Source organism: Enorma phocaeensis (assembly GCF_016901575.1).
GTDB classification, from domain to species: Bacteria; Actinomycetota; Coriobacteriia; order Coriobacteriales; family Coriobacteriaceae; genus Limicola; species Limicola phocaeensis_A.
Genome location: NZ_JACJKQ010000004.1, coordinates 1 through 57,671, shown reverse-complemented (window position 1 = coordinate 57,671; position 57,671 = coordinate 1). Strand labels below are relative to the sequence as shown.

The window sequence follows — 57,671 nt, the reverse complement described above, 5'->3', positions numbered from 1 at the left end:
CGAAGACGCGGGTGCATGTCCACAGCCCTCGCTCGCAGCGATAGCTGTGGATGGGGTCGAGCTCGACCAAGGCGTCGGGATGCGGGCTCTCGGGGCAGAACACGGCGGAGGCGAACATGGTGTAGGGCATGGTCGCCTCCTTTCCAAACAGGCTCTCCAGCATGCCGCTTTTTCGGTTGCGTCGATAGTACTCCAGCATGCGGACATAGACGGCGCATGCGACATGCCGCAGGTCGTCGGGATGGTCCTTGTACAGGCGCGACAGGCGGATGCGGTAGGTTGAGAGCGCGTCGATGCTTTCAAGCAGCCGGGTTTCCAGCGCCTCGTCGACGGGAAGGGGGAGGGCGGGGCCGCGCCTTGTCTTTTTCGACGCCCCTTTCCGGAGCGACGCGCCCGCAGGGCTCGCCGCGGGGCCGCCCGGCGTCACGGGCATCGCGGCGGCTGGCGAGTCAGGGCTATCGAGCAGGCAAGAGAGCTCGCGAAGCTCGATGAGCGCGCGGTCGAATCCAAGGGTCTTGTCGTCGGCGAGAAGCTTGGGGTCGAGGCCATAGAAAACCACGTAATCGCGCAGCCACACCCGCACAAAGCGGTCGATCTCGGGCGAGAAGGTGCGGTATGCCTGCCAGAAGCCGTGCAGACGCGAAAAGCCTTCCTGTGGGTCTGCAACTCCGATGCCGTTGATGAGCTCATACAGGTAGACGTAGGCAAATGAAAGGGAGGTCTCCTGGATGTCGCCGCGCCGAACGGCCGCGCGCCAGGTGAAGTAGCCGCGCAGCTGCTGGTCGCTCATGGCGTTGTAGGTGGGGAAGTACGACTTGAAGGTGCCGTGATAAGGGTGGTCGTCCTCCATGTCGGCCATGAGGCGCGCCTGTCGGACGAAGAGCTCAGCCTCGGTGAGCCATCTGCCGCGGCCGCCGGATTCCTGCCAGCGCGATATGCCCCGCATCTCTTGATAGCGATGTGCCTGGGGCCCAAGCTGGAAGGCCCTGCTCGGTGCCTGAGGGGCCAAGACCTCGGGGCCCGTGCCGCCCGAGACCGCTGCATGCCCGGCCGATGTGACTCTCCCGCCCATAGCGCCGAGGGGGATGCGTTCCTGCCGGGCCTCCCGGAAGTCCTTGCCGCGCGTGGCCGACGCACTCGCCTGCCATGCGGCCCCGGCCGTCGCCGCCGGCTGCCCGCCGCGTTTGACAGGCGCGCTCGCCTGCTTCGGGCGCCCTGCCGCCTCGCGCTCTTTCATGAGCTGGCGGCCCGTGCGCACGATGGGCTCGTCCCGATAGACCTCCGCGGAGTAGCGCGAGTTGGCGCGCAGGCGCTCGCTTGCGTTGATGCGCGCAATGAGCTGCTCGATGTCGGCGGGGTTTCGCGCCACGGTCTCGCCTCCTGGGCACTTGTCGGTCAATCCCACCAGTATAGCATCAACCAAACACGCGTTCTATTTTATATGCCGTGCATCCTGTCCGGGAGGCGCGGCCTTGCCTTCGGGATGCCGTCCTGCCGCCCCTTCAGGCCCTCCTACAGAAACGCGAGCACCACGGCGACTATGACGGCGGGCAGCATGTTGGCGGGCTTGAAGAGCTTTCCCCAGATCAGGTTCACGCCGACGCAGAAGATGAGGATGGAGCCCACCAGCGACAGGTTGGCGAGCGCCGCCGTCGTCATGAGCGGCTGGACGAGCCGTGCAAGCAGGGTGATGGAGCCTTGGAATACGCCGACGGGGAGGGCCGAGAAGATGCATCCGCGCCCCAGCGACGCCGTCATGACGCATACGATCAGGCAGTCGAGCGCGCCTTTCAGCGCCAGCGTCGACCAGTCGCCGGCGATGCCGTCTTGGATGGAGCCCACGATCGCCATCGCGCCGATGCATACGGTGAGCGAGGCGGACACGAAGCCGTCGACAAAGCGGTTGTCGCCCTCGCTGCCGGTCTTGCGCTTGAGCCATTCGCCCAGGCTCTCAAAGCGTCGGTCGAGGTCGACCAGCTCGCCCACGAGCGAGCCCAGGGCAAACGAAGCCACGATCATCATGGAGCCGCTGCTTGCGAGGGAGCCGTCCTCAACGCTGAGCATGCCGGAGAGCGCGCCGGCGAGGCCGACGAACAGCACGCTCACGCCGGTTGCCTTCATGAGGGTGTCCTGCAGACCGGGGGTGAAGAGCCTGCCGCCCAGCATGCCGATGATGCCGCCCACGACGATGAGCGCGACGTTGATGAGAGTTCCTAGGCCGATCACGACTGCCCCCTCGGTATCCGCGGTCCAGGCGATGCCCGGCTGAGCCCTCATGCATGGTATGACGTGCGGGCCGCATGCGCAATCTCTCGAGATGGAGTCCTTGCCACGGCGTTCTTGGGCTCGCCTGCCGCACGGGAGGACGCCCTGCCGCCCCGCCAACACGCCATGGCGCCCGAGCGGCGGCCGCTTGTTGCCGGCGCATTGTTTCCAACCGGCAACGAGCGGCCACCCGGACGCCGCCGGGTGCCTCAGCGGATACAATCAGCAGCACGCACTTTGCTGGGATAAAGAATGGGGGGCATATGGACGTACCGGCGGCAGGCATGAAAGGGCCTGTTCAGCAGGGATGTACACTCATCCGTCACCTCACCGACGAATACGATGACTACCGGCACGACGAGTCCCGCAGCCAGGGCGAGGCACAAAGCATCTCGTTTCCAACCACCGAAGACGAGGTCCGCGCGGTGCTGCGCGAGCTGCATCCGTCGCACACGCCCGTCACAGTGCAGGGCGCGCGCACCGGTCTCGCCGCCGGCGCGGTCCCGCATGGCGGCCACGTGCTCAACCTGTCGCGCATGAATCGGTGCCTGGGCCTGCGCCGCGACGACGGCGGCGCCTTTGTGCTGCGCCTCCAGCCCGGCGTGATCCTCTCGGAGCTGCGCAAGTATCTCAAGGCAAAGGCCATTCCCGCCTCGGGCTGGGATGCGGCAAGCTTGCAGGCTCTCGGAGAGCTGCGCGAGGCGCCCGAGCAGATGTTTCCCACCGACCCCACCGAGGCCTCTGCCTGCCTGGGCGGCATGGCGGCGTGCAACGCCTCAGGGGCGCGCAGCTACCGCTACGGGCCCATGCGCCCGCATGTCGTGTCGCTGAGGCTGGCGCTTGCGGACGGCGACATGCTCGCCCTGCGTCGCGGCGAGGTCGTCGCATGCGGTCGGCACCTGGAGCTTGCCACCGAGCTCGGCCGGCGCATCTCTCTCGACCTCCCGGGCTATACGATGCCGCGCGCCAAGAACGCCTCGGGCTACTACGTGCACGAGGGCATGGACGCCATCGACCTTGTCATCGGCAGCGACGGCACGCTGGGGGTCATCACCGAGCTCGAGGTCGCGCTCATGCCCGTGCCTCCGGTCATGTGGGGCGTGAGCTGCTTTTTTGCGGACGAGCGCCAGGCGCTCGACGCGACCTGCGGCCTTCGGGACGGTGTCGCGTCCGCGGCGGCCATAGAATACTTCGACCCCGCCTCGCTTGACATCCTGCGCGTCCAGCGTGAGCGGAGCACTGCGTTCTCGGCGCTTCCCCTGCTTGCCGATGATGCCCGCTGCTGCGTCTACGTGGAGCTGCACTGCGGCGACGAGCGGGAGGCGCTCGACGCGCTCGACCGCGTGGGCAAGGTGCTGCGCGACGCCGGCGGCAGCGAGGCGGCGACCTGGGTCGCTCGAACCGAGCTCGACCGCGAGAGCCTGCAGTTCTTCCGCCATGCGGTTCCCGAGAGCGTCAACATGCTCATCGACGAGCGGCGACGGACAGATCCCGCCATCACCAAGCTGGGCAGCGACATGTCGGTGCCCGACGAGCGCCTGCACGACGTCATGCGCCTCTATCGCGAGACGCTCGCCGAGGCGGGGCTCGAGTCGGCTGCGTGGGGGCATATCGGAGACAACCACCTGCATGTCAACGTGCTTCCCCGCGACATGGACGACTACCGGCGCGGCAAGGAGCTCTTCGGCGCGTGGGCGCGCGAGGTCACGGCCATGGGCGGGGCGGTCTCGGCCGAGCACGGCGTGGGCAAGCTCAAGCGCGATTTCTTGAAGACCATGTACGGCGAGCAGGGTCTGCGCGACATGGCGCGGGTCAAGCTCGCCTTCGACCCCGCCGGGCAGCTGGGGCGCGGCAACCTCTTCGACGAGTCGCTGCTGGAAGGGGGTGCGTGAGGCCATGCGGATCATCGTATGCGTCAAGGCGGTGCCGAGCACGACCGAAGTGAAGATGGACCCCGTCACCAACACCATCGTGCGCGACGGCGCGCAGTCGGTGGTGAATCCGTTTGACTCCACGGCGCTCGAGCTGGCGCTGCGCATCAAGGACGAGCGCGGAGCGGCGGGCGAGGACGTGCGCGTGACGGTGCTCTCCATGGGCATCCCCGATACCGAGCGGCTGCTGCGCGACTGCATCGCCCGAGGCGCCGACGACGGGCTGCTGCTCTCGGACCGCGCCTTTGCGGGCGCCGACACGCTTGCCACCTCGTATGCGCTCTCATGCGGCATACGCCACCTGGGAGAGCCCGATCTGGTGATCTGCGGCAAGATGGCGGTCGACGGCGATACGGCCCAGATCGGTCCCGAGATCGCCGGCCTCCTCGATGCGCCCTGCGTCGCCGATGTGCGCAGGCTCGTGGCATGCGACGGGACGTCCCTGCGCGCGTGGCGGGGGACCGATGCGGGCGTGGAGCTTGTGGAGGCTCCGCTACCTGCGGTCATGACCGTTGCCAAAGACGCCGCCCAGCTGCGCATGCCCTCTATCTGCGGAGTGCGCGCGTCGCTTGCGGCGCCCGTCGAGGTGCTCGACGTCGCCGGCGCCGGGGCGGACCCCGAGCGCTGCGGGCTTGCCGGGTCGCCCACGCAGGTGGTGCGCTCCTTTGTGCCCGAGCGGGCCTCGGGCGGCGCCTGGATCGAAGGCGCCGCCGCCCAGCAGGCGGAACAGCTGCTTCAGATCGTGGAGGGGATGGGCCTATGAGCGGTCTTGTGATCGATGCGGAGCGCTGCATAGGCTGCAAGCGCTGCGTTCGCGCATGCGGAAGCGCGGGCATAGAGGTGCGCGACCGGTTGGCGCGGCCCACCGCGGGCTGCGTCCTGTGCGGGGCGTGCGTCGACGCCTGCCCCGTAGACGCCATCTCCATCGTGCGCGACGAGCCTTCGGGCGGGCACGACCTCGAGAGCTACCGCGACATCTGGGTGGTCGCCCAGCCGTGTCCGGACGGCGGGGTCGAGCGCGTGTCGCTCGAGCTTGTGGGGCGTGCGCGCGAGCTCGCCGCGCCTCGCGGGTGCCGCGTCGTGGCGGTGCTCGGCGAGGGGTCCGGCGCAGGCGGCGACGCGGCGCTCGCGCTCGTCCGCGCCGGCACCGACGAGGTGCTGCGCTGTCGCGACGACCGCCTGGCCGCGCTCGACACCGAGGTCCATGCCCGCTGGCTGGTCGGGCTTGTCGAGGAGCGTCGCCCCGAGACCGTGCTCATGGGCGCCACCGCGTTTGGACGTGAGCTCGCCCCTGCGGTCGCGGTGCGCCTTCGCACCGGCCTGACCGCCGACTGCACCGTGCTCGAGATCGACCGTGCGACCGGCCAGCTGCAGCAGACGCGTCCGGCTTTTGGCGGAAACCTCATGGCAACGATCGTGTGCCCCGGGCATCGTCCGCAGATGGCGACGGTCCGCCCGGGCATCTTCCCGGTGCCCGAGACCTTGGACGACGCCCTGTCGCCCCTGGAAGCGGAGGCACTGCGGGCGCGGGTGAGCGAGGTGGGGCTCGCCCCCGACGTGGCGGGAAGGGTGCGCGTGCTCGAGCGGGAGTCCTCGGCGGCAGGGGCGTCCATCGCCGACGCCGACGTGCTCGTCGTGGTGGGACGCGGCATCGGGTCGAAGAAGAACCTGCCGCTCATGCGCCGCCTCGCCGAGCTGCTCGGCGCCGAGCTGGGCTGCACGCGCCCCCTCGTCGAGGCGGGCTGGCTTGAATATCGCCACCAGGTTGGGCAGACCGGCGTGTCGGTCTCGCCGAGGCTGCTGGTGAGCGTGGGCGTGTCGGGCGCCATCCAGCACCTGGCGGGCATCGGGGGCGCCCAGGCGGTCATCGCCATCAACGAAGATCCCGATGCCCCCATATTCGGCGCGAGCGATTGCTGCGTGGTGGGCGACTGCATCGAGGTCGTCGGCGAGCTCGTCCGCCTGCTTGAGGAGCGCGGCTAGACAGAGAGACCCCGGCGCGGCGGCATGTGGCCGCGCCGGGGTCTCTCTTGCAGGGTTCGACCGCTGCGCGGGGCTGCGGCGCGCGGGCCCGTCAGACAAATACGAGGTTCACGAGCACCATATAGAGAGCCGTGCTGGCAAAAATGGAGAGCAGCATGTTGCGGCGCCAGAGGTAGGTGCCTCCCGCGACGAGGATGCCGAGCGCCTCGGGGATGCCGTGGCTCGCACCCAGCGGGTCCACCTCGCGCAGGCAGTAGACCACGAGCAGCGCAAAGACCGCGCCGGGAAGCGCATCGCCCAAAAAGCGGACGAACCGCGGCGTCTCGCGGCCCTCGGGGAACGCCAGGAAGGGCAGGGCGCCGGTGAGCATCGAGGCAACCACGAACTCGGCCGAGCCGGCAAAGATGATGGTCGCCATGAGCGTGGGCGTCCACCAGGGAAGCCCGAGCGAGACCGAATAGATGCCGCAGGTGATGCCGAGCAAGATGAATCCGGCGAGAATGGGGATGGTGTAGGGGAAGGCGGCTTTGAGGGCGCCCTTCCAGGCGCCGCGGTCGACGGAGTCCCCGATGGGGTCCCGCATGTGCTCGGTCGATATGCCCGTGTTGCTCAAGCTGCCCTCCGCCCTTTCGTGTCGGATAGGTCAACAGGATAGCGGATTGGCTCGGCGCGCCCTACTGAATGCCCTCGATGCGGGGGATCGTGGCAAAGCCCTGTTCGAGCTCCTCGTCGGTGGGACGGTGGTCCTTCATCTCGCCACGGTTGAACTTGTCATAGGCGACCATGTCGAAGTAGCCCGTTCCGGTAAGCCCGAAGAGGATCGTCTTCGCCTCGCCGGTCTCGCGGCAGCGCTCCGCCTCGCGGATCGCCTGCAGGATGGCGTGGCTGCTTTCCGGGGCGGGCAGAATCGTCTCCAAGGTGGCGAAGCGCTCGCCGGCCTCGAACACGTCCGTCTGGCTCACCGCCACGGCCTCGAGATAGCCGTCGTGCTTGAGCTGCGAGATGATGGGGCTCATGCCGTGGTAGCGCAGCCCGCCCGCGTGGTCGGGGTTGGGGATGAAGCCGTTGCCCAGCGTGTACATCTTGCACAGCGGGCAGGTCTGGCCCGTGTCGGCGAAGTCGTAGGCGAAGCGGCCGCGGGTGAGCGAGGGGCAGCTTTCGGGCTCTACGGCGATGAAGCGCGTGTCGGGGCGTGCGCCGGTGAGCTTGTCGCGCATGAACGGGGCGATGAGGCCGCCCAGATTCGAACCGCCGCCCGCGCAGCCGATCACGATGTCGGGATACTCGCCCAGCTCGCGCATGGCCTCATAGCTCTCGAGCCCGATGATGCTCTGATGGAGCACCACCTGGTTCAGGACCGACCCCAGCTGGTACCGTCCGCGGTTCTCGGGCACGTGCAGCGCGCGCTCCACCGCCTCGGAGATCGCCGTCCCCAGCGAGCCGGAGCTGTCGGGGTCTTGGGCAAGGAGGCGCCGGCCGACTTCGGTGGTGTCGGAGGGGGAGGGCGTCACGCTGGCGTGGAAGGTCTCCATGATGTTGCGGCGGAACGGCTTTTGCTCATAGGAGCACTTCACCATAAAGACGTCGAGGTCGAGGCCGTAGTGGGCGCAAGCCTCGGCGAGGGCGGTGCCCCACTGGCCCGCGCCCGTCTCGGTGGTGACGTTGGTGAGGCCCTGCGCCTTGGCATAGTATGCCTGGGCGACGGCGGAGTTGAGCTTGTGCGAGCCCGACGTGTTGTTGCCCTCGAACTTATAGAAGATCTTCGCGGGGGTGTTGAGCGCCCGCTCCAGGTTGTAGGCGCGGCAGAGCGGCGATGGCCGGTAGACGCGATACATCTCCAGCACCGGCTCGGGGATATCGAAGTAGGGGGTGGCGTCGTCGAGTTCCTGGTCAATGAGGGCGTCGGCGAAGACGGGGGAGAGGTCGGCCTTGGAGGCGACGGCGCCCGTTGGCAGACGCATGGGCTCGGGCTTTACGGGCATATCTGCCCGCAGGTTGTACCAACGCGTTGGAATCTGCTCTTCGCGCAGGTAGAGGCGATGGGGTTCACGGGTGGTCTGAGTCTGGGCGGTCATGGCGGGTCCTTTCTGGTCGTGTGCCTTGCCGGGGCTCGGCACGGCTGGCGCGGGCGCGCCTGGGCGAATGCATCGGCGGGGTGCGGGCGGGGCCTTGCGACCCCTTTCGCCTTGTTTGACCGGATTCAGACTCGCAGCGCGCCGGCGGACCCAAAGCCGACAAACAAGACGAAGGCCCCCGGATTCGACCGGAGGCCTTCGTGCGAGCGAGCAGAAGCCGGTGCTAATCCGAGAGGGGAGGCATCCAGTTGTTCCACCACCACGCGGCAGCGATGCGCTGTGCGGCGCACAGGCGAGAGGAGATGTTCGCTGCGATGGTCATGGCGGGCCTTCCTGTTGCCGGCGGGGCCGGACGCTTTCGGATTGGGGACACTATAGCATGCTAAAGTGAACGGGCGGCCTCAAAATGCTTTCGTTGCAGGTGTGTTTCGACGCGCTCGACCGAAGGCATGTCAGAAAACGCTCAAAATCGGTCAAAAGCCGTCATGCCAATGCAAAGGAGTACGCCCATGATCTACACCGTCACGTTCAACCCGAGCCTGGACTATATCGTCAAGGTCGACGACCTTGCGCTGGGCGCGGTCAACCGCGTCTCGAGTGAGGTGATCATGGCCGGGGGCAAGGGCATCAACGTGTCCATCGTCCTCAAGAACCTGGGGCACGAGAGCCGCGCGCTCGGTTTTCTCGCCGGCTTCACGGGCGACGAGATCGCTCGCCAGCTTGAGGAGCGCGGGGTCGCCTGCGACTTCATCCGCGTGAAAGAAGGCATGAGCCGCATCAACGTGAAGATCGCCTCCCAGCAGGAGACCGAGGTCAACGGCATGGGGCCCGACATCGATTCCAGCGACGTCGAGGCGCTGTTCGATCGTCTCGATGCGCTCGCCGCCGGCGACATCCTCATCATCTCGGGCAGCGTGCCGGCGGCGCTTCCCCAGGACATCTACGAGCGCATTCTGGCGCGGCTCGAGGGCCGCGGCGTGGACATCGTGGTCGACGCCACGCGTGACCTTTTGCTCAACGTGCTGGCGTATCGGCCGTTTCTCATCAAGCCCAACAACCACGAGCTGGGCGACATCTTCGGCGTCGAGCTCTCCCGTCGCGAGGAGGTCGTGCCCTACGCGAAGATGCTCCAGGAGCGAGGCGCCCGCAACGTGCTGGTCTCCATGGCGGGCGAGGGGGCGGTGCTCGTCGGCGAGGACGGCTCGGTGCTCATGAGCGAATCGCCGCGCGGGCACGTCGTGAATTCGGTGGGCGCCGGCGACTCCATGGTCGCGGGCTTCGTTGCCGGCTACCTTGAGGGCGACGGATCGTTTGAGCGGGCATTCCGCATGGGCCTCTGTACGGGTTCTGCGAGCGCGTTCTCATTGGAGCTTGCCACGCGCGACGACGTCGAGGCGCTGCTTGCGGCCTCTGCCTAGCGAGGCGAGGCGCCAAGGACGCCGGCCATCCATCTCCATCCACTTGTCACCAACGCGTCCGGCCGAGATGCCGGGCGATCATCCGGCATGCGCCGGGGAAGGGAGCACATCATGAAAATCACCGAGTTGCTGCAGGCGAAAGGGGTGAAGCTGGGCGTTGCCGCCTCGAGCCAGGCAGAGGCCATCGAGGCCCTCGTCGACCTTCAGGTGTCCTGCGGCGCCGTCGTCGACCGCGACGCGTATCGCGAGGCGGTGCTCGCCCGCGAGGCGGAGTTCTCGACCGCGGTGGGTGAGGGCGTGGCGATTCCCCACGCCAAGACTGCCGCCGTCGCCCAGCCGGGCCTCGTCGCCATCACCGTGCCCGGAGGCGTGGATTGGAAGGCGCCCGACGGCAAGCCCTCCGACCTCATCTTCCTCATCGCCGCGCCCGATACGCAGGCCAACGTCCATCTCGAGGTGCTCGCCAAGCTGTCGGCGCTGCTCATGCATCCGGAGTTTCCCGCCGCGCTGCGCGCCGCGTCCTCGGTGGAGGAGTTCCTCGCCACCATCGACGAGGCGGAGGCCGACTACGATGCCAAGCAGGCTGCCAAGGCCGAGCAGGCGGAGCGCGCCAAGGCCGCGGTGAGCAAGGTCGCGCAGGGCGCGTCGCCGCAGGGTCCGCGCACGGCCGAGGGCGGGCTCCCGCTGATCCTTGCGATCACCGCATGCCCCACCGGCATCGCCCACACGTACATGGCTGCCGAGAACCTGGAGAAGGTCGCCGGGGAGATGGGCGTCACCATCAAGGTCGAGACCCAGGGTTCCGTCGGCACCAAGAACGCCCTCACGGCTCAAGAGATCGCCGCCTGCGAAGGCATCATCATCGCTGCCGACAAGGGCATCGAGCTCTCGCGCTTTGACGGCAAGCCGCTCTATTCCACCAACGTCTCTGCCGGCATCAACGATGCCGAGGGCCTCATCAACAAGATCCTGTCCGGCGAGGCGCCCATCTGCCACGCGGCCGGCGCATCGAGCGCCCCTGCGGCGGAGGCCAAGACCGAGGGCCTCGGCTCGTCGCTCTACAAGCACCTGATGAACGGCGTCTCCCACATGCTTCCGTTCGTGGTGGGCGGCGGCATCCTCATGGCCATCTCGTTCCTGCTCGACCAGGCTGGCATGGGCACGAGCTCGTACGGCACCTCGACCCCGGTCGCGGCCTTCTTCAACCTGGTGGGCAACCAGGCGTTCAACTTCATGCTGCCCATCCTTGCGGGCTACATCTCCATGTCGATCGCCGACAGGCCCGGCCTTGCGCCCGGCTTTGTAGGCGGCTGGATAGCCAAGCAGGGCTTTACGCTGGGCTATCTCGCTACGGCCATGGACGCCGATGCCCAGGGTGCGCTCATCTCGGGCGGCTTCATCGCCGCGCTCTTTGCAGGCTTCGCCGCAGGCTACCTCACGCTTGGATTCGAGAAGCTGTGCGACCGCCTGCCCGACTCGCTCGAGGGCATCAAGCCGGTGCTGCTGTATCCGCTCGTGTCGGTCTTCGCCATCGGCCTTGTCATGCTCGCGCTGAATCCCGTCTTCGCAGCCATCAACACCTGGCTCACCGACGTGCTGAACGGCATGGGGACCGGCAATTTGGTGCTGCTCGGCGCCGTCGTGGGCGGCATGATGTCCGTCGACATGGGCGGCCCCTTCAACAAGGCTGCCTACGTGTTCGGCACCGCCATGCTCGCCGACGGCTCCACCTCGGGGCAGATCATCATGGCTTCCGTCATGGTGGGCGGCATGGTTCCCCCGCTGGCCATCGCGCTTTCCACCACGTTCTTCAAGAATCGCTGGAGCGCCGCGGACCGCAAGGCGGGCATCGTGAACTACATCATGGGCCTGTCGTTCATCACCGAGGGAGCGATTCCCTACGCCGCCGCCGACCCCGGTCGCGTGCTGCCGAGCTGCATCGTGGGCTCCGCCATCGCGGGCGCCATCTCGGCGGGATTCGGCTGCACGAGCCCCGCGCCCCACGGCGGCGCCTGGGTGATCGCCGTCATCGGCAACCCGGTCATGTACCTCGTGGCGCTCGCGGCGGGAGCCGTGGTGGCGGCGCTCGCGCTCTCCTTCCTGAAGAAGCCGCTCGCTCCTGAGGAGTCCGGCCTCGCCAAGTAGGGTGGCTCGATGCCGGACGGCGCCTGTGCAGCACGCGCCGTCCGGCGCATGCACGCCTTGTGACGCGCATCGCCGGCGCGCTCAAACTGGGCATATGCTCCTGTCGGGCGTTGTCGCACGCGAAATGGCGGAGTGCGGCATTTTTGGAACGATAGCATGCTTTACATGCTATACAGGTAGGTAACGCTCGGATAGCATAAGGCTGGTAGAGCTTCTCCCAAGAGGAGGTTCCCATGTCCGAAGCGTCGGCGATGCGGTCCGAGTGCGCGCAGACGACGCAAGTGCGGTTTACGCGCGCTTGCAGACAGCAGAAAGCACAGGTCAATGCGCACATCGATGCCGATCTCAAGAAGGCCGGCGATGCGGGGCTCGCGGAGGCGGGGTATACCCCCACGCAGGCAATCGGCGCGCTCTGGGATCTAGCGAGGCGCTATCGTGACGACCCGGAAAAGATTCGGGAGGCGCTCTCCGCGGCAGATGACGATGTCGCTGCCGATAAGATGGCTGAACGTGAGCGCCGCAAAGATGCGTTGGAGCGCAGCGCGACGCTCGTCGACACGCTCTGTGCGCAGTACGGGCTATCGGGTGCAAGGCCCGACCTCGGCGCGCTCTCAGACCGCGAGTACTACGACCAGTTCATGACCGAACATTTTGTTGAGAAGGGCCTCATCAATGAGTGAGGCGATCAGCATGCTGCTCGACACGAACGTATGGATCGACCTTTTTGACGGGAATCGGCCGATGCACCTTCGGGCGCAAGCGCTTCTCTCCAAAGCTATCGAGCATGACGCTGAGGTGTTCTTTTATGTGACGAGCGTCAAGGATCTGTACTATACCCTGTCACGCAATCTCAAACAGCAAGCGCGTAGGGATCATGGGGCAGTATTGCCGGAGGATGCGCTCAGCTCAGAAACGATAGCATGGGCCTGCGTTCAGAGTGTGCAGGAGCTCGCTGCGCCGGTGGGGATTGATTTCTCCGACGTATGGCTCGCTGGTATGTACCGGGAGCTTCACCGGGACTTCGAAGACTCACTCATCGCTGCAGCGGCGACTCGCTGCAAAGCGGACGTTCTCGTTACCAACGACGAGTGTTTTCTGCGTCACTGCCCCGTGCGCGCTATGGACAGTGCTGATGCCCTCACGTGGCTCACTCTGCAGGCGCGTTAACGCTACCAGCCCCTGGCTATTTCCGCCTGGGATGCCGTGGGGGATGGTCGCCGACTCGTCAAGGAATGGCCTCATAGCCGGCTCAATAATTCCGCGATTTCGCTTGCTTACATGACGCTGTCGTCTCCGGATGCCGAAAAGGCCGTGGGGTGAAGGTGCCACCCCCACTCCCGCACACAGCGGCGCATACCCTCGACATCGAGCACGCCCTCGGCGAAGCCCTTGCGCACGAGCTCGGCGGGCAGCAGCTCGTCGTACTTGTCGAAGTACGGCACCTCGCTGGGGTAGACGAGTTCGATGGGGTCCTCGAGGGCGTCCGCCTCGTCGGCGAGCACGCGGAAGAACGTCTCGGCATCCGCCTTCATTTTGAACTGCAGGAAGTACGGGCGCGATGCGTCCACGCCCGAGATGCCGAGCTCCTTGGCGCACTTGATCTTGATGAGGCGCTCGAGCGCGAGGAAGCCGTAGCTCCCGAGCCAGGGGATGAGGACCCAGGTGTCGCCGCCCAGGTTGATGAGGGGCTCTGCCGCCGCACCCGAGAGCTCGGCCGTGCGCCGCGCCTGCGCGAGGCGCGCCCGCGCGTTGGCGAGCAGGTACGGATAGGTTTCGTGCGTGGCGAGCAAGCGGCGCATGCGCTCGAGCACGTGCGTGTGGATATCCCCCGGGCAGTCGCCAAAATAGGCGGGCACGCGCCCCTTCACCTGCGTGCAGTAGACGAGGTGCCGCTTCCAGTCGACCTCCTCCACCACCCAGCACGCGCCGGCGATGGCGATGCGCTCGCCCGGGGGCGGCGGGTTGACGATCGTGCCGAGCTCGGCGGATTCGGAGCGCACCGTGAACTCCTCGTTCTCCTGGAAGACGGCGTAGAACTTGAAGCTCGTGGTGTAGCGCTCGCCGGCAAGTCCCACGATGAGGTCGATGCCCTCGGGCGGCTCGGTGGCGTAGTTGATGGAGAACGTCTCGTCGCACATACCGAAGATGAGGTAGGGGCGCTTGCGGCCGAGCCCGCGGAAGCACTCGAGCATGGAGAGGCCGTAGAACAGATGGCGCGCGTTGATGATGAGGACGACGGCGAACGTGGTGAGCGGGTCAAACGCCCCGGCGAGCTGCGACGCCACCACGAACTCAGCCGACCCCGCAAAGATCACGATGCTCATGAGCACAGGCACCCACCAGGGGAGCCCGAGCGATCCGGCATAGATGCCGCAGGTGATGCCGAGGAAGACGAACCCGGCGAGGATGGGGACGGTAAGGGGGAAGGCGGCGCGCACCGGGCGCAGCGCCGGTCGTATCGGTCGTTTCAGTCATGGGCGGCTTCCGGGGGCAGGCAAGAGAAAGCGGAGCGCACGCGGCGCTCCGCTCAACGGGCGGGGATAGGGGTGCGTTAGGCGAAGACGGCCGCGACGCGCGCGGGCAGGCCCGTCGCGCCCTCGATGTGCGGCCACGATACGAAGACGATAGCGCCCGTCGCGGGGACCTTGTCGAGGTTTGCCATGACCTCCACCTGGAGGTGGCCGTGATCGAGCACCCAGCGCTCGCAGGCGAGGTCATCAGCCTCTGCCGCGAGGAACGAGGCGTCGGTGTCGAACGTCTCGTGGCCGTTCATCTGGATGCCGCGCTCCTCGTACAGGAACCTGAGGGCCTCCATGGACCAGCCGGGGCAGTGCTCGCCGCCCTCGGCATCGAAGTTGTTGAGGGCGTCGTTGTCCGGCCAGCGGGTGTACCAGTCGGTGCGGAGCGCCACAAAGGCGCCTCCGGGGATGCGCCCGTGCTCGGACTCCCAGGCCTCGATGTCGGCCACGGTCACGGCGGTGTCGGGGCCCTCGGCCGCGATCTTGGGCGTGAGGTCGATCACGACGAGCGGCATGGCCATCTGCTCGACGCCGTAGGCCTCGGAGCCCGCCGCGCCCGGCGTGAAGTGGCTCGGGAAGTCGATATGCGTGCCGAACTGCCCGGGGAACTTGTAGGTGTGGATGCGGCAGGAGAGCATCTCCTCGTCGTAGTCGAACACGGTGCGGCAGAGCTCGACCGACCCCTCGGGGATGCCCGCCCAATAGGGGCTGTCGTCGGTGAGCGGGTGGGTGAGGTCGACCCAGGTGCAGCGCTTCAGGTTCTCGAGGTCGGTCCAGAGGCTCATCGCAATCCCTTTCTCTCGCGTCGGCGTTCGTGCCAGTGCTTTTCATGGTACGGCACCGGGTCGATGCGCGTCAAAGGGAGGTGCGCCGCGTCAGTCGTGCTCGGCGTTGCGCGACCGCTCGCCCGCCTGGCAGAGCGTCGTTATCGCCGCGGGGGCGCCGGAGAGTCCCTCGGGAGGCCTGCACCACGCGAGCAGCGCATCGAGGGATCGGTTACGCCTCGCTTCGGCCGTGGAGGCCGCCTCCGCCGCCGCCTCCACGATGTTGCCGGCGCACTCAGCGCCCTCCATCGCCACCAGGGCCTTGAGCGCATGCGCCCACGCCTCCTGGTCACGCGGCGCCCGCCCGAGCTGGGCGAGGTCCGCGATCCGCCTGCGATCCGCCCATGCCGCCGCCTTGAGCTCCTCGCCCGCCGCCGTGAGGCGTGTCGCCCTGGGTAGGATCCCCAGGCACGCGATCAAGAGCGCGATGAAGGAGGCGATCAGGATGAAGAAGCCCAGGCGCGGCATGACCCCGATGAAGAGCCATATCTCGAGGGCGTAGAAGATCCAGCCTCTCATGTGGCCGCAGAGCGCGGGCTCGCGCTCCACGAGGTCGAGGGCGATCGCCTCCTCAAGCAGCGCCTCGTCGAAGGCCTTCCGCTCCTGTTGGAAGGACGCGCCCCTCTGCCGCTTTGCCCGGGGGTCCTTCTCGGTGTCCGCCCATTCCCCGAAGTCCAGGGGATAGAGCATACGCCGCGCGGCCTGGTCCAGGGGAAGGTCGGGCTCGCGCGTGTAGCGGAAGCGATAATGCCTCCTTCTCAGGGAGTTGAGCAGCGCTCCCGTGGAGCCGTTCGCGTCGATCGGGTCGTCATCGAAGAACCTGAGCTCGACGATGCCCTGCTCCGCCATGTGAAGCAGCGATGCCGCCGCCTGGTCGAAGAGGCCGCGGTTCAGGGTGTTGTCCCTGCCGTAGCCCTGGTCCAGGGCGACCGAGCCGATCACGGCGGGGTGCACGGACGGGTCGAGGCGGGAGGCGTCGGCGCTCACCGCCGGAGCGGGCCTCGTCGCCATGCTCCTGATCCGAAAGAGGATGCTGAGCGCTATGTAGACGATGACGGGCGCGAGCGCGAGGTACGACGAGGGCGTCACGAGGGACAGCTCGAGTTTGACCAGCTCGATCATCTCCGCCATCTTGCGTCCTTTCACTCTAGCCCCCAGATGGGTTTCGTTGCCCTCTGTCCATGGTATGCCTTGGGGGTGCGGAAAACCGGATCGCACGGGATATCTTACGCAGTTCTGACGTTTCTCCCATTGCCTCGTCCGATGGCTGATCAAGGGTAACGTCCAAGGATAAAGCCGTTTCCATGGCGATGGGAGCCGGTTGCGGAGCCGCCTGGGGCAAGCGCTGCGGTTGCGCCTACAATGCAGGTGTCCGCGCCCCGCTCGCTTTGGTGTGCTTGCGACGCGGTTTGGCTGATGCGATTGAAGGGAGGGCGATATGATCTGCACCGTGACGTTCAATCCAAGCCTCGACTACGTGCTCGGGCTCGATTCCCATGTATTGGCTTAACCTGGAATCGACGTATCAGCTTAAGCTGCTGCAGGACCAAGATCTTTCCGACGTCGTAGCGTTGGTCGGATAGCTTCGTTCACCTCGATCGCCAAGCTCGAGGTTAAGTCGAGCGTACTCGCGGAGGTATTGCGCCCTTGCGAACCTGTGGTTAGATTTGCTCGTCCACCCAAGCGCGCAGGTGCCCGTCCATCCGATTCATGAGCTGCGCCGTCGCCCGGTTGGTGAAGGGGCGCTCGATGCCAAAGGGCCTCTCGAAGGGCTGGAAGATGAAGTCCTGGTCGAGTGCGATTTCGAGGCTTGCGGGATAGACGAGCTCGTAGGTGAAGCAGGCGAGGGCAACGAGGTAGTCCGCCGGCTCGGTCCTCTCGTCGCGCCGCACGCAGCGGTGCGCAAAGAACGCATCCTCGGTGGCGGGGGAGACGGCGCTGGCGAGAAGTTCGTCCTCTGTGATGCCAAGGACGGTCTGGACGTCGTCGGTGCAGGTGACGCGCAGGATGTCTATCTTGTCTGCGTCGCGCACGACGTCGCAGACGGCGCGTGTGCGTATGTCAAGCTCATCGGGCAGGCGGAAGGCGCTATGGTAGCCCACGGCAGCGCGGACGAGGGTAGCTGCCCCGGGGTCTGCCGCGGCCTCGGGGGCAAACGCAGCGAGCGCGCCCGCCTCGCGTGCATGCGCTGCGAAGGCGTCGTCGTCCGCGCGCTCTGCTGCCACAACGTTCACGAGCGCCGGGTCATTCAGGTGGCAGGCACCCTCAAAGAGCACGTCCACGCCGATGGCGGCATGGTCTGCCGAGGCGCGGTCGTTGAAGGTGTCCCAGCGCCTCAGCTGCTCAAAGCGGCCGATATCATGCAAAAGGCCGGCGAGCCAGCAGAGGTCGATACCTGCCGGCGTAAAGCCCTGGGCGCGCGCAATCTCCTCGGCAAGTTCTGCAACGCGCAGGGTGTGTTCGATCTTGAGCGCCACGCGCGGGTTGCTCGCATCGTAGGGTGCCACATAGGCGTCAAACGCTGCTCGCGCCCTTGCGCGGTCGATTTCCAACGGTGCCATGGTTTTCAGCCTCTATTCTCGACAAAAGACAAATTGGCTAGATATGTTATCCAGTTTGCCCGGAAACTGGTAACAAACTCTTACCAGTTTTGTGAAGACATGGCTGACCAGCTAGCCTGCTTCTCGCACCTGCAGTTTTCGCTATGCGCCCGGCATCGCCAGCATGGTGCCCGCAAAGACCGGCGCGCCCAGCTGATTGTCAATAATGAGATAGGCGAAGGGCCGGTCGAGGATGACGTCGTAGACCACCGGCTCGTCGAGCGGTGCCGAGGCGCCCGCTTCCAAGCCAATGGAGGTTGCGGCCGCAGCACGCGTGCCCTCCTCGTTCACGTCGAGAAAAGTCTTGTGCAACACCTGCCCGATATAGAGCGGCCCGTCCTCGTCGGTGCCCATGGGGGTGAAGTCCGCGAGCTCGGGATCAAAGGCCGTGTTCATGCCGAGTGCGCGGAGCACGTCGGTGAGTTCGGTGCCGTACTCGAGTTTGAACTTGGGCAGGCCGGCGTTGGCCTCGGCGTTCACGACCGGCTGGAGGAGCGCTTTGAGCGCGGGACCGTCGAGCGCGGAGGCGGCGTCGGCAAGTTGGACGCCCTCGCGCGGCAAGAGGCCCACAAAGGCATAGCGGTAGTCGGCGTACGGCTTGACGAAACCTTGGAGCTGCTCGTTCTCCACGTAGGTTCCCTCATGCGAGTGCATCATCCGCACCGTTTGCTCGGCGCCATCCTCGCACGTGAAGACGTCATCCTCCACATCGGCGTCTTCGTAGGGCTCCTCCCAAGCGTCCTCAAAAGCGAGCGCGTTGATAAGGTAGAGCCGTGCTGCGTCGGGGATTTCGCTGATGAGCTGCTCGATCATATGGTTGGTATGCTCGTCCACCCAGGCGTTGATATCGTCAACGGTGGTTGCGTCAAAAGGTGCCGAGAATACGCTTGCGCCGAGCTCGTTTGCGCAGGTGGCAAGGTAGTCGTCGCCCACCTCGAGCGAATCGGTTTCGCGGATCCAGATGGAGTTTGCCAGGTGGAGTGATGCCGTCGCGCCGCCTTCGTTATCGCCCTCGCCGTCGAGCTCGGTGCCCCGCAGGTCGCCGGTCTCAAGATAGCGCGCATAGGTGCCCAGATAGGAGTTGAGCTCGTCGATGCCAAGGCCGGTTACCGCGGCGAGTTCGTCGAGCGTGGTGCCCGCGGCGCCGTTTTGTGCGAGCGCAAGCGCATAGAGGATCGAGAAGGGAGAGATGAAGGTGTTGGCGCGCTTGTCCTTTGCGCGGTCGGCCTGCGAGCAGGTGCGGAGCAGATTCGCTGTAAGCGCGTACGATGCCGACAGCGCCTGCTCGTCCGACAAGATGGTATAGGGGTCCTCGCCGCTGATTGAGAAGGACGCCGCTTCGCGTGCGGGCTCGGTGAGGTCGGTTGCGGTGAGCGTAAGCGCGCCGTCTGTGTTGTCGCAGCCGGTAAGAGCCGTTGGGGCAATCGCCGCGGTTCCCAGAAGCGCGGCAAGCCCCATCATCGAGCGGCGGGAGATCACAGGGGCAACAAGGTCGTTCTTACGCATGGCGGCCTCCTTCTGGTCGGAGCGCGTTTTCCCATTGTACCCCGTGCGACGCAGCGGAATTATCGTTCGCACGCTGATTAGGGGGGCACGTGGGGAATACTTCCCGTAAAGCCATTGCTGGCGAGAAAGAGAGAGGGTGCTGCCATGATTCCCGAGATTGTCCTATTGATCTCTGCAATCGCTGTGGTTATCAGCGCCCTGTGCGCATTGCGGGGCAGCCTCCCCAGGGCCGCTCTCGCCGCTCAGGGCGTGCTATGCACGGTGGTTCCCACGCTCATCATTGCCGATCTCAACCGCATGGCGCAAATCCCCGATTTTCAGGGGATGATTGACGTGTTGCCTGCGTGGCTCTGGGGCTGCATCGCCCTCATCGCCATCGTTGTGGTGTTGGACGTTGTGGCCGTCGTTCGCGAGCGTCGGAACAACTGCTAGGCCGTTCACTCTATGCTGGACACGGTTTAGTCTGTTTCAAGGTTTTGCTTGCCAAGTTGAGGGCTCTCAGACGTTGAGCGGCTGTGTGGCTCAACGCAGCTGTACCGCCGCGAGGGTTGCGGTAGCGACGGTTCCAATCCAGAATGCAAGAGGAACGGCGTTCGGCATGAGTGCCGAGGCGGCGGCGATCACGACGGCGAGAATTGCTGTCGCCGATTCGCAGGTAAGGCGAACGCGCTTAGGCATGAGGTCGACTACGTCGAGGGCGCCGATGCAAGCGAATGAGACGTCAAGCGCGATGGCACATAGAACGAAAGCAAAAGTCTTGTCAGCAGAAACACCCAGCGCTTCCATGCAGAGGCTTACGGCGATCGAGGAGAGCGTGGCGACGATGAGGCCCGGCAGCACGTCCCAGGCAAAGAGCACCTGCGTTGACACGGGGAGATGCTCTCTGAAGAAGCGGTTCCTCGTGTCGGCGATAAAGACGCGGGCGAGCGTTCGGGGTGCATCCGAACTGTTGATGGCGAGTAGAATCCAGCTTGCTGCACCGAGTATGCGCGCTCCCGTCTCTCCGCCGAGTATTACGGCCGTCGTACTTGCTTGCGCGAGCGTGCCGGATAGCAGTGCGGCTCCCAGCGGTGCGATGAGGGCGCCGGCGGCTATAAGGGCAGGTATCACAGCAATTTGCCGGACAAGCGAGATCGACGAGCGCGCAAGGATGGCGAGCGAGCCTTGGGCGCGGGGCATACGGATGCGCGGTGAACGACGCGCCTCTCGACGACTTTTGGTGAGAGCTCGGTACGCCTTTGGGTTGTATACCGCCATGCGGCGTACTGTATACAGCGAGGGATTAGTCGCAGCCTCGCTAGAGAGTGCGACAGGGGAGAGCATGCGGGCGGCGACGGCGGCGAATAGAATTGCTGCGATAAAGAATATGCTCGCACCGAGTAAAGGAACAAGGTTTCCGTGCAGCAGGTCGAGCGCGATGTTCTGACACGTGGTGAACAACACCGCGGCGACGCAGACAAGGGCCGCCGCTCCGATAAGGACAACGATTGTGAGTGCGAGGCGTCTCGAACGTCCCAAGCGCAGGCGTGTTATTCCTATCACCCATGCGATGGCATATGCCGCAGAGCATGCAAGGCCTAGGGTAGCGCCATAGGGAAGACAACTGGGGAGCGTCGGGGCACCGCCTGCCGACGCTAAGGCAAAGGCGGCGACAAGATAGCCCGCGCACGTGTATGCGATCGCGCGGACAACAATACGCTTCGCAAGCTCGATGGCGCTCCACGAGATGATGGAGACGGGCTGCTGTGTGAGCCAGGCAACATCGGGCGGCGATGGAATCCAGGGAGCACGCCACGCCGCGCGTACTGTCCATGCTGCAGCGGCGGTGGCAGGAAGCACAAGCGCCGCGCCAGCAATCAGGCGGCCTAAGTCTGCCAGCAGCGCTGCCTCTTGAGGGCTTGATGCCTGCGCTGCACCAACGACAAGACCGAGGATCCAGAGCCAACAGGCGGTGACCGCCGCTCCCACAATCACAACGAGGTACGCAAGGTAGACGCGCTCGGTGACATCGCGCGCCTCGTCGAGGTCCGTCCCTGCGGCCCAGAGCCAAAAGTTGAGCTCAGCACGCAGGTGCTTTGTTTCAAGCCATAAAAGCGCAGGAAGTTCGAAGGACATGAGGACCTCGTTAACTTTCAGCGTGCATGGTGTCGCTGTGTGCGCTGACGGCAAAGGGCTCGTTCGCGACATCGCATGTCGAGAGGGTCCCGTTATCAAGTTTGAGTACGCGCGTGGGCACAATGGTTTCGAGCTCGTGGTGGCAGCTCATAAGCACGGCGCAGCCCTTGCCTGCGATACGTGCAATCTCATCTTCTAAGATCGTGGCGGAGGTGGGGTCGAGCGGACCTGTGGGCTCATCAAGCAAGAGGCAGGCGGGCTCGAGCGCCAGTGCAAGCGAACAGGCGAGCTTCTGGCGCATGCCACGGGAGAACGTCTGAGGATATTGATCACAAAAGGACGCGATGCCAAAGCGTTCGAGTAGCCGGTCCGCCTCATTCCAACGCGCGTCCTCCCAGCGATTGGCTCTGCCAAGCAGCTCTACGTGTTCTTAGGCGGTAAGGTCGTCGTAGAAAGCGGGCACGTCCGCCACGAATGCCATGCGGCTGCGCTTCTTAGAGCTCAGCTTCTCAAGCGTCGTCCCCTCAAAGGTAATCTCACCCGCGCGCAAACGCTCCCACCCGGCAAGACAGCGCAAAAGCGTCGATTTGCCAGCGCCATTCTCGCCAACAAGAAGCACCATCTCGCCTGGCTCGAGTGCGAGTGAGACATGCTCCCACACGTTGGTGCGTCCGTAACCGAAAGCAATGTCACGTGCCTCGAGGATGCCCATCGCTGCTCCCTATCCCGATGTTGATAAGGGAGATGATACTCCTGTTGTCGGGTCTGTTGAGATGAATCCAGCTGTTAAATAAACATGTCAGGTGGGTAGTAGTCTGTAAATGGTATTGTATTAAGTATCAAATATGGGATCTGATACAATACCTTAAAGAGTGTTCTAGAACATACCAAGGAGTAGGAAATGGCTGCCATTTATTCTTCCGCAGCGCTCAAGACGCGTCAACGCGAGATTAAGAATGAGGCTCAGAAGCAGGTCGTGCATATCACAGAAAATGGTAACGCCGCGTTCGTTTTCTGCTCCGAGGAAGTCTTCGAGAGCGAGATTCGCCGCGCAGCGGAGAACGCCGCATACGAGGAGCGCATGCGTGCCGTACTGGAGCGCGGGCGAATCGATTACGCCACAGGACGTTTTATTGAGGGAACGGACTCCGCGTTGGCAGAAATCGAGCGGAGGGCGGCTGCCCGTGTCTAGGATGGTGTACACGGAAGGGTTTCTCGATGATGCTGCAGCAGTGTGGTCGGGACAGGTCCGGGATCGTCTTGGTCGCATGCTTGCCGCGATAGAGGCGTTTCCAGAAATCGGTTCTCGCGATATTCCGGCGTCGTTGCGCGCCCAATACGGGGACGGTATACGCAAAGCGGTGGTGGAGCCGTTCGATCTGATTTATGAGTATGATTCAAAGACCGATAGCGTTATCGTCTACGGTCTTGTCCATTTCCGAGCGGCACACTAACGGACGGTTTGTACGCCTTATATACGAATAGAAGAGGCCCCGGAGGGATTCCGAGTAAACATTCCGCAGGCGTACAGCGCCGAGGACGTTTACGAGGAACCCTCCGGGGCCTCCTGTGGGATGCGATATGCGCGTCTACGCGAAGTAGCTCACGCCGCCCTCGAAGATGGGCATGTACTTGTCGCCCGGCACGTTCTGGTAAAGACCGTTGCCGCTGCGCTCCACGTGGCCCATCTTGCCAAAGACGCGACCGTCCGGCGAAGTGATACCCTCGATGGCCATGACCGAGCCGTTGGGGTTCACGTCGAGGTTCATGCTGGGCGTACCCGCGGCGTCCACGTACTGCGTGGCAATCTGACCGCCGGCGATGAGCTGTGAGAGCACCTCGTCGTTGGCGACGAAGCGGCCCTCGCCGTGGCTGATGGCGACGGTGTGGATGTCGTCCACATCGCACTTGGAGAGCCAGGGGGAGAGGTCGCTCGCCACGCGCGTGCGCACCAGGCGGCTCTGATGGCGGCCGATGGTGTTGAAGGTGAGCGTCGGGGCCTCGGGCGTGGCGTCCACGATGTCGCCGTAGGGCACCAGGCCGAGCTTCACGAGCGCCTGGAAGCCGTTGCAGATGCCCAGCATGAGGCCGTCGCGGGATTGCAGCAGCTCACGGACGGCCTCGGTCACTTCGGGCGCGCGGAAGAACGCCGTGATGAACTTGGCGGACCCGTCAGGCTCGTCGCCGCCGGAGAAGCCGCCGGGGATCATGACGATCTGGCTCTCGCGGATGCGACGTGCCAGCTCATGCGTGCTCTCGGCGACGGCCTCGGGCGAGAGGTTGTTGATGACGAAGGTGTCGGCCACGGCTCCGGCGGCGCGGAAGGCGCGGGCGGTGTCATACTCGCAGTTGTTGCCCGGGAACACGGGGATGATCACGCGCGGGCGGGCGAAGGCGTCGCCGCGGTACACGTGCGGGGCGGCGGCGGTATAGGTGATCGCCTCCACCGTGGGGAGCTCTGCGGCCTCCTCGGGTGTGGTGCGATAGGGGAAGACGCCCTCCAGGCGGCCCTCCCAGGCCTCCTGGAGCTCCGCAAGGTCGATCTGCTCGTCGGCGGTCTCGAGGACATAGCCCTCGACCGTGGTGCCGAGCGGTTCGACCACAAGGTCTTCGGGTACGCCGGCGAGGTCGGCCTCGTCGGAGAGCTCCACGATGAAGCTGCCATACATGGGCTCGAAGAGCGAGTCCTGGTCGACGTCGTCGGCAAGCTCCAGGCCGATCTGGTTGCCGACGCACATCTTGAACAGCGCCTCGGCGCTGCCGCCGTAGCCGGGCGTGGACACCGCGAGCGCGGCGCCCTCGTCGCACAGGCGCTCGACCACATCGAAGGCGGCGAGCAGCTGCTTGACGTCGGGACGCCAGTCCTCGCCGTAGGAAGCGGGCGCGATGCGCACCACGCGGTGCCCGGCCCCCTTGAACTCGGGCGATACGGCGTCGGCGGCGCGGCCGACGGCGACGGCGAAGCTCACGAGGGTGGGCGGCACGTCGAGGTCTTCGAACGAGCCGGACATGGAGTCCTTGCCTCCGATGGCGCCGATCCCCAGGTCGACCTGCGCCATGAGGGCGCCCAGCACCGCGGCGACGGGCTTGCCCCAGCGCTCGGGGACGTCGCGCAGGCGCTCGAAGTACTCCTGGAACGTGAGGTAGGCGTCGGCGTGCGAGAAGCCGGCCGCGACGAGGCGGCTCACGCTCTCGACCACCGAGAGGTAGGCGCCGGCAAACTGGTCGGCCTCCATGAGGTAGGGGTTGAAGCCCCAGGCCATGGCGCTCGCCGTGGTGGTCTCGCCGTCGACGGGCATCTTTGCCACCATGGCCTGCGCGGGCGTGAGCTGCGTCTTGCCGCCGAAGGGCATGAGCACCGTCGCGGCGCCGATGGTGGAGTCGAAGCGCTCGGAGAGGCCCTTGTTCGAGCATACGTTGAGGTCGCGCACGAGCGAGCCCATGCGCTCGGCGAGCGTCGCGCCCTCCCATGCCGGCTGCCACACCTGGCGCGCCTCGACGTGGGCGGCCTGATGCTTGGGCGCGCCGTTGGACGCGAGGAACTCGCGGGAGAGGTCCACGATGGCGTCGCCCTGCCACGCCATGCGGACGCGCTTCTCTTGGGTGACCTCGGCGATGACCGTGGCCTCCAGGTTCTCCTCGGCGGCATACCCCATGAACTCGTCGACGTCGCCCTCGGCCACGGCCACGGCCATGCGCTCCTGGCTCTCGGAGATGGCGAGCTCGGTGCCGTCGAGGCCCTCGTACTTCTTGGTCACCTGGTCAAGGTCGATATACAGGCCGTCGGCAAGCTCGCCCACGGCCACGCTCACGCCGCCCGCGCCAAAGTCGTTGCAGCGCTTGATGAGCCGGCACGCGTCGCCGCGGCGGAACAGGCGCTGCAGCTTGCGCTCCATGGGGGCGTTGCCCTTCTGCACCTCGGCGCCGTCCTTCTCGATGGACTCGACGTTGTGCGCCTTGGAGGAGCCGGTCGCGCCGCCGATGCCGTCACGGCCGGTGCGGCCGCCCAGAAGGATGATCTTGTCGCCGGGCTCGGGGCACTCGCGGCGCACGTGGGAGGCCGGCGTGGCGCCCACCACGGCACCGATCTCCATGCGCTTGGCGACATATCCGGGGTGATAGAGCTCGCTGACCTGTCCCGTGGCCAGGCCGATCTGGTTGCCGTAGCTCGAATAGCCGGCGGCGGCGGTGGTCACGAGCTTGCGCTGCGGGAGCTTGCCGGCAAGCGTCTCGGCGACGGGCACGGTGGGGTCGGCCGCGCCGGTGACGCGCATGGCCTGGTACACATAGCTGCGGCCGGAGAGCGGGTCGCGGATGGCGCCGCCGATGCAGGTCGCCGCGCCGCCGAAGGGCTCGATCTCGGTGGGATGGTTGTGGGTCTCGTTCTTGAAGAGGAAGAGCCAGTCCTCGTCCTTACCGTCGACGTCCACGGTGACCTTCACGGTGCAGGCGTTGATCTCCTCGGACTCGTCCAGGTTCTTGAGCTGCCCGGTCTTCTTCAGGTACTTCGCGCCGATGGTGCCCATGTCCATGAGGCAGACGGGCTTCTCGTCGCGCCCCAGCTCGTGGCGGATCTCGAGGTAGCGGTCAAAGGCCGCCTGCACCACGGCGTCGTCGATCTCGACCTCGTCCAGCACCGTGCCAAAGGTGGTGTGGCGGCAGTGGTCGGACCAATAGGTGTCGATCACGCGGATCTCGGTGATGGTGGGGTCGCGGTCCTCATCGCGGAAGTACTGCTGGCAAAATGCGATGTCGGCCTCGTCCATGGCAAGGCCGCGCTCGGCGATGAAGGCGGCAAGCCCCGCCTCGTCGAACTCGCGGAAGCCGGAGAGCACCTCGACGGGCTCGGGGTCGACGATCTCGCTGGCGAGCGTCTCGGGCTTCTCGAGCGACGCGAGGCGCGCCTCGACGGGGTTTACCACATAGCGCTTGATGGCGTCGATGTCTTCCGCCGCGAGCTCGCCCTCGAGGATGTACACCTTTGCCGAGCGAACTGCCGGGCGCTCGCCTTGGGAGATGAGCTGGATGCACTCGCTCGCAGAGTCGGCGCGCTGGTCAAACTGGCCGGGCAAGAACTCCACCGCGAAGACGGCGGCTGCCGAGGAGGTGTCGGGCAGCTCGTCATATGCGACGTCTACCTGAGGCTCGGAGAACACCGTGGGCACGCACGAGCGGAAGAGCTCCTCGCTTGCCCCCTCGACGTCGTAGCGGTTGATGAGGCGGAGACCCGTGAGGCCCTCGATGCCCAGGATGCCCACCAGCTCGCTTTTGAGCTGCTGCGCCTCGACATCGAAGCCCGGTTTTTTCTCCACGTAGATGCGAGAGACCATTACGTCCTGCCCTTCCCTCGGGGTGGCGGTTCCTGCCGGATTCACATACAGCTCTCATGATACGACAACTCACCTCTCCGCTGGGTAGACTGTGCATACGCCCACAGATACGCCCATAGATGCGCATGGGCCTGCACGACGATGCAGCCGGTGAGGAGTGCCTCATGTATGTCATGACCGAGGAGGAGTTCGAGCTCGCGGTGGAGTCTGCCCTCGAGGAGATCCCGGACCGTTTTATCCGCTCGATGGAGAACGTGGTGGTCACCGTCGCGGACGAGCCCGACGAGGAGCAACTTGCCTGCCGCGACGTCTTCGGGGCGGAGGTCTGCGACGACGAGCTGCTGGGCCTCTACGACGGCCTGCCGCTCACCGAGCGGGGCGTCTGGTACGGCGAGGGGGACATGCCCGACGTCATCACCATCTTCAAGGGCCCGCACGAGCGCTGCTTCCAGGAGCGGGACGCCATACTCGAAGAGGTCCGCAAGACGGTGATCCACGAGGTGGGCCACTACTTCGGCAACGACGAGGCCATGCTCGAGGAGATGGGCTATTAGGGGAGGGTCCGGTGGGCCTGCGCTACAGGGTGCCGAAGATGCGGTCGCCGGCGTCGCCCAGGCCGGGCACGATGTAGGCGGCGTCGTTCAGGCGCTCGTCGATCGCGCAGGTGTAGATATGTACGTCCGGGTCTGCGTCGAGAACGCAGGCGATGCCCTGCGGAGCCGCTACGAGGACCAGGAGCCTCAGGTCGCGCACGCCCTGTTCGCGCAGGTATTCGATCGCGGCGGTCGCAGAGCCCCCGGTGGCGAGCATGGGGTCGACCACGAGGCAGATGCGTTCGGAGATGTCGCGCGGCACCTTGCAGTAATACTCGTGCGGCTTGTGGGTCACCTCGTCGCGATACATGCCGATGTGGCCCACGCGGGCGTCGGGCACGAGCTCGAGCAGGCCCTCGACCATGCCGAGGCCGGCGCGCAGGATGGGCAGGACCGCCAGGCGGCGGCCTGCGAGGCGCTTGCCCACGGTGGCGCAGATGGGCGTCTCGACCGGCGCGTCCTCAAGCGGAAGGTCGCGCGTCGCCTCGTATCCCTCGAAGATGGCCAGCTCGCGAACCAGCTCGCGGAACTGCTTGGTGCCCGTTGCCTTGTCGCGCATGAGGGTGAGCTTGTGCTGGACAAGCGGGTGGTCGACAAGCGTCACGCGCGAGGTATCGTAGGTGATGGGCTCGGATGCGGTCATGGTTCTCCTTCCGTTGTGCGCTGCGTCCGCGTAGGTATATGTGTATGGCGGGCGCGAAACAATCGATCAGCGCTCCTTAGGTTATGCCCAAATAAATCTATGCGGTCGCGAGACATCAGGCGAACGGTTGAAAAACACGCAGGCGGCGCGGTGCCGGTTTTGGCCGCGGGCGCCCGCCCTTTCTTGTTCGGGGCGTGCCGTGTTGCGAGGGCGCGGACAAGGCGTGTCGGCCCCGCGTGCGGCGGATGTGCGGCGTGGGCGGCGCCTTGGCTCGGGGGCAGGACCGCTCTCTTTTTCATGACTGCACGGGGTGTGCCCTCCGTTTGATGTCGCATGGCGGGTCATTGGTATTGAAAAACATGGACATGTTGCTTCACAAATTAGAATACCCCCGGGTAACTAATATGTTGTTTACAGAGTGTCAATAAAATATATCTGCTGGTACAAAGTCCGAAAAATGACTGTTTACTTTCCGAAAAGAACTCAGGAGGGGGGACGTTTTTATCTTGATAAAGTGTTTTTATTATGTTGTCTATGTAGTCGCATTCGTAATCGGCAGCGGGGAGGGGGTGACTCATGTCGAGGCATAAGCTGAGCAGCGTAAGCAAAGAAGAGCTGCTCGAGCTCCTTATCGCAAGCGTTGAGCATAACGACGCGCAGGCAGCGGCCGCAGAGCAGGCGGCCGAGGCGGCGCGCGCCGCTGCCGCGCAGGCCGCGGCGACGCAGTCTGCCGCAACGCAGACCGTCTCGGAGGCGCGTTCGACCACACCCCCACAGGCATCCGTCTCCGAGACGTCCCCCATGAACCCCTCGCAGGCCACCTCCGATCTTTCCGAGGCGACCGAGCAGATTCAAGAGGCGCTGCAGCAGCTCCTGTCCATGCAGGAGCAGCTCGCCCGCAAGCAGGCAGAGCTTGCCGCCCTTGGCTCCCAAGGTGCGGCGCAGGCGCCCGCTTCTGCCGACCAGACGGCGAGTTGGCCGGCATTCTCGGCTCCGGAGCGCCCCGCTTCGGTGCCGCCTGCGGACCAGACGTCGAGCTGGCCGGCGCCCACGGTGCCCGTCACTGCCGACCAGACGTCGGGCTGGGCGGCACGTTCGGCGGTCCCACCGGCAGACCAGACATCAAGCTGGCCGGCGATGCCCGTGGCGGCACCCGTCGAGCAGGCGGCCTCTGTACCCGCGACCCCGGCTTATGTGCCTGCCGACCAAACGGCGAGCTGGCAGGCGATTCCTGCGCCCGCGCAGACAGGTCAGCCCGCTGCTTGGCAGCAGGCTCCTGCCCCTGCAGATCAGACCGCAAGCTGGCCTGCCTTGTCGACGCCAGAGCGCGCAGCCTCGATGCCGCCGGCGGACCAGACGTCGAGCTGGCCCGCCATCTCTGCCTATCAGGTGTCTCAGTCGCCCGATCAGACGGCGTCGTTTGCCCTGCCGTCGCAGGGCGAGCCGCTGTATGCCCAGCCGCAGGCATCCTACGTTGGTCAGCAGCCTCAGCCAACCTGGCCGACACAGCCGGTGGCAACGCCGCAGCCCATGGCTGCACCTCAGCCCGCAGTCACGCCTCAGCCTGTGTCAGCTCCCCAACCCGTAGCCGCGCCTCAGCCTGCAGCGGCGCCACAAGCCATGGTGCCGCCGCAACCCGCGATAGCATCTCAACCCGCGGCACCTCAGCCTGCCGAGCAGCCTCAGAGCCAGCCCGCCATGCAGCAGGCGGCAGCACAGCCCTCTGCCTATCAGGGGCAGCAGGCGCAGCCGGTAGACCCGTCGCCGGCGACCCAGCCGCCTTCTACGGAGAAGGCCGCTTCTGCCGCGGGCACTTCCACCCCTGCGATGTCGCATGCGAGCCAGCGTCGGTTTATCCGCGCCATGCGCGGTACGGTCAATATGCTCACCACGGTCGCGGCGATCGCTGCCGTGGTGCGCGAGGGGCTCGACGAGGAGGAGGCCCGTCTGCAGGAAGGCGGAGCCCCTGCCAAGCGCTCGGCGCGCGGCAATGCTCCAAAGGGCGCTAGCGCCTCGTCGAACGCCCAAGATGTCGATGCGAGCCAGAGGACGGCTGCCCAGGCAGCTCCTCGGGAAACGACGTATGTCGCAGGCAGCGCTGCACCGGTTCAGCCGGCAGCGGCCGAGCCTGTGCAGCCTGCGCAGGTCCAGCCGCCTGCGGCACAGTTCGCCCCGTCCGCGCCGGCGCCTCACGCGTCCGCGCCGTTCCAGCAGCCGGCGCCCGTCGCGCAGCAGCCCGCCTACCAGCCGGCGGCTCCGGGGTATGTGACCATTGCTGACTATGCGCAGGTCCCGCAGGCTGCCCCCGCGGCGCCGCAGCAGGGCGCGACGTCGGCGCAGCCTGTGGCGCAGCAGCAAGGTGTGCCAGGGCCTGCCGTGAAGCCGTTCCAGCAGCCGGCCCAGCCTGCCGTCCAGCAGCCGGCGCCCGCCCCTGTGCCCGTGCAGCAGCCGTCCTCTGTGGCGGTTCCCGCCGCACCCTCGGCACAGCAGATGGCGACGCCCCGGCAGCCGATGCCTTCACAGGCGGCGCCTTCCCAGCAGCCGACAACCCAGCAGCTCGCAACCCAGCAGACGGCGCCTTTGCAACCGGCGCCCATCCAACAGCCCGCTCCCCAGCAGGCCGCCTCAACCTCGGGCGTGCAGCCTGCGGCAGAGGCGCCCCAGCAGGGCGAGCCAAGCCTGTACGAGCAGTCGCTCGACTGGGCGAATGTCCCGCTTGACGACCTGCTTGCAAACATGCCGTCCTTCGCGCAGGCGCCGGCGAACTCCATCCAGCACCTGTACTACACCGCGTTCATGGCGGCGCTCAGGGCAGAAGAGCAGGCGGAGCGTGCGGCGCGGGCGAGCGAGTCCATCGCCCAGCTGCGCGAGCAGATGCATGCCGAGGGCAAGACCCCGTCCCGCGACGACTTGCCTTCGCTGGTCCCGCAGGTAGAAGCCCAGCTGGCAGACGCGTCGGCTTCCGTAGGGGCGGCTGCGATCTCGCCGGCGGGCACGGCGGCAGATCTGCCGGGCGCCGCCGAGAATCCGGGTGCGGCCATAGACTCCCCGGCAGACGGCACGCCGGCAGGCGAGCAGGCGGCGGGCGAGCAGGCCGTCGACGCTTCGTCCCCCGAGGGTGAGGCGTCCGCGCAGGCACCTGAATCTGGCAGCGACGAGGCCGCCGCGGCCACCGAGGCTGCCTCCGGACCGACGCCGCCCCTCCCTGTGGAGGCGTCTTCCGCCAACCAGTCGCCGACCCTCGACGGCCTGTACGAGGAGCTCACCCAGGAGCGCAAGAAGGGCCGCTTCCTGCGCGCGCTGCGCTCGACCATGGGCGTGCTCATCGTGGTCGCGGCCATCGCGGTGCTCGTGGCCACGCTCATCACGCCGGTGCTTGAGATCACCGGGTCGTCCATGACGCCCACCCTGCACGACGGCCAGTACGTGGTGTCCATCAAGGGCGGCGCGTTCTCCACGGGCGACGTCATCGCGTTTTATTACAACAACAAGGTCCTGGTGAAGCGCGTCATCGCGGGACCGGGCGACTGGGTCGACATCGACCGCTACGGCAACGTGTCGGTGAACGGCGAGGAGCTCGACGAGCCGTACCTCACCGACAAGGCGCTGGGCGAATGCGACATAGACCTGCCGTATCAGGTGCCGGACGACCGGTACTTCGTTATGGGCGACCACCGCTCGACCTCGGTGGACAGCCGCAGCTCGACCATCGGCTGCGTATCTGAAGAGCAAATCGTGGGCGACATTGCCTGGCGCATATGGCCGCTCTCTGAATTTGGACCCGTCGAATAGCTGGCGGAAGGATGACTGACATGAAGCAGAACCACATCATTCGCGAGATCATCCACGAGCTTGAGGCGCGCGTGCGCAGCAATCGTCGCTGGCGCGTCGTGGCGACCTGCTTGGCGTCGGTGGTGGTGTTCACCACGGTGTACCTGCTGGTTCTGCCGGCTATTACCATGGAGACCTCGGACGATGTACCGGGTATCGAGGCGTTGGGCGAGGAGGCCACGCTCACCTACTACGCCACCGACGGCACGCCGGCATCGAGCGCTGAGGAGGCTGCCGAGCTGAGCAGTCGCGTGTCTTCTGGTGACGTGTCGAACGGCGACGCTCCTGCCTCGAATCAAGATGGCGCTGGCACCGGGGCAACGACGGACGATGGTGCAGCTGACGTCACGGCCACAGATCCTTCCAATCCCGCCGACGAGAACAATGTCACGAGCGGTTCCGGCTCGAATGCAGCGACTGATACGACTCAAGGTGGCCCATCGTCCGCTAATGATGTGGATGCTAGCGGTTCCCAGATGGCTTCCAACTCAGAGACTCCCGTTGATGCGCAGGGTGCGGCTGCGAACGGCGCCGACGTTTCCATGAAAAACGACGGCATCTCCACTCTCGCATCTGGCCAGGTGCTGGACTCGGGAACATTTCAGAGCGGCGACCTTATTCCCTTGAAGCTCACATGGACGCTTTCGCTTAACGACGCGGGCGAGCGCGTGCTGACCATTTCGGGCAACGGCGCCATCCCCGATTATTCCAGCCACACACAGACGCCCTGGTATAACGCCACGCACCACAACTTGCATGATATTGTGATTGAAGACGGCGTCACCCGTGTGGGCAACTATGCGTTTTCAAATCTGTATGCGGGGGGCGGTCTGAGCCTAGGTGCCGATGTCACCGAGATTGGATTTCGCGCATTCGAGACAAACTACTTCGATGACCCCATTACGGTACCGGGCACGGTGAAAACAGTTGGTGACTTCGCTTTTGCGGGTGACATGTTCGTGCCTGAAATCACCTTTGAGGAAGGCGTTGTGTCCATCGGCACCAACACGCTACAAAGCTCGTTGTCCGCGACGGGTGTTGTCAACATCCCGAGTTCCATGACAACGTTTGCTGCTTCAACCTGTAATGCCGCTGCATACAACGTTGCCGAGGGCAATCCCAAATATCTTGATCAAGACGGCGTGCTGTATTCCAAGAATGCCGACGGAACTTGGAAGCTTGAGCGCTTTCCTCGCAACAAAGAGCTGGATACATTTACCGTTCCCGATAAAGTGACCGCGATTAACGGCGTTGCGCTGCAGTACGTCAACAACGTGCGCGTGGTTGAGATTCCCGATACGGTTAATGCTCTCATACGAAATGGCTTGTTCAGAAACTCAAACTTCCAAGAGATTACGATTGGCAACGGGGCGAAGTTTGAGAGCACATCATTTCAATTTTTGTTTACGGGATGCCAAAAGCTCGAACGTCTCGAGCTTCCTGACGACATATCTCCCGCGAATAGCATGACGATCACGTTCCAAAACAACTATCTCCTGCAAGAGATAACCATCCCGAAGAACATCACCTCCTTTTGGACAGGCGACCCGTTCTCGGGTACGAGTAGTTTGGAGAGGCTGGTCTATAACGCGGAGCATGCCACCGAATATCCCAAGTCCGTCAATGGCGGTAAGGGGTCGTATGTCCTGACCATCGGTTCCGATGTCGATTACCTTGGTGCCGGTTTCTCGGTGTTTTCGACAGGAGCCACGAGTGTGTTTTTCGGCGAGCGCGAGGGAGAAGATTCCGTCACGCCCAACCTCATTGAAGTTGAAGAGGGAGCCTTTGAGGGCCTGCCGATTCCTTTGAATTCCGTATCCGGCCTCATTTGGGTTGACGACCAGGGTGCGGTCTACACCTTGGACGAGCAAACGCACGAGGCCGCTTTGGTGTATGTGCCTTCAGGCCTTGCCCGTGCGCGCATCATCGATCCCCTGCGGGTTAAGATGGACAACGGTCAAACGGTTGCATACACCGTGACCTCGGTGAAGCAGAATGCGCTTGCCCAGGCCTCCGATTTGGAGATTATCAGCTTCGATGCTCCTGAGAATATCAAGGTGCTTGAGGCATACGCGCTGGGCAATTGCCCGTCGCTACAAACAGTTCGTACATTTGGTGGCGGGGACTCTGCAACTGACATCGATGCTGCGACGAAACTGTTTTCTAACGCTAAGGTTGACGAAAACGCCTTCTTTAACAGCGGCCTTTCGGACGCTCCGGGTGGCGACTTTGAAGACTCGATGACCGGAGGCCAGTCGCTTACGGTTTCAGCCGATGGTGCTTCTGATATGAATATCTCGGTCGACGCCGATGGCAGCCCGACAGCAACGTGGACGCCCAACGCCAATAGCGATGGTGGCGGTTGGACCTTGCTGACCGGCGCTACACTCAAGGTGAACGCTACGGTGGGCAATACTGCCGGTAACAGCAACTACGTGTACCGCGTGTTTGTGCGTCGTTCGTCGCTTCAGGGCACCGTTGGTGCCGAGCCGGGCACGTCGACGTCTTATGAAGGGCAGACGGTCTATTGCCGTGCGACGGACGACCCGTATGTCATCTGTTTCGAGTTTGTGCCGGTGGCGGAGGGGACCATCTCGTTCCCCATCGACACCTCCTATGCCTCTCCCAACACCCCGGGCGGCGGCGTGGTGATTTGGGGCACGATCGAGGAAGGTGGTCTCACCGAGGGCGATACCGTTGCCGTGAAAGAGCCCGACTCGTGGAATGATGCCCTATATGCGTTCTGGAAGACCGAGCCCAACACCTTTCAGGTGAAAAAGGCGAGCAAAGGCGACGCCACCATCGATATTGCCGGTGACGGCGAGGGCACGGTGCATCCTGCCTCGGGTTTGACCTGGACGATCTCTCATGAGCGCGAAGGCAACGAAGATAGCTCGTACGGCAAGGACAACGTTGTCTCGTACGATATCACCGACACAATCACGGATCTGCCCGCAGGCGTCTCGTGGAATCCTGACGTGATTAACGCCATCAAGAAAGGTGAGGTTTCCTACTTCACGTCGGGTTCTATTACAACCTTTAGCGCTAGCGGCATCGACATCGCCACGGTGACCACCAGCGGTGGCGGCGCAGCCGTGAACATGAGCTTAGCGCTTAATGACAAAGGCACGCCCGTGTTCTCATGGACTAAGCGCAACACGAGCGGCACACCCATCGGCAGCGCTCCCATGACATTTCCCACGCATGACTTCACCATTCTGCCTGAGGCGTTGGTGGTCAATATGGAAGAGTATGACTCCACCGTGTCCAATCAGGTTGTCAACACAGTTGATTCCACCGTGCACTATCACTGGCGTAAGGACGACAGGAGCAACGCGACGGCCACGAAGTCGCTCGGTGAGGGCACCGCGAGCCTGGAGCTTACCAAGACGTCGGGCGGTGCTTCCTACTTTGGTGAGGATATCGACTACACCGTCATGCTGAAGAATACCGGTGCAGATACATTCAAGGCGGACGCTTCTGGCTCATGGACGCTCGTGGATACACTGAGTGAGGGCGGCTACCTGTATCTCAAGCCCAAGAATATCGAGGCGCTTTTTGGTGACTGTCCCACAGGCGTTGAGGTGGCGGTGCGCATCGAGGGTGCTCTACTCCAAAATTGGGTAGAGGTGCCGGATGCGGTCGATTCAAACGAGACGGCGTATAAGACCCCGGGAAACACTACAGGCATGGGTGGCACTAATGCTCACACCCTCGTGATTACCAAGACGGGGGAGGACTATCAACTCACCATTGATGGTACTGATTCTACAACGGACACCTCTGTCGCAAAGCTCCTGCAAGACGCGGGCTATGACGTCACGGAGCAGGCGAAATACTACATTGAGTGGACGCTGAACGACAAAGACACCGCGTTTACAGCTCCGGGCGGTAAGGTCTACGAGTTTGAGGTTCACGCCACGGCAAAGACCACCTTTGAGCTGGTGGGTGCCGACTGGCCCTATGAGTATGCATCTGGGGAAAGCAATGTAGTCACCCCGATCAATGAGGTAGACCTGTACGACGAAAACGGTCCCGTCAATGCCGAAGGCGGGCCCAATGAGGCATATAAGCATGCGGACGTGAAAAACTCGCTGCGCCGTGAGGCCACCATCCACAAAGAGGTGTACGACGAGGAGGGTAACGATCTCTCGGGCGGCTTTGTTGTCAACAACAATGACGTGATCAGCTATGAGTTCACCTTTGAGCACTTCGGCACAGGATCCTATGACAACCTGCCGTTCGTGGATGACATCTATGGCACGCAGGCGCTGCTGGTCGAGAAGAATCTCAACCCGGGCCTTGAAGGGAAAGACCTGGAAGAAGTTACCAGGGACGAAGTCAACTACTACATTCTCAACAAGCCGGACACCTATAAGAACGTGGTCGTGGGCTCCGAGGCAAACGGCACCTACTGGACCGCGGCAACCGTTGAGGTCGAGAGGTCGAATGGCACTGTGACCGACAGCGAAGGCGAGCATGACTACGCTGGTCTGCATACGCAGATTTCGTGGTATCGATCTTCGTTGCCCGGGACAGCCTACGAGATAACCCTGTCTTACGAAACCATCGTTGATGCCGGGGTGAACGAACGCGGCGAGTCGTCCTTCTCGCTCGGCAACATCATTTGGGTAAATGACAGAGAGCACAAGCGCATCTACGATGCCGTTTGGGGCGGCGGCAGCATCATTAAGTTTGACAAGAACATCGTAAAAAGAGGCGACGCGCCCGCGGATGATACCTTCGTGACCGAGAACGGCGGCGAGGAAGGCAAGTACTCCATTGTGAGGGAGGGTGACGAGGTCACCTATCGCCTCGAGCTCGAGAACGATGGCAATGCGATGTTCACCCTTAACGGCAGCGACTTGGCGGATGCCCTGCCCAACACGTTCAACGATGCTGCGGGTGACCTTACGTTCAAATGGGCTAAGGACAAGAACGTCTCGATAGAAATCGTGAACGAGGACAATGGCACTAAGCTCGCCGGAATGCAGGATTGGACTATTGGCGACTCGTATGGCGGTCTGGTATCGAGCTATGGCCAGCAATACATCTTGTGGCCTAAGTCATCGTCTATTGTTTTTGCGCCCAACTCGAAGGTTTACATCTATGTGACGCTCAAATTTCCCTCCAACACGACGGGAAAGACCACCTGGAGCAACTATGTCAAACAGGCAGATGGCGTAACCATCTCGAATACCCTATGGGTCTATCGATATCAGTCGGTAGTAACACATAACTTAGGTGAAACTGGATATGCGCTGCTGCAAAAGGGCGTGTACGACACGGGCGCTGGCAACGCATATTCGCACGAGCGCATCTATTACAACAACCTGGATTCTCGGAAGCGTACAGCGACCTACTACGTGACCGTGCTCAATGCGGGCAGCAAGCGGCTGTATCTGAATACCATATATGACAAGCTGCCGAAGGGATTCACCTTTGCGCTTGTCAAGTCGTCTGCGGCTGCCAACCCCAACACGGCAACGGGCACAACCAACTCTATCACGACCATCGGAGGCATGGCCGAGAGCGGTGACGCGTGGCCGTCATCAAATTCTCTGGTCAATGCCACCTACGCCGTTGATGGCGTCGGACAGCAGATTTCGTACCGAACAGCGTCGGTGACGGCAAGCACTTCGGGTGGACTGCTCAAGTTTGACTTTGGTCCGGGAAGCGGTGATTATGCGGTTCGCTATGACGAGGAGACCGAGCAGTACTACCTCAATCGCGGTGAGGCCATTCTATTTGCATATACCGTCAACATCGGCGAGGTGAAAGCCACTGAGCCCGAGGCCACAAATGTGGTGGGCATGCCGTACTCGGACTACCTCTCGTCCAACGTGGTCTCGGCCATCTCAGATGAGGCGGTCGATGCGGGCATTGAAGTTGACGTTCATGGTTACACCAATAACAGCACCTACGTCGAGGTGAATGATGACAACACTCCGCTTATCGTAGCGGGGGATCAGGTAGATCAGGATTTCGTCACCGCTCATCCCAGTAAAGAGGACCAGTGGTTTACCTCTGCTGTCACGCTTAAGAAAGGCGATATTCAACCCAACGTGAGCAAACGTGCGAGCTCATATACCGATACCACCGGCAACACCGTGACCGATTTTGAGACGGTGCCGCCAGAGGCAACGGTGACGTGGGAAATCAAGGCGCAGAACAACGGCCAGCAGGCCTTGTTGGACTACATCGTTGTGGATAAGCTGCCTGAGCAGTTTGTATACGCCGGAGAGGTATGGAACAAGAACATCTACCCAGGAGAAAACGCGGGCGCATCGTTCAGTGACGCCGCCGCGTTGTTGTATATCCCCGAGCACACGAGTGAGGACCAGAAGATCACTGTGCGTCCTGGCGATAGGCGTAACGACCAGTGGTCGTGCGAAGTGAATTTGGATCAAAGGGATTGGTACGAGACGTATTCCGATACGTTCCAGTTCCGCTTGTATCGCGATGAAGACGGTCGCGAGGTGCTTGAGCTCAGGTTCACGAATCCTAGCCGTGCGCTTCCCGAGAACGGCGGGTACTCGCTGATCACGGTGGACACCAAGAACACCACCGGTGAGAACTACAACAAGGTATACACCAACACCGCAAGCTTGCTGCTTGGCCCAGACACCTGGAAAGACAGCGAAGGCAACTATCCGGTATTCACGCCGACAACGGGCACCAAGGTTGAAGATGACGGCGAGGGACGCGTAGGCGTGACCAACAATGCGGCCATCAACGTTGCCTTTGGCCTTGCGACCACGGCTCGTAAGCGCGTGACCGAGGTTGATAATCCTGAAAACACGGCGGTGTCGTCTGATGGCGAGGGAGCCAACACCGTGGCATTGAGTAGCGAGGCATCGACCTTCGATTACACCCTCGAAGTCGACAACACCACGGGCAACTCTATTAGCCAGTTGGTGCTCATAGATAGCCTGCCTGCGATTGGCGACACAAGTCCCTTCGATGAAGAGGCTGGTCGTGGCAGCCAATATCAGGTGAACTTTGCCCAGAATCCCAACGTGCGCGTGACGGTTGAGATGCCCGCGGAAGAGGGCGGCGAAGGCAATGCCTCCCAGCCAACGGTGACCGATCTTGACCCGAAATATTTCACTGTTGAGTATCAGAAGGCCACGACATTTACCGATAAGGATTGGCAGGGCAGACCCGGTTCGTGGAGCGAAAAATGGTCGGCAGACGTAAGGTCGATTCGTGTGGTTATCGGTGGTGAAGGCGTTGATTACGAGATTCCTCAAGACGCCATCGTGCGCGTGACCTTCAATGCCCAGGCAGCCGAAGACGCCACGCCGGGTACGCTTGCTTGGAACAATTATGGTTATCACTATGCGGTGGTGAACGGAGAGAGTACTACCGAGCTCTCGGCGCTGTCGCTGCCGGTTGGCGTGCGCGTTCCCACGGCACCGGTGCTCACCAAGCGGGTGATCGATGACGAGGGACAGCCCGTTGAGCTCGAGAACACTCAGACGTTCAGGTTTGTGGTGTACACCGGCGGCCCGGTGACGGGCACCTATGCGACTGACGAAGAGCTGCTTAACGCGCTCCAAAATACGCCGGACCGCAATTACCGAGTGTTCGAGGTCACGGTACCGGCTGGTGCCTCGGCAAGCGAACCGGTGTATCTCACCAAGGCGTATATGGATTTGCTAGCCCATGAGGGTAAGTCAGGTTGGACGTGGGCAGACGATGCGACGTATACCATCTATGAGCTGGAGTGTCCCGACGGCTATGAGTTCGGAAACATCAATAACGAACCCGATTCTGCTGTTGACTTCAAATATGACGCCAGCCAGAACATCGTCCTAACGGCAACAAATCAGGAAGTGCTCTGGTCTATAACCGTGAACAAGGTTGACGGCGACAACAACACGCCGCTTACCGGTGCCGTGTTTGCCCTCTACAGTCCCAACGAGGCCGACAAGCTGGACGAGGTGCCCGGCGAGTATGGCGACCTTGATATCAAGCTTGAGCTTGAAGGCATTGGCGGGGTCACCTCCGCTAAGGGTTATCTTGCTGGCGTGGTGACCATAGAAAACGCAAACGGTTCTTATACGTGGACTGACCTCAAACGCGATCGCTATTACCTGCTTGAGGTGAAGGCACCCGATGGATACGTCATGCCCGATCAGCCGGGGCAGGTTATCTATCGCGACCAAGATGCCCAGACAGGTGTTGCGACCATAACCGTTGCCAACTTCGGCTCCTTCGAGCTCCCCTCCACCGGTGGTCCCGGAACCACACTGTTCACCCTCGGCGGCGTTGCCCTTATGGGCGCCGCATGCATCGCTGGTTATAGGAAGCGCTCGAGGAAGGGGGACGGACCATGCTGCTGACCTCTCCTCATCGCTAGATAGGAAAACGGACCAAAAACGATCAAGAAGGGAAGAAGAGATGAGAAAGACAAAGTCACTGCTCGCATTGTTATGCGCGGTCGTCGCAGCCTTCGTGCTGGCCGTGCCCGCGTTCGCGGCAAGTGGCACTCACACTATCACGATCAATTCAAAGACGAGCGGTCACACCTATGAGGCCTTCCAGGTGTTTAAGGGCGACATCAGCTCCGACGGCACCACGCTTTCTAATATTATGTGGGGTGATGGCGTCGTTACTACTGATGGCAATTCCGACGGCATCCTCGATTTATTGGATGCGCTCAAGGCCGATCCAGACATCGGAGTTGACTTTGCTTCGGCGACCAGTGCTGCCGATGTAGCAGCTGTACTGAAGAATTACACGGCTAACAAGCTAGATATCTTTACCCAGGTGATTGGTGGGGATGGTAGCGCGGAGCATCCTTCGTATCTCAACGCTAAGACGACTTCCGATCCTGGTGTACAAGGTGAAGGATGTTGGAGTTACTCCATTAAGAATCTTGCCCCTGGTTACTACTTGGTTCGCGACGCAGATAATAGTCCGACTACTCCTGACAATCCTCCCGCTGGAACCAAGACCAAGTTCATGCTTAAGGTCGTTGCAGATGTGACCGCCGAGGCCAAGGACGACACCATTCCTGTGGATAAGGAAATCACCGGGGTTGATAGCGAGAAAACCGAGGCGGCCAAGGCAGAAGATGCCGCCATCGGCGATGAGGTAGAGTTCACCATCACCACTACCGTTCCCGAGATGGATGGCTACAACAGGTTTAAATTTGTAGTTGAGGACACTCTTTCCGCCGGTCTTACTTATAAAGCGAATTCGCTCAAGGTGTATCTGGTCGATACTCCCGACACTGAATTGACCGAACATAACTTACTAGTAAAGGGGACCGATTACAAAGTAACTGAACCTGGCACTCCCGAAAAAGATCAACCCTCGACGCTTACGGTCACGTTCCTTGACTTCTTGCAGCGCCATGCCAATGACAACGGCAAAACCATCAAGGTTGTTTACACCGCTACTGTGGACACAGACGCGGTCATTAGTGTAGAGGGCAACCCCAACGACGTCAAGATTGTATTCAGCAACGATCCTAACTACAGCTATGAGGGAGACGATCCTGAAGAGGGGGAGCCGAAGGGCGAGACTCCGAAGAGCACCGTCCGCGTATATGTGACCGGACTCCAGCTCAAGAAGGTCGACCAAGACAGGGAGGCCCTCCCTGGCGCTCAATTCGAGATTAAGGGCGATACGCTCAACACCACCCTTATCACCGGCGTCGAGTTCGTGAAGAATCAGGATGGGACAGGCCAGTATTACCTGCTCACTAGCGGTGCTTACACCACTACTAAGCCTGCTGCTGATGGCTCTCAGGACAATTATTACCAGAGCACGACCCAGACTTACGACCGCAAGGTGTTTAGTGATTCTGTCGTTGAGGCGGGTGGAGAGCTAAAGGTCACCGCGTGGGTGAATGACCAGGGCATCCTCGAGGTTGACGGCCTCAAGGCCGGCACGTATACCATTACCGAGCTCACTGCTCCTGACGGATACAACAAGGTTGACCCCATCACCGTGACGATTGGCTGGGGGGCTCCGACGACGGGCAATACCGCCTGCGAGTGGACTGTCACCTCGACTCCAGACAATCTTGCTGAGGTTTCTCAGGGCATCGAAGGCAGTCCTGCCGCTGGCATCATTGTGCTCACTATTCAGAACCTTCCTGGTGCCACCCTGCCCTCCACGGGCGGTATCGGCACCACGATCTTCTACGCCGTGGGCGCCACCCTCGTCATCGGCGCCGGTGTCGTGCTGGTTTCGCGCTATCGCGCCAACCACATGAAGTAACCGCGCCGTGAACGATCCGTTCTAGTTCTTTGGTCCTTTCCATATCGGCCGGGGCGGGCACCTCGCCTGCCCCGGCACCACCTGTACCATACAAACGCCTGCATCCCGCACGTCGGGATGCAGCAGCAAGGAGAGCTTCGTGAAGCGCAGCCGCTCAACCATAGTTTTGCTGCTCGTGTTTATCGCGGGGCTCTGTTTGCTGCTGTATCCGGGCATCAGCGACTGGTGGAACTCGTTCAACCAGTCGCGCGCCGTGGCCAGCTATGTCGACCAGGTGACGAACCTCACCAACGAAGACTACGAGCGCATGCTCGCCGACGCCCGCTCGTATAACGAGGACCTGCAGGGCTTCTCGAACCGCTATCATCCTACCGACGCAGAGCACGAGCGCTACCTCGACACCCTCAACGTCACCGACGACGGCATCATGTGCTACGTCGAGATCCCCAGCATCCGCGTGTCGCTTCCGGTCTACCACGGCGTCGACGACACGGTGCTCCAGGTTGCCATCGGGCACATCGAGGGCTCTTCGCTGCCGGTGGGCGGCGCGAGCACGCACTGCGTGATCTCGGGGCACCGAGGGCTCCCCTCGGCCGAGCTGTTCAGCAACATCGACCAGCTCATAGAGGGCGACCACTTCATGCTGCAGACGCTCGGCGAGACGCTCACCTACGAGGTGGACCAGATTCGCATCGTAGAGCCCGACGAGCTGGACGACCTTGAAGTCGAAGAGGGACGCGACCTCTGCACGCTCGTCACCTGCACCCCTTATGGCGTGAACACCCACCGGCTGCTGGTGCGCGGGCACCGCGTGGCAAACGACCCCGATGCCATACGCGTCGACCCCGATGCCCGCCAGATCGACCCGGTGTACGTCGCCCCCTTCGTGGCGGCGCCGATCATCGTAGTGCTGCTGGTGGCGCTGCTGATGGGCGATCGCCGACGCAAGAAGCGCCGTGGGACGGACTCGCCTGGCGGAGATGCGCCCGTGGGCCCGCCCCCGACGGATTCGCCGGACGGCCCGCTCGACGGCGCCGGGGAAGGCGCCTCGGCAGAAGACGCGCCTGCGCCGCCGGGGGAGGGTGCGCCGCAGCAGGATGCGCCTGCGCCGACGGAAGGGGACGCGCGGGATGCCGATGTTATGTCACCGAGCGCCGACGATGCTGCCGGGCAGTCGCCTGAGGCTGCTGCGGGCGGCGCGCCCGAGGAGCTCGCCCAGGATGGCGCTGCTGCGGAGGCTTTGTCCAAGGCGGCATCCGTTGCCGAGGCGCAGGAAAGCGTAGCGCCTCGGCTTCAAGCCATGGAGGCGGCCGAGCAGGAAGGGGCCGCTCCCGTCCCGGCAGGCCCGGCGTCTGCTGGCCAGGTGCCTACAACCCCGGAACCTGCATCCCCGGCGCCCGCGGACAGCCCAGAAGGCGCTCCCGAGGAATACGACGCGCTCGTCGAGCGGCTGCGCACCATGCTCGACCTTCCCGAAGAGTCCGATCCCACCGCGGCGGAGCGCCTGCGCCAGACGTCGAGCGAGGCTGCGGCCACCATGGCCGGGGCCTTCGACCGGCTGACGCAGTGGGAAGGATTCGATGCGCGCGACGGGCGCGGCGAGGATCTGGACGAGGTGCCCATCATCCCGCGCGGTCCCGAGCTCGTCTCGTGGGAAGAGACCATCGCGTCTGCCCCGGTTGCATCCGAGTCCCACATGCCGCCGTATCCAAGCGGTGCCGCCCCCACGTCGGCGCGCCCCATGCCGGCGCCCGACCCGCGGCCCGACCGTCCGGCGTATCCAAGCGGGTACGGACCCACAGACGCCCGGTGGGGCACCATGCCTGCGCCGGGGGTACCCGCGAGCCCCGGCGCCGTCCAGACGGGCCCTGTCGGCGTCGCCCCGACGACGCGTCCCGACGCCTCGGCGTCACCATATCCTGCAGCCCCTGCGTCCCCTCAACCCGAAGGAGTGAGACGATGACCATCAAACGCGCCCTCCACACCCGCATTCTTGCTGCGGCATCGCTTGTCGTGCTGCTCGCTTTGGCGCTGGCCCCCGTCCGCGCCCGAGCCGCCGATGCCATCGACCCCACGCAGACGGGTTCGCTTACGGTGGTCTGCGAGCACGAGGGGGTCAAGCTGCGCAACGTCCGCGTGAACATCTGGCGCGTGGCAGAGTTGTCCGCGACGGGCCACGCAACCCTCGTGGACCCCTTCGACGCCTATTCGGTGAGCCTCGATCAGGATGACACGGTAGGCTGGAGCGGCGCCGCCTATACGCTTGCCGGCTATGCCGCGCGCGACGAGATCTCCCCGACGGCATCCCAGAGTTCGAACAGCGAGGGCGTCGCCACCTTCAGCGGGCTCAAGCCGGGCATGTATCTCGTCGTCATGGGGGCGTCTGCACACCATCAGGGCGGGCTGTGCTACACCTTCGAGCCGACGCTCGTGACCGTTCCCCAGCTGGTCGACGACGCATGGGACTACGACGCCACGGTGGAGCTCAAGTTCTCCGAGCATGAGATCCCCTCCGACGTCATCGACGTGACCGTGATCAAGCAGTGGGCCGATGACGACGCGCCCAATCGTCCCACCTACGTCGACGTGCAGCTGCTCGGCGACGGCAAGGTGGTGGACGAGCAGCGCCTGAGCGCGGATAACGGCTGGACGCACACATGGACCGACCTTGACCCCACCGTATGGTGGACCGTTGTGGAGCGGGAGGTGCCCGCAGGCTATGACGTGATCGTGGGGCAGGGCGGCAACAACACGTTTGTGATCACCAACTCGACCGAGAAGCCGCCGCTCACCCCCGACACTCCCGACACCCCCGACACGCCTGACAACCCGAACAAGCCCGATACCCCGACGACCCCGGACACCCCCGGTGGCCCGAAGACCCCCAGCACCGACGAGAGGCTGCCGCAGACAGGTACGACCTGGTATCTGGTGCCGCCGCTTGCGCTGGTGGGAATGGTCGTCTTCGGCGTGGGCTTCTACCTTAGGAGCCGCTCCAAATGATGAGGCGCAGCGAAGGCGCGCATACAGAAGGCGCGACGGCTTCGGCTGCGCGTCCCGGCGCAGCCCGGGGCCAGGACGCACAGGGGCATGACGCAAAGGCCCCGTCCCTGCGCCCCGCGTCGCGGCGTGCGGTGCAGGACCGTCCGCCGAGGCGGTCGCGCACGCGCATCGTGGCGGTATCGCTTATGGTCGCAGGGGCGCTCTTGGTGCTATCTGCAGCAGTGCTTGCCGGGGTCAACGTGGTGCTCGATGCCCGGGCGGGATCTGCCGCGGCGTCGGTGCTCGAGGAGTTTCCCGTGCAGGCGAAGGCAATCGACTCGTCTTCGCTGGACCCGGAGGCAAGCATGCCCGCGGTCAAGATCCAAGACAACGACTACATCGGTGTCGTCGCCGTGCCGGCTCTGGATCTGGAGCTGCCTGTCATGTCCAACTGGAGCTACGCCCGCCTCGACATAGCGCCCTGCCGCTACAGCGGCTCTGCCTACGCAGACGACCTGGTGATCGCCGGGCATAGCTATCGCTCGCATTTCTCTCCGCTCTGGCAGCTGTCCGGCGGCGAAGAGGTCATCTTTACCGACACGGTGGGCAACGTGTTCACCTACGAGGTGACAAGCGTCGAAACCGTCCAGCCAACCGATATCGAGCTCATGGTGGGCGACCCCGACGACGCGGACAAGGGCTGGGACCTCACGCTGTTTACATGCACCTACGATAGCCGGGCGCGCGTGGCGGTTCGCTGCTCGAAGACCGAGTAGCGCCACGCCGGCGACAGGTCGAAGCGGGAAATGCATAGATTGACGCCACAATTGCATAGAATGAAGACGTCCGCGGGCGGCTGCGATGACTTTTTCGCCGCCTGTTCGTAAATCTGTGCAAAAAGTCGATTTGTCGGTCGTCATTTCGCCAAGACAAGGGGATTGCATACGATCAAACAGGGTGTTAGTAAACTAAATCCTGCGGAAACGTTTATGCAGAAGCTGCTCCAGGGTGTGGACTTGACCGACAAATCGACTTTTTGCACAGATTTGACCCTCTAGTTGAAAAAACCTATTCCGGCGTTCCCCTCGCCAGCGAAGGGCATGCACCGCGCACCAGAATTAATGCATGCTGCCACAGCAGGCCCACATCGTACGAACCGGAAGACGCCTGCAGGGTGGGCGGCGCGTCCGCGTTGGCGGATGATAAGGTGGCTGCAGGGACGTGAAGCTGGTCGGAAGCCGCGGTCATGGCGGGCGCGACGTGGCTGCCGAAAGGGGGCATGAGGGCAATGCTGTACTTGCTTACGGGCGAAATCCAGACGGGCAAGACCCGATGGCTCGAGTCTCTGACGGCGCGCCTCGAGGCGAGGGCCTGGTCTCGGCGATGAGGCTGCTTGGCGAGGGTCCGAGCCTGTGCTGGCCCCACGCGCTCGCCGTCGTGCGCCGCGACTTGCTGGGCGCCGCCCACCGGCATTTTGACGATGCCTGGCGCGGCGAGGTGCGCGAGCTCGTGCCGGGGGACGCGGCGATGCGCGAGCTTTGCCGCCTGTATGAGGCCTGACGCCGCGCCGGCGCCCAAGCCCGGCGAGGAGCGATGCCAGATGGCAGGCGTGCGGTGACGCAGGGGCTGGCAAACAACGGAGGGCCGATCCGCAACGATGATGGGGGAGCCCGTTTCGACTCGGCATATCGAGCAAAACATGCAAGTCTTTACGTTTCTGAGCAAAAAACGTAAAGACTTGCATGTTTCTCTCCCGTGAGCGTGCAAGCGACCCCAAGGGACGTGGGCGAATGCGGGACCTTGGCTGCCGGGGTGCAGGGCGCCTCGCACCGGCGAGGTCCGAGCGAGGGATGCCCCACCCTGTCACCGCGCCGCAAAGAAAGACGGTCCCACCGGTGAAGGCCGGGTGGGACCGTCCGTGCAGGTTTCGCTTCGAGGCCGCGGGAGCCGCCCTCCGCCTGAAGGCCCGTCCGGAGCCCCAAGCACCGGCGCTCGCCTTCCCGAAGGGGCCGGGCGCGCAATCCGTGGGCCCCTGCCGTCATGGCGGGCGCTCGCCTTCGCAGAGGGGCGGGATATGCCCGCTGCTATTCGTTCGCCTCTGCTCCCTCGCTCCAGGCCTCGACGTCTTCGATGCGAATCACGCTGGCAACGCGCTCGACCACATCAAGCGATTCGAGCTCCGTGCGGGCCGCGGCGACGTCGCGCTCGCTCGCCTTGTGGGTCAAAAACACCACCGAGCAGCGCCCCTCGTCGGCGTCGGCGAGCTGGCTGATCTGCGAAATCGAGATCTGGTGGCGGGCAAACACGTCGACCACCGGCGCGAGCGCTCCCACGCGGTCCTCGACGGCGAGGCGGATGTAGTACTTCGTCGAGAGGCCCTCGATCGACTTCAGCGGGAGCACCCGGCCAAACGGCTTGATCTCTGCCTGGACATGGTCGTTGTGCGAGATGGCGTCGGCCAGCGCCAGGATATCGCCCACGACGGCGCTCGCGGTGGGGAAGGATCCCGCGCCTGCGCCGTAGAACATGGTCTCGCCCACGGCGTCACCCACCACATACACGGCGTTCATGGCGCCGTTGACCCCGGCGAGCATGTGGTCGGCGGGAAGCATGGTGGGGTGAACGCGCACGTCGACGCCCTCGGCGGTGTTGCGGGCGATGCCCAGAAGCTTGACCACATAGCCCATGCTGCGCGCCTCGGCGATGTCCGCGGCGGAGACGTCGCGGATGCCCTCCATGAAGACGTCGTCGGTCGTCACGCGGGTGTGGAACGCGATCGACGAGAGGATGGCGACCTTGCTTGCGGCGTCGAAGCCGTCGACGTCGGCCGTGGGGTCTGCCTCCGCATAGCCCAGACGCTGGGCGTCGGCGAGCACCTCGGCGAAGTCGAGGCCCTCGGCGTCCATGCGGGAGAGGATGTAGTTGGTGGTGCCGTTCAGGATGCCCGCGACGGTGAGCACCTCGTTGCCCACGAGGGCATGCTCGAGCGCGTTCACGATGGGGATGCCGCCTCCGGCGGACGCCTCGCAGCGAATCTGGACGCCGTGCTCGGCGGCGATGCCGGCAAGGCGCTCGACGTGACGTCCCAGCAGCGCCTTGTTGGCGGACACCACGTGCTTGCCCGAGCCGAGGGCGCCCTCGAAGATCTCGGTCGCGGGATGCTCTCCGCCGATAAGCTCGACCACGATGTCGATGTCGGGGTCGGAGACGATGTCTTGCCAGTTCTGGGTGAAGGCGTCGCCCTCAAAGCCCAGCTCGCGGGCGCGCTCCTCCTCAAGGGCGCAGGCGCGCTTGATGCGCACGTCGATGCCGTATGCGGAGCGATACTCGTCGCGATGGCGCGCCATGACCTTCGCCACGCCGCCGCCGACGGTGCCCAGGCCGATGAGTCCTACGTTCACGGTGCGGTCTGTTTCTGCCATGCTGCCTCCTTGAAGTCGGGCGCGTCGCCGCGCGCTGCCGCGGGCGATCCCCGGGCCGTGTCTGCTAAGTATCCCATAGGTATACCTGTTGGGCGGTGGGTTCGAGGCGCGCGCTCTGCCGCTTGACGTCGTGAAACACAGATGTAACACGCTCCTCGGGAGTTTGAGGCCCATGAATGCGCAGGTACAGCTGTCGTTCGCTGCGGCGGCGCCGTCCTTTACCCCGTGGCGCACCCGTTTAGTCCGGGGGTGCCTTACGTTTTGTCAAAAAAACGAGTACTCTAGCAAAACCACCATAAGCAGGGCATTTGGGGGATTCGCCATGGGGTTCGTCCCAGGCGTCCGCACTGGGGTGGGGGTATCATCCACAGCCACCCGCGCGCCGGGTGTGTTCGAGAGGAGAGTCGCATGTCGAGCATCAACTTCAATCCAGCAGTGAGCCGCAGGGGCCTTATCATGGGTCTCGCAGGCGTGGGCGCGGCGGGCGTACTCGCCGGCTGCAACTCCAGCGATGCCGGCTCGGGCAGCACCGGTGGCTCCGACGCCAGCGGCGCGACCTTTAAGATCGGCGGCATCGGACCCATCACCGGCGCCGCGGCCATCTATGGCAATGCCTGCCAGCACGGCGCCCAGATCGCTATCGACGAGATCAACGCCGAGGGCGGCGACATCCAGTTCGAGCTCAACTTCCAGGACGACGAGAACGACGCCGAGCGCTCCGTGAACGCCTACAACAACCTCAAGGACTGGGGCATGCAGATCCTCATGGGCACCACCACCTCCACCCCGTGCGTGGCCGTGTCCTCCGAGACCAACGCGGACAACCTCTTCCAGATCACCCCGTCCGGCTCGTCGACCGACGTCATCGGCGGCCAGCCCGACGTGGACGGCAACGTTGCCGAGCCGCGCAAGGAGAACGTCTTCCAGATGTGCTTCACCGACCCCAACCAGGGTGCGGCGTCCGCTCAGTACATCTCCGAGCAGCAGCTGGGCACCAAGATCGCCATCATCTATAACAACTCCGACACCTATTCGACCGGCATCTATCAGAGCTTCAAGGACCAGGCCTCCGAGTACGGCCTCGAGATCGTCTCCGAGACCACCTTCACCGAGGACTCCCAGACCGACTTCTCCGTGCAGCTGAACGACGCCAAGAACGCCGGCGCCGACCTGGTCTTCCTGCCGATCTACTACACCCCCATCTCGCTCATCCTCACCCAGGCCAACCAGATGGGCTATGCGCCCAAGTGGTTCGGCGTCGACGGCATGGACGGCCTGCTGACCGTCGAGGGCTTCGACACCTCGCTGGCCGAGGGCTGCATGCTGCTGACCCCGTTCGTCGCCACCGCCGAGGACGAGGCCACCCAGGCCTTCGTCTCCAAGTACGAGGAGGACTACGGCGAGACCCCCAACCAGTTCGCCGCCGACTCCTACGACTGCATCTATGCGCTTCGCCAGGCCATCGAGCAGGCCGAGGTCACCGCAGACATGGACTACTCCGACATCTGCGACGCCCTGGTCGAGGTCTTCACCTCGAGCGAGTTCTCCTACACCGGCCTGACCACCGGCGGCGAGGCCGCTACCTGGTCCGAGACCGGCGAGATCTCCAAGCAGCCCATGGGCATGGTCATCCAGGACGGCGTGTACATGCCGCTCGATGCCTAAGGGATCCAGCCATCTGACGCACTTGTTGTGAGTGGAGGCCACCTGGGCAGGGTGGTCTCCGCTTTCCTATTGAAAGGAGGGGACATGGAGGTACTTGCCAACCTCATCAACGGCATGAGTCTGGGCAGCGTCTACGCGATCATCGCGCTTGGCTACACCATGGTGTACGGCATCGCCAAGATGCTCAACTTCGCCCATGGCGACGTCATCATGGTGGGCGCCTACATCTGCTTCTGCGCCGTAAGCTATCTGGGGATTCCCGTCATCGCCGCCGTGCTCTTGTCCATCGTGGGCTGCACCGTGCTCGGCATCGTGGTGGAGCGCCTGGCCTATAAGCCCCTGCGCGAGGCCCCATCGCTCAACGTGCTCATCACCGCCATCGGCGTGAGCTACTTCCTGCAGAACGCGGCGCTCATCATCATGGGCTCCGACCCCAAGTCGTTCTCGTCGATCATCAGCCTCCCGGCGCTGCAGCTCTTCGACGGCCGCCTCACCATCAGCGCGACCGCCGTGCTCACCATCGCCGCCTGCATGATCATCATGGTGGCGCTCACGCTGTTCACCGGCAAGACGAAGATGGGCAAGGCCATGCGTGCCTGCTCCGAGGACCGCGACGCCGCCCAGCTCATGGGCATCAACGTGAACTCGACCATCTCCATGGTGTTCGCCATCGGCTCGGGCCTGGCCGCCATCGCCGGCGTGCTCATGTGCGCCGCCTATCCCACCCTTATGCCCACCACCGGCTCCATGCCCGGCATCAAGGCCTTCACGGCTGCGGTGCTCGGCGGCATCGGCTCCATTCCCGGCGCCGCGCTCGGCGGCGTGCTGCTGGGCATCATCGAGATCTTCGCGCGCGCCTACATCGGCACGCAGCTCGCCGACGCGGTGGTCTTCGCGGTGCTCATCGTGATGCTCCTCATCCGTCCGGCGGGCCTGTTGGGCAAAAACGTGAGCGAGAAGGTGTAGGTGATTGTCATGAGCTTTAAAAACATCAAGCCGCAGACGCGCTCGACCATTCTCACCTACGCGATCGTCATCGTGGCCTTCATCGCCGTGACGGTGCTCGACGCCGCCGGCTTCATCTCGAATTCGCTGTCCGGCCAGCTGGTGCCCATCTGCGCCTACGTTTGCCTTGCCGTGTCGCTCAACCTGGTCGTCGGCGTCTCGGGCGAGCTGTCGCTCGGACATGCCGGCTTCATGAGCGTCGGCGCCTTCACGGGCGTCATCGTCGCCGGCTGCCTCACCCGCTTGGGGCTTGAGTCCGAGCTCCTGCTCTTCGTGGCCTCCGCCATCGTGGGCGCGCTCGCTGCGGGCGTCATCGGCTTTCTGGTGGGCATCCCCGTCATGCGCCTTCGTGGCGACTACCTTGCTATCGTGACCCTGGCCTTTGGCGAGATCATCAAGAACCTGCTCAACAACTTCTATATCGGCGTCGACGACGCGGGCCTGCACTTCTCCATGCAAGACACCGCCTCGCTCGGCATGCAGCAGGGCACCATTCTCATCAACGGCCCCAAGGGCGCGGTGGGCATCGACAAGGTCTCGACGTTTGTGATCGGCATCGTGCTGGTGCTCATCACCGTCGCCATCGTCCTGAACCTCATGCACAGCCGCGACGGCCGCGCCATCATGGCCGTGCGCGACAACCGCATCGCCGCCGAGAGCGTGGGCATCAATGTCACGAAGTACCGTCTCATCGCGTTCACCGTGGCATCTGCGCTTGCGGGCGCGGCGGGCGTGCTCTACGCCATGAACTACTCGACGATCACCCCGTCGCAGTTTGACTTCAACCAGTCGATCCTCATCCTCGTGTACGTGGTCCTGGGCGGCATGGGCAACATCTGGGGCTCCATCATCTCGGCCGCGTTCCTTACGGTCCTGCCCGAGCTGCTGCGTCCCATCAACGACTACCGCATGCTCATCTATGCCGTGGTGCTCATTCTCGTGATGGTCGTGCCGCACCTTAAGATCTACCAGCGTGCGGCCGATGCGCTGCGCAGCCGCTTCAGCAAGGCGACTCCTGCCGTAGCCGCGGAAGGCGGTGAGGCCGATGAGTAAGTTCTCCGAATTCGCCGAGGCTCGTCGCAAGAACACCAAGATGGTGCCCGTGCCGAGCGTTTCGATCATGCCCGAGCGCGACCTGGGGTCTTCTCCTGCGCTCGAGTGCCTGCATCTGGGCATCGACTTCGGCGGCCTCAAGGCGGTCGACGACTTCAACATCACGGTGGGCAAGACCGAGATCTGCGGCCTCATCGGCCCGAACGGCGCCGGCAAGACCACCGTCTTCAACCTGCTCACGAAGGTGTACGCCCCCACGCGCGGCACCATCATGGTCGACGGCCACGACACCGCAGGCATGAATCCTGCGCGCGTGAACCAGCTGGGCGTGGCGCGCACCTTCCAGAACATCCGCCTGTTCAACTCGATGACGGTCGAGGAGAACGTGGCGGTGGGCCTGCACAACCAGCGCCACTGCGGCATGGCTACGAGCATCCTGCGCCTGCCGCACCACTGGAAGAGCGAGCGCTACTACCACGAGCGCGCCCTCGAGCTGCTCGACATCTTCGACATGACGGGGCTCGCCAGCAACGAGGCGGGGTCGCTGCCCTACGGTGCCCAGCGCCGCCTCGAGATCGTGCGCGCGCTTGCCACCAACCCGAAGCTGCTGCTGCTTGACGAGCCCGCGGCGGGCATGAACCCGTCCGAGACCGCCGAGCTGATGGAGAACATCGTGAAGATCCGCGACCAGTTCCATATCGCGATCATGCTCATCGAGCACGATATGAACCTGGTCATGAACATCTGCGAGGGCATCTGCGTGCTCAACTTCGGCAAGATCATCGCGAAGGGCACCCCTGAAGAGATCCAGCGAAACGACGCCGTCATCGAGGCATACCTGGGCAAGCAGAAGAAGGAGGTCGAGGCGTAAATGCTTTCCGTATACAACATCAACGTGTGGTACGGGGCGATCCATGCCATCAAGAACATCTCCTTCGACGTCGAGGACGGCGAGATCGTGGCGCTCATCGGCGCAAACGGCGCCGGCAAGTCCACCACGCTGAAGACGCTTTCGGGCCTGCTTCGGTCGCGCTCCGGCTCCATCAAGTTCATGGACGAAGACATCATGCACATGCCCGCGGAGCGCATCGTGGCGCACGGACTGGTGCACGTTCCCGAGGGACGCCGCGTCTTTGCGCAGATGACCGTCGAGGAGAACCTCGACATGGGCGCGTACACCCAGCCGAAGGAGACCATCGCCGAGAACCTGGAGCGCGTCTACACGCATTTCCCGCGCCTGAAGGAGCGGCGCCGCCAGGTTGCCGGCACCCTTTCTGGCGGCGAGCAGCAGATGCTCGCCATGGGTCGCGGCCTTATGGCAAACCCCAAGCTGCTCATGCTCGACGAGCCTTCGATGGGCCTGGCCCCCATCATGGTCGAGCAGATCTTCGAGATCATCGAGCTGCTGCACGAGGCGGGGACGACGATCCTTCTGGTCGAGCAGAACGCCCAGGCGGCGCTCTCCATCGCCACCCGCGGCTACGTCATGGAGACCGGTATGGTCACGCTGACCGGCACCGGTCAAGAGCTGCTGCACAACGACGACGTGCGCAAGGCCTATCTGGGCGGCTAGCGCCGGCAGGGCAGCGCCAACGTATCGAGCCATAGACGCCCCGGTCAGGTCGATCCTGCCCGGGGCGTCCTGTTTTGTCGGGGTGCCGGTACCGCTCGTCCCGCTGCCGACGCTTCATCTGGCTCGGCGCCGGCGAGCGGCGGCGTGCCCGCCGGTGGCGCTGTTATGCGCCCTGGTGGCGGGGCTGTGGCGTGTCCCGCCGGTGGCGCCGCGGCACACTCCGCCGGCGGGCTGCCCGGCCCAATGATGGCGCCGCGGCACACTCCGCCGGCGGGATGGCGGCGCTGACCGCAGCGTCTCGCTGTTTGTCCGCGTCGAATTTTCTTCTCGCCGAAGATAAACATGCAATTCTTTACGTTTCTGACGAGAAAACGTAAAGAATTGCATGCTAAGAGGTATATACACGGTGTCGCTCTCGGCAGATTGAGCCGAGCAATTGACCTGGGCCATTGACCTCAGAGGTGAGGCATGTGGCGCGATGCGGGACAACACGGGCGTCGCGCAAGGAGGAGGGGTCGCTATGAGTGCATCCGCTTCGGCAGAGCTTGACCGCCTGTTCAAGGCTTCTGAGCGTAAGCGCTCCTGTCTCGTCGCGTCGGACGCCCGCCTGCGCAACCTGCTGAGGCGTCGCGTCGACGCCGGCGAGGTGGTATCGCCAGCAAAGACGCTGTATGCGCGCAGCTCATATTGGGTGAGGCTGAGGCGCCACGAGCAGGCCGTTCATGTAATCCGCGCCCTTCAGGAAAAGCATCCTGACTGGACGTTTTGCCGTGAGTCGGCAGCGCTGGCGTGGGGGCTTCCCGTCTCGTATGCAGCCCTAGATGTGGTCCATGTGGCAACAAGGCATTACGGAAGGTCATCCCGAGACGGGCTCATTCGATTCCATGCCGAGGGAGATTTCGAACCCAAAACGGTCCAAGGCATTCGGGTGACCTCACTGGAGCTCACGGTTATGGACTGCCTGAGGGCGGCCTCCTTTACCGACGGCTTGGCCATTGCGGATCGCGCGCTTGCGGTGGGAAAGACAAGTGTCCGCAAGCTATCGGGTGCAATCAGGGCTTTGGGCGTGCACCATCGGGGAGCGCGCCGGGCGATAGGGATACTCGCCTATGCCGATGCGCGCAGCGAGAGCTGGGCGGAGTCGGCTGTTCGAGCCCTCGCGATCTCGCAAGGCTTCGCGCTTCCGAGGCTTCAGGTGGAATATCCCGATCCCCAGGACCGCTCGAGCGTTTTTCGCGTCGACATGGTGTTCGCGACATCGAAAGGTGACGATGTCCTGTGTGAGGTCGACGGTTTTGAGAAGTACGAGGACGAGCTTATGCTCGCCGGGCGTTCGCCGGTACGCGCTTTGGCGGACGAACAACATCGCGAGGCGCGGCTCACGCTGTACGGAAAGCCGATCATGCGGTTCTCGTACTACGACATCGACGACACGACGCGCTTTGTGGAGCGAATGCTTGCCTATGACATTGCTCGCAGGCCCGAGGTGGCCAGACAGGTTCGCGAGCTCGCGAAGACATCGCCGGGAAGTGCGTTGTCATTTACGGTGATGCCCATCGACCCGGACCTTGTCAAGCGCGTGGCTGAGGAGCAGGGGCAGCGCCTTGCCGACGATTCCTAGCCGGGATAAACATGCAAATCTTTACGTTTCCTGCCATCGCCGGAAGATAACATGCAACTTTTTACGTTTTTGGCGAGAAAACGTAAAAAGTTGCATGTCGAGAGAGGTAAGCGTGCCAGCAGGGAACGGGCGGCTCGGCCGGATGATGCCGAAAGGGACGGCAGGCACGCTGGGTGCAGCTTGCGAAGCCGGATGATGCCGAGCGTGGCGAGCCGCCCTTTTGCGGGCGGGTTGCACAGCTGGACGATGTTGAGAGGGGCGGACATGTCCGCCGGGGCGAATTGTTCGACAGCATCATGAGCGGCGAGGCATTCGTGTGGGTATAGTCTCTGATATCGAGCCGACCGGCCGTCGGGCGATGTCCGGCGTTCGTCGTTTGAGGGGAGCCTGACATGTCGCAAACCACGGACCTGCTTCGCGAATTCTGTGCAGAGAACTTTACGCTGGTGCCGAGGGCCATCGAGGCGGGCGCGCGTCGCATCGAGCTGTGCGACAACCTTGCGGTGGGCGGGACTTCGCCGTCGATGGGCGTTATGGAGATCACCGTGCTGTATGCTCACGAGCATGGCGCCGACGTCATGGCGATGGTTCGCCCCCGTGGCGGCGACTTCGTCTACACCGAGGAAGAGCTCGGCATCATGGAAGCCGACATATTCGCGGCATGCGAGGCGGGCGCCGACGGCATCGTGCTCGGCTGTCTTGAGCGCGCGGAGGACGGCTCCTTCACGCTTGACGCGGACGCGTTGACGCGGCTCGTCGCGGTCGCCGAAAGCGCGGCGGACGCCTTTGACATGGAGCTCGAGATGACCTTCCACATGGCATTCGACGAGCTCTCGCCAAGCGAGCAGCTCCTGGCAATCGATACGTTGTCCGACCTTGGCTTCTCGCGCATCCTCACGCACGGTGGCCCGGCAGGCACGCCCATCGAGGATAACCTTGGCAGGCTGCGCGAGCTCATGGATGCCGCTGGCGATCGGCTGATCATATTGCCCGGCGCGGGAATCACCCACGCCAACGCCGAGGCGGTTGCAGGAGCGCTCGGCGCCCATGAGGTGCACGGCACGAAGATCGTCGAGCTGTAGCGCGCCGCGCCGACTACGTTTGAACTGACGAGCCCGGCACCGTGCGGTGTCGGGCTCTTGCTTGGCTCGTGTGAACCGCCTTCTTGGGAGGCTGGCTTTCCTAGGCTTTGGGCCCCTGTACAAACCACAGCAGGCGACAGGAGCCCTTTTCGAGCGCAGAGGGGCGCATGTCATCGGGAATCTCGAGAGCGGCGGCACCTCCGGGCTTGAACGACACCGCGACGTCGGCAAGAAAGGCAGTCGCCTCGTTCATAAAGGGAATGTGCCCCACGGCGACGATGCAGCGGGCCGTGCTCTTAGTTACTTGGGCGATAAAGCCCGCGTGGTCTTGCTGCCAGAGGGCCTCGCATGATCGCACCTCGTCTACCCCGATGGCGCGGGCGGCGGCACGGGCCGTCTGCTGGGCGCGCACCGCAGGGCTCGCCCAGACCTCTGCGCCGGCGCGTTCGGCGTCAGAGAGCAGCGAGAAGGTCCGGGGGAAGCCGTCGGGACGGGCAAGGGCCGCTGCCCCCTCGGGCGTGAGCTCGCGCTCAAAGTCCGCCTTGCCGAGCCCTGTAGGCTCCGGCTTGCCGTGGCGGACGAGTATCAGCGTCTTGGACATGGAACCCTCCTTTGGAGACGACGTGCGATGCCGCCGGGCGTCGCCGGGCGGCGGTCCCTCCCATAGTAGTCGCACAATAGCCGGTGAAACGGGTTTTTCGACCGTTTGGACCGTAAAGATTCGCACCCGGGGCGCATGACGGCGCCGAACGGGAGAAATGCGGCTATTGTTGAAGCTGAATCACCCTGTCGCGTCATCTTGGAGCATGCATGTCGATACCTCGCCGAGCATCGGATCTCTCGCGCGCCCGCACGCCGTGGCGCGGGGATGCCGCTGCCGCGGGGGTGCACCAGCGTCCCACGTATCGCCCGGCCCCTCGCTCGTCGTGGCGGGCGTCATGGGAGGCGTCGAGGAAGATGGCGAAGGGGGCGTGGCGCGCCTCACGGCAGACGGCGGCCCCGGCGGCGTCGGGCGTCGACCCGTCGCGCGCGAAAGAGATCAGGCTCGCCCGTGCGCGTCGCGACGCCCAGCTTCAGGAACACGGAGCGACGGTCCGCCCTCATGAGGCGGGGCGGGGCACGTCTGACGCCGCGCGGCGCGGGCGGGCTTCGATGGGCGTCGCTTCGTCGTATCGGTCCTTTGCTGGCGAGACGGCGGGGCGCGGGGTCGCCGCGGGGGCCGAACGCCACGGGGCCTGTCTCTTATACACATCT

The 57,671-nt window shown here is 63.9% G+C and carries 39 protein-coding genes and 1 pseudogene (1 of these 40 running past the window's edge); 25 read left to right on the top strand and 15 right to left on the bottom strand.

Annotated features, from left to right (window positions below; genetic code table 11):
* Together H6A15_RS04345 and H6A15_RS04340 are read right to left on the bottom strand one after the other, a co-directional pair.
* On the bottom strand, nucleotides 1–1,423 hold the 5' portion of the coding sequence (locus H6A15_RS04345) for a TerB N-terminal domain-containing protein (protein ID WP_204672526.1). It extends 779 nt beyond the left edge of the window; 1,423 of the gene's 2,202 nt are visible here — the first part of the coding sequence; it begins with the start codon at nucleotides 1,421–1,423; the stop codon falls past the left edge of the window.
* Nucleotides 1,424–1,512: 89 nt separating this feature from the next.
* Nucleotides 1,513–2,277: a DUF554 domain-containing protein gene (locus H6A15_RS04340; protein ID WP_239462340.1), complete on the bottom strand. Its 765-nt coding sequence runs from the start codon at nucleotides 2,275–2,277 to the stop codon at nucleotides 1,513–1,515.
* A 251-nt stretch (nucleotides 2,278–2,528) separates the two neighbouring features.
* Between H6A15_RS04340 and H6A15_RS04335 the strand changes: the two genes are divergently transcribed.
* The 3 genes from H6A15_RS04335 to H6A15_RS04325 are packed head-to-tail and all read left to right on the top strand — an operon-like array spanning nucleotide 2,529 to nucleotide 6,179.
* Nucleotides 2,529–4,157, top strand: coding sequence for an FAD-binding oxidoreductase (locus tag H6A15_RS04335; RefSeq protein ID WP_239462339.1), 1,629 nt, complete (start codon nucleotides 2,529–2,531; stop codon nucleotides 4,155–4,157).
* A gap of 4 nt (nucleotides 4,158–4,161) precedes the next feature.
* On the top strand, nucleotides 4,162–4,959 hold the full coding sequence (locus H6A15_RS04330; RefSeq protein ID WP_204672524.1) for an electron transfer flavoprotein subunit beta/FixA family protein: 798 nt from the start codon (nucleotides 4,162–4,164) through the stop codon (nucleotides 4,957–4,959).
* Nucleotides 4,956–6,179, top strand: a complete 1,224-nt coding sequence (locus H6A15_RS04325; RefSeq protein ID WP_204672522.1) for an electron transfer flavoprotein subunit alpha — start codon at nucleotides 4,956–4,958, stop codon at nucleotides 6,177–6,179. Before H6A15_RS04330 ends, H6A15_RS04325 begins: the two co-directional genes overlap by 4 nt.
* Nucleotides 6,180–6,270: 91 nt before the next feature.
* On the opposite strand, the gene H6A15_RS04320 is transcribed toward H6A15_RS04325, so the two are convergent.
* Nucleotides 6,271–6,792 carry an AzlD domain-containing protein gene (locus H6A15_RS04320; RefSeq protein ID WP_204672520.1) on the bottom strand — a complete coding sequence of 174 codons (522 nt, stop codon included), beginning with the start codon at nucleotides 6,790–6,792 and terminating at the stop codon, nucleotides 6,271–6,273.
* Nucleotides 6,793–6,853: 61 nt separating this feature from the next.
* Nucleotides 6,854–8,254, bottom strand: coding sequence for a TrpB-like pyridoxal phosphate-dependent enzyme (locus H6A15_RS04315; protein ID WP_204672518.1), 1,401 nt, complete (start codon nucleotides 8,252–8,254; stop codon nucleotides 6,854–6,856).
* 509 nt (nucleotides 8,255–8,763) lie between these two features.
* Here H6A15_RS04315 and pfkB point away from each other — a divergent pair.
* The 4 genes from pfkB to H6A15_RS04295 all read left to right on the top strand — a co-directional run bounded on the left by pfkB (nucleotide 8,764) and on the right by H6A15_RS04295 (nucleotide 12,984).
* The gene (gene pfkB / locus H6A15_RS04310; protein WP_204672516.1) at nucleotides 8,764–9,672 is read left to right on the top strand and encodes a 1-phosphofructokinase; all 909 of its coding nucleotides are present in this window, start codon (nucleotides 8,764–8,766) and stop codon (nucleotides 9,670–9,672) included.
* Nucleotides 9,673–9,783: 111 nt separating this feature from the next.
* On the top strand, nucleotides 9,784–11,817 hold the full coding sequence (locus tag H6A15_RS04305; RefSeq protein WP_204672513.1) for a PTS fructose transporter subunit IIABC: 2,034 nt from the start codon (nucleotides 9,784–9,786) through the stop codon (nucleotides 11,815–11,817).
* A 233-nt stretch (nucleotides 11,818–12,050) separates the two neighbouring features.
* Nucleotides 12,051–12,497, top strand: a complete 447-nt coding sequence (locus H6A15_RS04300; protein WP_204672505.1) for a hypothetical protein — start codon at nucleotides 12,051–12,053, stop codon at nucleotides 12,495–12,497.
* Complete coding sequence (locus tag H6A15_RS04295; RefSeq protein ID WP_204672503.1) at nucleotides 12,490–12,984, top strand: type II toxin-antitoxin system VapC family toxin; 495 nt, start codon at nucleotides 12,490–12,492, stop codon at nucleotides 12,982–12,984. The genes H6A15_RS04300 and H6A15_RS04295 overlap by 8 nt, the downstream gene beginning before the upstream one ends.
* A 107-nt stretch (nucleotides 12,985–13,091) precedes the next feature.
* Here the strand turns inward: H6A15_RS04295 and H6A15_RS04290 are convergent, their stop codons facing one another.
* From H6A15_RS04290 to H6A15_RS04270, 5 genes are all read right to left on the bottom strand, one after another.
* A complete protein-coding gene (locus tag H6A15_RS04290; RefSeq protein ID WP_342635812.1) occupies nucleotides 13,092–14,255 on the bottom strand; it encodes an AzlC family ABC transporter permease in 1,164 nt (387 codons plus the stop codon).
* A gap of 113 nt (nucleotides 14,256–14,368) precedes the next feature.
* The gene (locus H6A15_RS04285; protein WP_204672501.1) at nucleotides 14,369–15,121 is read right to left on the bottom strand and encodes a cyclase family protein; all 753 of its coding nucleotides are present in this window, start codon (nucleotides 15,119–15,121) and stop codon (nucleotides 14,369–14,371) included.
* Nucleotides 15,122–15,211: 90 nt separating this feature from the next.
* The gene (locus H6A15_RS04280) at nucleotides 15,212–16,291 is read right to left on the bottom strand and encodes a hypothetical protein (protein ID WP_204672499.1); all 1,080 of its coding nucleotides are present in this window, start codon (nucleotides 16,289–16,291) and stop codon (nucleotides 15,212–15,214) included.
* Nucleotides 16,292–16,821: 530 nt separating this feature from the next.
* Nucleotides 16,822–17,721 carry an HD domain-containing protein gene (locus H6A15_RS04275; RefSeq protein ID WP_204672497.1) on the bottom strand — a complete coding sequence of 300 codons (900 nt, stop codon included), beginning with the start codon at nucleotides 17,719–17,721 and terminating at the stop codon, nucleotides 16,822–16,824.
* Nucleotides 17,722–17,862: 141 nt separating this feature from the next.
* A complete protein-coding gene (locus H6A15_RS04270; RefSeq protein ID WP_204672495.1) occupies nucleotides 17,863–19,266 on the bottom strand; it encodes a serpin family protein in 1,404 nt (467 codons plus the stop codon).
* Nucleotides 19,267–19,410: 144 nt separating this feature from the next.
* Between H6A15_RS04270 and H6A15_RS04265 the strand changes: the two genes are divergently transcribed.
* Nucleotides 19,411–19,698 (top strand): hypothetical protein, encoded by a 288-nt coding sequence (locus H6A15_RS04265; RefSeq protein WP_204672493.1) that lies wholly within the window; start codon nucleotides 19,411–19,413, stop codon nucleotides 19,696–19,698.
* 90 nt (nucleotides 19,699–19,788) lie between these two features.
* Here the strand turns inward: H6A15_RS04265 and H6A15_RS04260 are convergent, their stop codons facing one another.
* Complete coding sequence (locus tag H6A15_RS04260) at nucleotides 19,789–21,381, bottom strand: hypothetical protein (RefSeq protein WP_204672491.1); 1,593 nt, start codon at nucleotides 21,379–21,381, stop codon at nucleotides 19,789–19,791.
* Nucleotides 21,382–21,391: 10 nt separating this feature from the next.
* Nucleotides 21,392–22,093: pseudogene (locus H6A15_RS04255) on the bottom strand (ABC transporter ATP-binding protein).
* A gap of 189 nt (nucleotides 22,094–22,282) precedes the next feature.
* Here H6A15_RS04255 and H6A15_RS04245 point away from each other — a divergent pair.
* On the top strand, nucleotides 22,283–22,573 hold the full coding sequence (locus tag H6A15_RS04245) for a hypothetical protein (protein ID WP_087430100.1): 291 nt from the start codon (nucleotides 22,283–22,285) through the stop codon (nucleotides 22,571–22,573).
* A 1-nt stretch (nucleotide 22,574) separates the two neighbouring features.
* Nucleotides 22,575–22,835 carry a hypothetical protein gene (locus H6A15_RS04240; protein WP_087430101.1) on the top strand — a complete coding sequence of 87 codons (261 nt, stop codon included), beginning with the start codon at nucleotides 22,575–22,577 and terminating at the stop codon, nucleotides 22,833–22,835.
* 135 nt (nucleotides 22,836–22,970) lie between these two features.
* Here H6A15_RS04240 and H6A15_RS04235 read toward each other — a convergent pair whose 3' ends face one another.
* Nucleotides 22,971–26,711 carry a phosphoribosylformylglycinamidine synthase gene (locus H6A15_RS04235; RefSeq protein ID WP_204672488.1) on the bottom strand — a complete coding sequence of 1,247 codons (3,741 nt, stop codon included), beginning with the start codon at nucleotides 26,709–26,711 and terminating at the stop codon, nucleotides 22,971–22,973.
* 164 nt (nucleotides 26,712–26,875) lie between these two features.
* Between H6A15_RS04235 and H6A15_RS04230 the strand changes: the two genes are divergently transcribed.
* Nucleotides 26,876–27,265 carry a metallopeptidase family protein gene (locus tag H6A15_RS04230; protein WP_204672486.1) on the top strand — a complete coding sequence of 130 codons (390 nt, stop codon included), beginning with the start codon at nucleotides 26,876–26,878 and terminating at the stop codon, nucleotides 27,263–27,265.
* Between the two features lie 22 nt (nucleotides 27,266–27,287).
* Here the strand turns inward: H6A15_RS04230 and upp are convergent, their stop codons facing one another.
* The gene (gene upp / locus H6A15_RS04225) at nucleotides 27,288–27,947 is read right to left on the bottom strand and encodes a uracil phosphoribosyltransferase (RefSeq protein WP_204672484.1); all 660 of its coding nucleotides are present in this window, start codon (nucleotides 27,945–27,947) and stop codon (nucleotides 27,288–27,290) included.
* 576 nt (nucleotides 27,948–28,523) lie between these two features.
* On the opposite strand from upp, the gene lepB reads away from it, so the two are divergent.
* From lepB to H6A15_RS04190, 7 genes are all read left to right on the top strand, one after another.
* Nucleotides 28,524–31,739, top strand: a complete 3,216-nt coding sequence (gene lepB, locus H6A15_RS04220) for a signal peptidase I (protein ID WP_204672476.1) — start codon at nucleotides 28,524–28,526, stop codon at nucleotides 31,737–31,739.
* A 20-nt stretch (nucleotides 31,740–31,759) separates the two neighbouring features.
* Nucleotides 31,760–40,126, top strand: a complete 8,367-nt coding sequence (locus H6A15_RS04215) for a leucine-rich repeat protein (protein WP_204672474.1) — start codon at nucleotides 31,760–31,762, stop codon at nucleotides 40,124–40,126.
* Nucleotides 40,127–40,184: 58 nt separating this feature from the next.
* The gene (locus H6A15_RS04210; protein WP_204672472.1) at nucleotides 40,185–42,014 is read left to right on the top strand and encodes an isopeptide-forming domain-containing fimbrial protein; all 1,830 of its coding nucleotides are present in this window, start codon (nucleotides 40,185–40,187) and stop codon (nucleotides 42,012–42,014) included.
* Nucleotides 42,015–42,153: 139 nt separating this feature from the next.
* On the top strand, nucleotides 42,154–43,977 hold the full coding sequence (locus H6A15_RS04205; protein WP_204672464.1) for a class C sortase: 1,824 nt from the start codon (nucleotides 42,154–42,156) through the stop codon (nucleotides 43,975–43,977).
* Nucleotides 43,974–45,017 (top strand): Cna B-type domain-containing protein, encoded by a 1,044-nt coding sequence (locus H6A15_RS04200; protein WP_204672462.1) that lies wholly within the window; start codon nucleotides 43,974–43,976, stop codon nucleotides 45,015–45,017. The genes H6A15_RS04205 and H6A15_RS04200 overlap by 4 nt, the downstream gene beginning before the upstream one ends.
* A 170-nt stretch (nucleotides 45,018–45,187) precedes the next feature.
* Nucleotides 45,188–45,772 (top strand): sortase, encoded by a 585-nt coding sequence (locus H6A15_RS10395; RefSeq protein ID WP_204672459.1) that lies wholly within the window; start codon nucleotides 45,188–45,190, stop codon nucleotides 45,770–45,772.
* 556 nt (nucleotides 45,773–46,328) lie between these two features.
* Nucleotides 46,329–46,556 carry a hypothetical protein gene (locus H6A15_RS04190; RefSeq protein ID WP_204672458.1) on the top strand — a complete coding sequence of 76 codons (228 nt, stop codon included), beginning with the start codon at nucleotides 46,329–46,331 and terminating at the stop codon, nucleotides 46,554–46,556.
* A gap of 524 nt (nucleotides 46,557–47,080) precedes the next feature.
* On the opposite strand, the gene H6A15_RS04185 is transcribed toward H6A15_RS04190, so the two are convergent.
* A complete protein-coding gene (locus H6A15_RS04185; RefSeq protein WP_204672457.1) occupies nucleotides 47,081–48,418 on the bottom strand; it encodes a homoserine dehydrogenase in 1,338 nt (445 codons plus the stop codon).
* Nucleotides 48,419–48,826: 408 nt separating this feature from the next.
* Between H6A15_RS04185 and H6A15_RS04180 the strand changes: the two genes are divergently transcribed.
* The 7 genes from H6A15_RS04180 to H6A15_RS04150 all read left to right on the top strand — a co-directional run bounded on the left by H6A15_RS04180 (nucleotide 48,827) and on the right by H6A15_RS04150 (nucleotide 56,417).
* Nucleotides 48,827–50,083 carry an ABC transporter substrate-binding protein gene (locus tag H6A15_RS04180; protein ID WP_204672455.1) on the top strand — a complete coding sequence of 419 codons (1,257 nt, stop codon included), beginning with the start codon at nucleotides 48,827–48,829 and terminating at the stop codon, nucleotides 50,081–50,083.
* Between the two features lie 84 nt (nucleotides 50,084–50,167).
* Nucleotides 50,168–51,049 carry a branched-chain amino acid ABC transporter permease gene (locus tag H6A15_RS04175; RefSeq protein WP_204672453.1) on the top strand — a complete coding sequence of 294 codons (882 nt, stop codon included), beginning with the start codon at nucleotides 50,168–50,170 and terminating at the stop codon, nucleotides 51,047–51,049.
* Between the two features lie 9 nt (nucleotides 51,050–51,058).
* Complete coding sequence (locus tag H6A15_RS04170) at nucleotides 51,059–52,141, top strand: branched-chain amino acid ABC transporter permease (protein WP_204672451.1); 1,083 nt, start codon at nucleotides 51,059–51,061, stop codon at nucleotides 52,139–52,141.
* Nucleotides 52,134–53,012 carry an ABC transporter ATP-binding protein gene (locus H6A15_RS04165; RefSeq protein WP_204672450.1) on the top strand — a complete coding sequence of 293 codons (879 nt, stop codon included), beginning with the start codon at nucleotides 52,134–52,136 and terminating at the stop codon, nucleotides 53,010–53,012. Before H6A15_RS04170 ends, H6A15_RS04165 begins: the two co-directional genes overlap by 8 nt.
* Nucleotides 53,013–53,714, top strand: a complete 702-nt coding sequence (locus H6A15_RS04160) for an ABC transporter ATP-binding protein (protein WP_204672449.1) — start codon at nucleotides 53,013–53,015, stop codon at nucleotides 53,712–53,714.
* Nucleotides 53,715–54,234: 520 nt separating this feature from the next.
* Nucleotides 54,235–55,335, top strand: coding sequence for a hypothetical protein (locus H6A15_RS04155; protein WP_204672448.1), 1,101 nt, complete (start codon nucleotides 54,235–54,237; stop codon nucleotides 55,333–55,335).
* A 392-nt stretch (nucleotides 55,336–55,727) separates the two neighbouring features.
* The gene (locus H6A15_RS04150; RefSeq protein ID WP_342635811.1) at nucleotides 55,728–56,417 is read left to right on the top strand and encodes a copper homeostasis protein CutC; all 690 of its coding nucleotides are present in this window, start codon (nucleotides 55,728–55,730) and stop codon (nucleotides 56,415–56,417) included.
* A gap of 100 nt (nucleotides 56,418–56,517) precedes the next feature.
* Here H6A15_RS04150 and H6A15_RS04145 read toward each other — a convergent pair whose 3' ends face one another.
* Nucleotides 56,518–57,018, bottom strand: a complete 501-nt coding sequence (locus H6A15_RS04145; protein ID WP_204672447.1) for a SixA phosphatase family protein — start codon at nucleotides 57,016–57,018, stop codon at nucleotides 56,518–56,520.
* Between the last annotated feature and the right edge of the window lie 653 nt (nucleotides 57,019–57,671).

What these genes read in the sequence shown, in the direction of transcription:
- H6A15_RS04340 (WP_239462340.1), bottom strand. Translation starts at nt 2,277, where the DNA reads ATGAGGGCTCAGCCGGGCATCGCCTGGACCGCGGATACCGAGGGGGCA.
- H6A15_RS04335 (WP_239462339.1), top strand. Translation starts at nt 2,529, where the DNA reads ATGGACGTACCGGCGGCAGGCATGAAAGGGCCTGTTCAGCAGGGATGT.
- H6A15_RS04330 (WP_204672524.1), top strand. Translation starts at nt 4,162, where the DNA reads ATGCGGATCATCGTATGCGTCAAGGCGGTGCCGAGCACGACCGAAGTG.
- H6A15_RS04325 (WP_204672522.1), top strand. Translation starts at nt 4,956, where the DNA reads ATGAGCGGTCTTGTGATCGATGCGGAGCGCTGCATAGGCTGCAAGCGC.
- H6A15_RS04315 (WP_204672518.1), bottom strand. Translation starts at nt 8,254, where the DNA reads ATGACCGCCCAGACTCAGACCACCCGTGAACCCCATCGCCTCTACCTG.
- pfkB (WP_204672516.1), top strand. Translation starts at nt 8,764, where the DNA reads ATGATCTACACCGTCACGTTCAACCCGAGCCTGGACTATATCGTCAAG.
- H6A15_RS04305 (WP_204672513.1), top strand. Translation starts at nt 9,784, where the DNA reads ATGAAAATCACCGAGTTGCTGCAGGCGAAAGGGGTGAAGCTGGGCGTT.
- H6A15_RS04300 (WP_204672505.1), top strand. Translation starts at nt 12,051, where the DNA reads ATGTCCGAAGCGTCGGCGATGCGGTCCGAGTGCGCGCAGACGACGCAA.
- H6A15_RS04295 (WP_204672503.1), top strand. Translation starts at nt 12,490, where the DNA reads ATGAGTGAGGCGATCAGCATGCTGCTCGACACGAACGTATGGATCGAC.
- H6A15_RS04285 (WP_204672501.1), bottom strand. Translation starts at nt 15,121, where the DNA reads ATGAGCCTCTGGACCGACCTCGAGAACCTGAAGCGCTGCACCTGGGTC.
- H6A15_RS04280 (WP_204672499.1), bottom strand. Translation starts at nt 16,291, where the DNA reads ATGGCGGAGATGATCGAGCTGGTCAAACTCGAGCTGTCCCTCGTGACG.
- H6A15_RS04275 (WP_204672497.1), bottom strand. Translation starts at nt 17,721, where the DNA reads ATGGCACCGTTGGAAATCGACCGCGCAAGGGCGCGAGCAGCGTTTGAC.
- H6A15_RS04270 (WP_204672495.1), bottom strand. Translation starts at nt 19,266, where the DNA reads ATGCGTAAGAACGACCTTGTTGCCCCTGTGATCTCCCGCCGCTCGATG.
- H6A15_RS04265 (WP_204672493.1), top strand. Translation starts at nt 19,411, where the DNA reads ATGATTCCCGAGATTGTCCTATTGATCTCTGCAATCGCTGTGGTTATC.
- H6A15_RS04260 (WP_204672491.1), bottom strand. Translation starts at nt 21,381, where the DNA reads ATGTCCTTCGAACTTCCTGCGCTTTTATGGCTTGAAACAAAGCACCTG.
- H6A15_RS04245 (WP_087430100.1), top strand. Translation starts at nt 22,283, where the DNA reads ATGGCTGCCATTTATTCTTCCGCAGCGCTCAAGACGCGTCAACGCGAG.
- H6A15_RS04240 (WP_087430101.1), top strand. Translation starts at nt 22,575, where the DNA reads ATGGTGTACACGGAAGGGTTTCTCGATGATGCTGCAGCAGTGTGGTCG.
- H6A15_RS04235 (WP_204672488.1), bottom strand. Translation starts at nt 26,711, where the DNA reads ATGGTCTCTCGCATCTACGTGGAGAAAAAACCGGGCTTCGATGTCGAG.
- H6A15_RS04230 (WP_204672486.1), top strand. Translation starts at nt 26,876, where the DNA reads ATGTATGTCATGACCGAGGAGGAGTTCGAGCTCGCGGTGGAGTCTGCC.
- upp (WP_204672484.1), bottom strand. Translation starts at nt 27,947, where the DNA reads ATGACCGCATCCGAGCCCATCACCTACGATACCTCGCGCGTGACGCTT.
- lepB (WP_204672476.1), top strand. Translation starts at nt 28,524, where the DNA reads ATGTCGAGGCATAAGCTGAGCAGCGTAAGCAAAGAAGAGCTGCTCGAG.
- H6A15_RS04215 (WP_204672474.1), top strand. Translation starts at nt 31,760, where the DNA reads ATGAAGCAGAACCACATCATTCGCGAGATCATCCACGAGCTTGAGGCG.
- H6A15_RS04210 (WP_204672472.1), top strand. Translation starts at nt 40,185, where the DNA reads ATGAGAAAGACAAAGTCACTGCTCGCATTGTTATGCGCGGTCGTCGCA.
- H6A15_RS04200 (WP_204672462.1), top strand. Translation starts at nt 43,974, where the DNA reads ATGACCATCAAACGCGCCCTCCACACCCGCATTCTTGCTGCGGCATCG.
- H6A15_RS04190 (WP_204672458.1), top strand. Translation starts at nt 46,329, where the DNA reads ATGGCTCGAGTCTCTGACGGCGCGCCTCGAGGCGAGGGCCTGGTCTCG.
- H6A15_RS04185 (WP_204672457.1), bottom strand. Translation starts at nt 48,418, where the DNA reads ATGGCAGAAACAGACCGCACCGTGAACGTAGGACTCATCGGCCTGGGC.
- H6A15_RS04180 (WP_204672455.1), top strand. Translation starts at nt 48,827, where the DNA reads ATGTCGAGCATCAACTTCAATCCAGCAGTGAGCCGCAGGGGCCTTATC.
- H6A15_RS04175 (WP_204672453.1), top strand. Translation starts at nt 50,168, where the DNA reads ATGGAGGTACTTGCCAACCTCATCAACGGCATGAGTCTGGGCAGCGTC.
- H6A15_RS04170 (WP_204672451.1), top strand. Translation starts at nt 51,059, where the DNA reads ATGAGCTTTAAAAACATCAAGCCGCAGACGCGCTCGACCATTCTCACC.
- H6A15_RS04165 (WP_204672450.1), top strand. Translation starts at nt 52,134, where the DNA reads ATGAGTAAGTTCTCCGAATTCGCCGAGGCTCGTCGCAAGAACACCAAG.
- H6A15_RS04160 (WP_204672449.1), top strand. Translation starts at nt 53,013, where the DNA reads ATGCTTTCCGTATACAACATCAACGTGTGGTACGGGGCGATCCATGCC.
- H6A15_RS04155 (WP_204672448.1), top strand. Translation starts at nt 54,235, where the DNA reads ATGAGTGCATCCGCTTCGGCAGAGCTTGACCGCCTGTTCAAGGCTTCT.
- H6A15_RS04150 (WP_342635811.1), top strand. Translation starts at nt 55,728, where the DNA reads ATGTCGCAAACCACGGACCTGCTTCGCGAATTCTGTGCAGAGAACTTT.
- H6A15_RS04145 (WP_204672447.1), bottom strand. Translation starts at nt 57,018, where the DNA reads ATGTCCAAGACGCTGATACTCGTCCGCCACGGCAAGCCGGAGCCTACA.